This window comes from Mycolicibacterium arenosum, assembly GCF_024320865.1.
GTDB classification, from domain to species: domain Bacteria; phylum Actinomycetota; class Actinomycetes; order Mycobacteriales; family Mycobacteriaceae; genus Mycobacterium; species Mycobacterium arenosum.
On sequence record NZ_JANDBD010000013.1, the window covers coordinates 171,235 to 228,448 of the forward strand.

Below are 57,214 nucleotides of genomic sequence, written 5' to 3' on the forward strand. Positions count from 1 at the left end.
GAATCCGGCTCCCGGCAGCAGGCCCAGGCCCGACGCCGGACCGCCGAATCCGCCGAGTCCGGGTCCCGGCAGAATGCCGGGACCGGGTGCGCCCCAACCGATGCCGGGATCGGCGCTTGCGACGCCACTCGTCATCGCCGTGCCCAGCACCGCCAGTGCGACTGCGGCCACTGCGGTGACGGTCCGCCTACTGAAGTTCCCGCCCATGATGTGCTCCTCTCGTACGCCGTGCGATGTCGCACGTCCTGACGAAGCCATCCTGGGCAGGCGGGCGTTTGGCCGACGTGAGGGTCGTCCGTCAGGCGTCGGTGGTGACCCCAACGGGTGCGACGACGCCGACGGGCTTGCGATAGGTCCCGAAGAGCTTGTCGCCGTAGCTCATCACGACGGAGAGGTTCGTCGGCCGCCTCTCGGAGTGGTGCAACTCGTGGCCGGCGGCGGGTGGCAGCAGCCAGCGCGGGTAGAGCGGAATGTCGTAACCGCAGTGCGTGACGACCATGGCGGTGGTGTTCGCGATCGCGTAGGCGACCATGACCATCGGGTGCGCGCCGAGCACCAGCGGCGGCAGGTACAGGCACAGCATGACCATCAGTCCCTCGACGGGGTGGACGACGAAGTTGGTCCATATCGTCAGCGGGTTGTCGACCCGGTGGTGCACGTAGTGGACGCGTTGGAAGACGAATCTGCTGCCGTGTTCGAGCCTGTGCCACCAGTAGGTCAGGAACTCGCCGAGCACCATGTACATCGCGACCTGCGCGACGAACGCGACCGGTGTCGGGGCGGCGGTCGGCACCTCTAGGGACCACGGGTGGAAGTACGCGTTGGCAACGAGAAGGGCAGCGGCGGAACCGATGTACATCGTCGAGGTGCGGAGTCCGAGTTTCCACGCGACCCGCGCCGGGATCCTGCGGTAGACGGAGACGTCGAGGATCGAGAAGAGGACTCCGGTGATCAGCACCACGGCGACGACGACGGGCAGGAAGTAGAGCGGGAAGGCGAAGAATCCCGTGCCCAGATGACTCAGCATCCAGTCCCACATCGGTTGCAGCGCAGGCTGATTCACGTTCGACTCCGATCGTCGGGTTAGGGGCTGAGGATCCTGGTGGCCGCGGTGCGCAGCTCGTCGATGCACTGGTCGACGGTGATGTCGCCCACGCTGAGCAGCGCGAGGTCGGCGAAGAACACCCGGCCGAGCAGCGTCAGCGACGCATCGAAGTCCGCTGGCACGTCGGCTCCCGCGGTGAGCGCCGTGAACATGCCCCGTACGCCGATGCGGAACTCGTCGGCCACCGGGCCGAGTGCGAGCACGGACGTCATCGTGGCGCGCACCATCGGCAGGTCCGAGGCCGCTTCGTGGACGACCTGCTCGATCGCGACGTCCAGCGCGTTGGCCGCTCCGGCGGCGGCGATGGCGGCGGGGATGCGGGCGGCGAGCTCGTGGCCCCACGCCAGCGCGGCGTCGCAGACGACGTGTTCCTTCGAGGCGAAGTAGCGGTACATCGTCGCCCGCGAGACCCCTGCGGTCGCGGCGATGAGCTCCATGCCGACCGCCTCGTGGCCCTGGGTGTTGATCAGCTGGCGCGCCGCCTCGAGGATCCGGGTCCGCACGTCGGTCTGGCGCGCGTCGAGCGTGCGACGAATCGTCACGGTCGTTGCGCTCACGGGCTTGTCCTTCGGGTCGGGGCTCATGGCGACACCCTAGCTGGCACGCTTGGTGAGACATGTGTATCACCAAGAGTGCCAGCTAGGCAAGTGGAGCTAGGCGCAGGCGCTGCCCGCCTGCTCCAGCCAGCGCTGGGCCTGCGCGACGTCATCCGCCCACCGCCCGCCGGGCACGTGCACCGCCGATTCCCGGAACGCACTCGAGATCACCAGGTCCGGCTGGAGCGTCGCCAGCACGCGCAGGCTGGCCTCCAGTGGCGCGTAGTCGCTGATCGGCGGGAGGTATCCGGCCTGCCAGGTGCCCTCGTCGCCGACGAAGACGGTGTCGCCGGTGAACAGGTACGTCCGGCCGTTGACGCCGGGCACCAGGTAGCAGGTGCTGCCCGGCGAATGGCCCGGCGTCGGAACGACCTCGATGCCGTTCGCGTCGACGTGCCGGCTTCCGAGGGGCACGTCGATGTGGGCGTGCTGACCGATCTCGGCGAGCTCGGCGACCGGTGCGTGCAGGACGGCCCCGAAGCGCTCGGCGATTCGCCGCGCCATCGGGCCCGCCTCGTCACGGTGCGACAGGTAGTGGTGGGCCACCCCGCCGAGCGATTCGATCTCGTCGAAGTCGGCGTCGGTGAGCGTGCCGTAGATCAGCACGTTGCCGTCGGTGCCGCCGGTCCAGAGGTAGGCGTGGGTGGTCAGGCCGGGGAACGGTGAGTCGACGCGGGTCTCCCACAGGTCGGCGCGGATCGGTTGCATGAGGTGGTTCCTTTCACGGGGTCGTGGGACCACCGTGCAACCTGAACCATTCTTGAGGTCAAGGGGTGACGTCAGACGAGTGCGACGGACGCCTTGGCCGGCGACGACTGCACGCCGAGTCCCCGCCCCTTCACGGTGACGGCCAGCCGGGTGCGGTCACCGCGGAACAGATCGCGGGAGAACTCGCACGGAACGTCGTTCTGGTCGTAGGTGATTCGCGTGATGAGAAGGAGCGCCGACCGCTGCTTGACACCGAGCAGCGTGGCCTCCTCCGGCGTGGCGTTCACCGCCTCGATCCGCTCGTCGGCCTGAGAGGTGACCAGCCCGTAGTGCTTCTCCAGGACCTCGTAGATCGACCCGCCGAGTTGTTGCTCGAGCAGGCCGGGAAACGCGTCGGCCGGGAACTGCGCCAACTCCAGCGAGATGGGCGAACCGTCGGCCAACCGCACCCGCTGGATCTCGACGACGAAGTCGTCCTCGCCGAGGCGCAGGGCCTCCCTGGTCGTGCGATCCGGGGCGGTGATCTTGGTGGACAGCACACGGGTGCCCGCGACGTATCCCTGGTTGGCCAGGAACGCGGGCACTCCGACGACGTCGGACAGGCTGCGCTGCACCTGGCTGTGGCTGACGAAGATGCCGCCCGCTCGGCCGATCACCCTGGTGATCAAGCCGGCCTCCTCGAGCGCCGCGAGCACCTGGCGGAGGCTGGATCTGCTGGTGCCGTAGCGATCTGCCAGCTCGCGTTCGCTGCCCAGCTTGGTGCCGGGGGTGCCCGCGTTGAGGTCCGTCACGATGCGACGTCGCAACTCCTCGGACGGCGTGGGCACCGTACCCTCCTCGATAGCCGAATTGGTAGGACCAATCTAACCCAGAACCGGTGTGGTAGGGCTACATGTCGGCGATGGCGGCCTGCGACTCCGGCAGGATCTGACCACCGTCCACCACCAGCGACTGACCGGTGATGTAGGCCGCCTCGTCGGTCGCGAAGAAGAGTGCAGCGTTACCGATGTCGGCGACGCTGCCCAGCGTGCCCGCGGGAACGGCGGCCGCCATTTGGTCCATGTACTCCTGGCCCATTTCGACCAGCCCCTCGGTGACGATGTTGCCGGGCAGAACCGCGTTGACCGTGATCTTCTTCGGCGCCAATTCCATTGCTGCGGTGCGCAGGAAGCCCAGTTGCGCGGCCTTGCTCGCGCCGTAGTGCGACCAGCCGGGGTAGCCGGTGACGGGCCCGGTGATCGACGATGTGATCACGACGCGGCCGTGACCGCTGGCCGCAAGCGCCGACAACGCGGCCTGCACGATGTAGACGGTGCCCTTGAAGTTCACGCCGAGCACCTGTTCGATGTCGTCGGGTGTGAGGTCCTCGAGGCGGCCCGACGGGAAGATGCCCGCGTTCGCGCACACGATGTCCACTCCGCCGTTGCGCTCGACGGCCGCGGCGACGACGCGCGCGCAGTCCTCGGGGCTCGTCACGTCGGCGGCGACGCCGCTGACGGTGCCCGGCGCCCCGGCGAGGGCGGAGACGCAGGAGTCGATGTCGGCCTGGTTTCGCCCGCTGACCACGACGTTCACCCCGGCGTTGGCGAACACCTCGGCGATACCCCGCCCGATGCCCTTGCTGCCTCCGGTGACGATGGCCGAACGGCCCTGCAGTGATCCGAACATCCGGTGTCGCCTTTCGTGGTGGGTGGTCAGGCCAGTCGTCGGCCGTCGAAGGTGAGGTACCGCTCCGCGAGTGCGCAACTGCCCTCGGCGTAGCTCACCGACATCTCCTGCGACTCCCTGGAATGGGTGTGCGACCCCATCCAGGCCAGCAGCAGCATCCGGCGCAACAGCACGAACGACGGCAGCATCGCCTCGTCGGAGGCGGGCAGCGGTCGGCGGGTGCGGTACCCGGTCACCCACGCGTCCTGCCACTCGGGAACGGCGGGGTCGTCCTCGAAGAACGACACCGCGGTACCGAAATCGTAGAAGTACCAACCGAAACCGCAGTCGTCGAAGTCGATGACCGTGATGGTCCGATCGGCGCCCGATCCGTCGACCAGCAGGTTGGCCAACCGCAGGTCGGCGTGTACCAGTCCGAAGACGTCCGGGCCGGTGCCGTACTCGGTGAGCCGACGCTGCAGCAGTTCGGTCGCGCGGCGAAGGACCGCATGTTCGGCCTCGCCGACGCCGACGGCGTCCTCCCACCTGCCCCAGCGGGGGCTGTCACCCAGGCTGTGCCGCCAATCCCAGGCGAACCGGCCGAAGCCCTCGGGCCGGACCCAGGCGCGCGAGTGGTCGTGCAGTGCGGCGGTGATGCGCCCGAGGGTGTGGAACTCCTCTGCGGTCAGCGTCGCCTCGTCGGGTTCGGCGCCCGCGACCATGTCGAAATGCACGACGTGACGGTCGATTCCGTCCTGCTCGACGGTGACGAGGCGACGTCCGTCGCTGGCGCGGCGCACGCGGGGCACGGTGATCGCGCCGTCGGCTTCCAGGGCCGCGAGCCAGTCCAGTTCGGATTCGATCTCGTGCGGCCGGTGGTAGTTCTTGCGGTGTACGCGCAGGATCGACCGATCGCCCGTGGCGGCGTCCTCGACGGCGTAAGTGGCGTTCTCGGACAGGTTCAGCAGACGCAGCGTGGCGTCGGGTGACACGTCGTAGGCGGCGAGCGCCCTGGCCGCGACGTCGACGTCGTCGGCTACGAAGACATCATCCGACGCGGACATCAGTTCACGCGCTCCGCGTGCGCCGCCGTCCGGGCCCGCGCCACCGCCGACGCGACGCGGTCCAGTACGTCGTCGCACAGCTCGGGGCTCAGCAGCAGACCCGGTTTGAACTGCAGCACACGGGGATCCAGGGTTGAGAAGATCGCCCACACGCCGTTCTCGTACAGCTCGCGCATCACGAACTTGGCGCCTTCGGGATGGGCGAACTCGAGCCCGATGACGACGCCCGCCTGCCTGATGCCGACGAACCAGTCGGGATGGTCGGCCTTGATCCGGGCCAGGCCGGTGGCGAACACCTCGGTGATGCGCTGCACCGACTCCCGGACCTCCTGGCGCTGCGTGATCTCCAGTGTCTTGATGGCCGCGACACACCCGAGTTCGGCGCCGCCGAAGGTCGAGATGTGCGCGAACCCGTCCTCGTCGAGCCAGCGTGCCGCACGCTCGCCGAGCATCGCGGCGGTGATCGGGTACATGCCGCCGGACAGGCCCTTGCCCGTCACCATGATGTCGGGTTCGATGCCGTGCCGGGTGATGCCCCACAGCTCGCCGGTCCGCATCAGACCAGTTTGCACCTCGTCTGCGATGTACAGCGAGTCGTAGCGCTCGCACAGCTCCTTGACGGCTTCGAGGTAACCCGTTGGCGGCATGGGGAATCCGTAGGTCGCGGGGATCGTCTCCATGATCACCGCGGCGACGTCGCCACCGCGTACCGCCTGCTCCATCGCGTCGATGTCGCCGAACGGCACCTGGATGAACTCGTCCGGCCGGTCGGCGAGGAAGAGCTTCGAGAACCGCTCGTCGCCGGTCGCGACCGCCAGACCGGTGTGTCCGTGATACGCCTTGATGATCGAGACGATCTTGCGCCGCTGGGTGGCGTGCCGCGCGCTCTTCAGCGCGATGTCGATGGCCTCGCCGCCGCCGGAACCGAACGCCACCTTGGTGATCGACGCCGGCGCGGACTCGACGAGTCGCTGCGCGAGCGCCGTCCTGGCCACCGAGGGGAAGTGGTGGTTGCCGACGTCGAACCGGTCCATGCCGTCGATCAGGGCGGCCATCACCTCGGGATTGCGGTGGCCGAGATTGTAGGTGCCGCCGTTGAGGTGCATGTCGATGAGCCGCTTGCCGCTCATGTCCCAGAGGAAGTAGCCCTCCCTGCGGTCGATGACCAGATCGACGCCGGCGTCGGTCCAGAACTGCGTCTTATCCGGATTCCAGTACTTCTTCGCCAGTTCCAGCACCTGCGCCTTGGACTCGAACGAGAACGTGCCGTAGTCGTACACCAAGGCTCCCTTTGCTGGGTCGTGGATGGTTGTCGGCGGGCGGTGAGGGCCACCCTAAAAAGGTCCAACCATTTCTGTCAATTGGAGCGCGTACCGGTTGCGCGACCTATTTGGTAGTGCCAATATACGAAAGTTCGCGCTGTGGCCGGCCTCACAAACAGGCCGCAGCCGGCTCCTACTGTCCGCCTGGAAGGTGTCCCCGCCGATGACCGATCAAGTGCTGTCACGCGATGAAAACACTGGTGGTGACGTTCAGCGCCTCAAACGGAACGCCATCGGCACCGTCGCCGTCATCTTCATGGCTGTCGCGACGGCCGCCCCGATCACCGCAATGGTCGGCAACGTACCGATCGCCGTTGGGTTCGGAAATGGTTCGCACGCACCCGCCGGCTATCTGGTGGCGACCATCGTGCTCGGCCTGTTCGCGATCGGTTACGCGACCATGGCGAAGCACATCACCACGACGGGCGCGTTCTACGGTTACATCTCCCACGGTCTCGGCCGCGTCATGGGGATGGCGAGCGGATTGCTCATCACGATGGCCTACATCGTGTTCGAGGGGTCGCTGATCGGCATCTTCTCGTACTTCTTCGCGGACTTCGCGAACACGACGTTCGGCATCACGGTGCCGTGGCTGGCGCCGGCGATCCTGATGCTGGTGCTGAACTGCATCCTGACCTACTTCGACGTGAACCTGACGGCGAAGGTGCTCGGCGTCTTCCTCATCACCGAGATCTTCATGCTCTCGCTCGGTGCGCTGGCGGTGCTGTTCCGCGGCGGCGGTCCCGAGGGCTTCGCCGTCGCCGAGACGCTCAACCCCGTCGGGGCGTTCACCCCCGCGGCGGGAATCGTCGGCGCCAGCGCCGGACTCGGACTCTTCTTCGCGTTCTGGTCGTGGGTGGGCTTCGAGTCCACGGCGATGTACGGCGAGGAGTCCAAGGACCCGAAGCGCATCATTCCGCGCGCCACGATGATCGCCGTGCTGGGTGTAGGACTCTTCTACGTGTTCATCTCCTGGATGGCGATCGCCGGCACGGGGCCGCAGAAAGCCGTTGAGCTGGCGCAGGATTCTGCGACCGCAGGCAACATCTTCTTCGATCCGGTGCAGTCCGCCTACGGCGACTGGGCCATCACGCTGTTCAAGCTGCTGCTCGTCACGGGATCGTTCGCGTGCGGCATGGCGTTCCACAACTGCGCGTCGCGTTATCTGTACGCTCTCGGCCGCGAGGGCCTCTCGAGCGGCTTGCAGAAGACGCTGGGTGCGACGCACCACAAGCACGGCTCGCCGTACATCGCGTCGTTCGTGCAGACCGGCATCACGCTGGTCCTGGTGCTCGCGTTCTTCGCTGCGGGGATGGATCCGTACGTCCACCTGTACGGTCTGCTGGCGATCCTGGGCACCATGGCGATCCTCATCGTGCAGTCGTTGTGCGCGTTCGCCGTCATCGCGTTCTTCCACTTCCACAAGAACCACCCGTCGAGCGCGCACTGGTTCAAGACGTTCCTCGCTCCACTGCTCGGCGGTATCGGCATGCTCTACGTCGTATACCTGCTGTGGGTGCACAAGGACACCGCCGCGGGCGCGGCCTCCGGCACACTGCTGTTCAAGCTGACCCCGTGGATCGTCGTCGGCCTGTTCGTGCTCGGTGCGGCGATGGCGCTGTACTTCAAGTTCCGGGATCCGGCCCGCTACGAGTTGATCGGTCGGATCGTGTACGAGGACAGCGAGGTTCGCGACTAGGTTCGGCTGGCGGGAGCGAAGCGACCAGGGAATCCAGATGGCAGCCGAGTTGGGCCGGTTCAGGGTCCTCGACTCGAAGCCGGTCAACCTCGACGGCTTCAGCGTCGCCGACCCGAACCTCGGCCTGGTCGCGATGGCGAGCCCCCACGACCCCTCCCCGTCATTGACGATTCAGTGGGGTGACGGTCTCCCGCATGTCACAGAACTGGACGGCAAGTCGGTCGCCGAGTTCGACGTCATCGACGAGTTCATCGCCCGCTACGGCATCGATCTCGCGGTGGCCGAGGAGGCGATGGCGCTCGACGACGTGACACTCGCGAGAATGGCGGTCGACGTCGACGTGCCACGCGCCGAGGTGGTTCGGTTGGTCGGCGGGATCACTCCGGCCAAACTGGCGCGCGTGATGGCGGTGATGACGCCCGTCGAGATGCAGATGGCGATGGCGAAGATGCGCGCCAGACGCACGCCGAGCAACCAGGCGCACGTCACCAATCAGCTCGACGATCCGCTGCTCATCGGCGCGGACGCCGCCAGCGCCGTGGCCTACGGGTTCCGTGAGGTCGAGACCACGGTGCCGGTGCTCGGCGACGCACCGTCGAATGCCGTTGCGCTGCTGATCGGAAGCCAGGTCGGGGCACCCGGCGCGATGGCGCAGTGCTCCATCGAGGAAGCGCTCGAACTGCGGCTGGGGCTGCGCGGGCTCACCAGTTACGCCGAGACCATCTCCATCTACGGCACCGAGCAGGTGTTCGTCGACGGTGACGACACCCCGTTCAGCAAGGCGATTCTCACGTCCGCGTACGCGTCGCGCGGGCTGAAGATGCGGGTGACGAGCGGTGGCGGCGCGGAGGTGCTGATGGGCGCCGCCGAGAAGTGCTCGATCCTCTACCTGGAGTCGCGGTGCGTCTCGCTGGCGCGGGCGCTCGGCAGCCAGGGGGTACAGAACGGCGGCATCGACGGCGTCGGCGTGGTCGCGTCCGTCCCGGAGGGCATGAAGGAGCTCATCGCCGAGAACCTCATGGTGATGATGCGCGACCTCGAATCGTGTGCGGGCAACGACAACCTGATCTCCGAATCGGACATCCGGCGCAGCGCCCACACGCTGCCGGTGCTGCTGGCGGGTGCCGACTTCATCTTCTCGGGCTTCGGTTCGATTCCCCGCTACGACAACGCCTTCGCGCTGTCCAACTTCAACTCCGACGACATGGACGACTTCCTGGTGCTGCAGCGCGACTGGGGTGCGGACGGCGGCCTGCGCACCGTCTCACCCGAGCACCTGGAGGCGGTCCGGCGACGCGGAGCCAAGGCCGTGCAGGCGGTCTTCCGGGACCTCGGGCTCGCCGACTACGACGACGCGCACGTCGAGGAGGTGGTCATGGCCAACGGTTCACGTGACCTGCCCGCCGGCCACCCGAAGATGGTCGCGGAGGCCGCGGCGTCCATCGAAGCCAAGCAGTTGACCGTATTCGACGTCATCGCGGCGCTGCACCGCGCGGGTTTCGCCGAGGAGGCGGAGGCGATCACCCGCCTCACCGAAGAGCGCATGAAGGGTGACCAGCTGCAGACGTCGGCGATCTTCGACGAGAAGTTCCGCGTGCTGTCCAAGCTGACCGACCCGAACGACTACGCCGGTCCCGGAACGGGTTACGCGCTCAGCGAGCAGCGGCGCGCGGAGATCGACGCGATCCGGCAGGCTCGCACATCGGCGGAACTGACGGCCGATCAGGCCGAGCATCAAGGCCACGTCACGGTCACCGAGATCGAACCGGCGCGGCAGGGCGGCGACCCTCGCGAGGTGTGCATCGGGCTCTCGCCGGCGTGGGGGCGCAGCGTGTGGCTGACGCTGTGCGGGCTCACGATCGGCGAGGTGCTGCGGCAGCTCTCGGCGGGCCTCGAGGAGGAGGGCTGCGTGCCGCGGCTGGTGCGGGTGCGGTCGACCATCGACGTCGGCCTCATCGGGCTCACCGCCGCCCGGCTGTCGGGCTCGGGTATCGGGATAGGGTTGCAGGGCAAGGGGACCGCGCTGATTCACCGGCGCGACCTGGCCCCGCTGGCCAACCTGGAACTGTTCAGCGTGGCTCCGCTGCTGACCGCGCAGCAGTACCGCGAACTGGGCAAGAACGCCGCCAGACACGCCAAGGGAATGGCGCCGGTGCCGATCTTCACCGGCGGCACCGACGAATCCATCTCCGCGCGCTATCACGCCCGCGCCGTCGCCATGGTGGCGTTGGAGCGCGAGGCGTTCGAGCCGGGCCAGCCGCCGGTGACGGTGCAGGTGACGCGACCGTGAGTTCCGGCGAGCAGGAGCGTAGCGACCGGGGAATCGACTCGAAGTTCACCGTGCAGAACGCCGTCGACGGCAAGCTCGGGCTGTCCGACCTGCGGATGGATCCGAAGGCCCTCGCCCACCAGGCCGTCGTGGCCGAGGAGGGCGGCAACCCGCAACTGGCCGAGAACTTCCTGCGCGCAGCCGAATTGACCCTTCTCGACGACGAGGAGGTGCTGAGCCTGTACGAGGCGCTGCGCCCGTACCGGTCGTCGGCCGTCCAGTTGGAGGAGCTGCGGGTGTCGCTGGAGCGGCGGGGCGCGGCGCGCTGCGCCGAGCTGGTGCGTCAGGCGGCGGACGTGTACGCCAGGCGAGGCCTGTTGAGGTGAATCCCCGAGCCGTGATCGTCGCGGGAATCGACGTCGGCAACCACACCACCGAACTGGTGCTGGCCCGCGTGGAGAACGGCACGGTCGTCACCCTCGCGCACGGGCAGTCGCCGACCCGCGGCAGGAAGGGGTCGGCGGACTCCCTCGCGGGGGCCGCGGCGCTGCTGCACAGGATGGAGGTCGACGCGGGCGTGGCGGCCGACGAACTACTGCTGTCGGCGCTGCGCCCGGTCGACACCGCGACGGCGCCGCTACCGCCCGCCACGTCGCCGCGCGCACCCGTCAGGAACCTGCGCCGGCCCGACGCCAGCACGCCTGCGGGAGCGGGATACGGTGTCGGACGGCATGTTCCGCTCGACGAGCTGACGGGTGAGGTCGCCGACGGCCCGGTGGTGATCTCCGTGGGTGCGGGCGTCGACTTCGAGGACGCCGCCCGTGCGATCACGCTGGCCGTCGAGCGCGGCTGGCGGATCGTGGGCGTGGTGGCGGCCCAGGACGACGCCGTGCTGATCCGCAATCGCATCCCCGTCGACGTCCCGGTCGTGGACGAGTCCGACGTCGACGGGCTCGCACGCGGGGCGCTCATCGCCGTCGAGGTGGTCGAGGAGGGTCGGGCCTATCGTGCGATGGCCGACCCGATCGCGTTGACCGCCGCCCTGAACCTTCCGCTCGACGCGCTGGCTGACGTCGCCGAATTCTGCAGGGAACTGGCGGATTCCGCCGCACTGGCCGTCACGCCGCGGATGGGTCCGCCCGACCCGCCCGCCGTCGACGAGGACTTCGTCGACTGCCACGTGGACGGCACCGTGGTGCGCTACACGCCCGCGCAGGCGCACGCGGTGTTGCGACTGTCCCCGCCGGGTGGCGTGGAGAGGGTGCGGTTGCGCTCGGTGCCGACGGCCGAGGACGGGCTGACCGTCGAGGACGCGTTCTTCACCGATCTGGCGTCGCTCGACAACGGGGCGTGGCTGCGGCGCGGCGTGGCGGAGGCACACGGCACCGTCGTCGCCATGCTCGCCGCCGACGAGGTAGCCGACGCCGCAAGCACGTTGACCGAGCTGACCGGCCGGCCGGCCCGAACCCTGGCCACCGAACCCGAGGCCGCGGCCCGTGGTGCCCGCACCACACCGGGGCTGCCGCCGGACACGGTGGTCTGCGACATCGGCGGCGGCACCATCGATGTCATCGGTGCCGATCGGACCGTCGTCGCCGCGGGGGCGGGGGAGGCCATCACGATCGCCGTCGCACGGGTGCTCGGTATCCCGCGTGCGCTGGCCGAGACCGTCAAGCGGTCGCCCGCCATCCGCGTCGAGGGCCCGCACGTCGCCCACGAGGAGGACGGCCGCCGCGTGTTCCTCGACGCGCCAGCACAATCCGACGCGATCGGACGACTCTGCACCAGGGGCAGCGCCGGTCTGGTGCCGTTTTCGAATCGCCTGGCCGCCGAGGAGTGGCGCAGCCTGCGTCTGGCGATCAAACAGGAGACCATCGCCGCGAACATCGCACGGTGCATGCGGGCGTTCCCCAAACCGCCGACAGCGCTGCTGCTGGCCGGCGGTGGGGCACTCGACGACGAACTGCTCCGGACCGTGGCCGAGGCGCTGCGTACCGTGCCCGTCGTGGTCGGCAGGGCCGACGTCGAGGGCAGGCACGGACCGCGGTTCGCGGTGGCGTGCGGGCTGATTCACCTCTTCGCGTCGGGCGCTGCCGAGGGTCGGGCCGACAGTGCGGCGGCGAGCAACGCGTAGGGCACCATCAGCGCGACGAACGCGCCGCCGTGGCCACCCGGTGCGGCCAACAACGCGTAGGACCCGTAGACCGCGAGCGTCAGGACGTCGGTCGACATACCCGCCAGCGACGTGACGGTGGCACGTGCGTCGCCGCGGATGCTCTGCTGCAGCCGGGTGTCCGCAGCGATCGTCGCCCACTGGAAGGCGCCGAAGGCGGCGGCCAGCGCCACGACCGCCGCGGGGTGCGGGATCACGGCGCCGGCGGCCATCAACACCGCGCCGCAGCCGAGCACTCCGGCCAGGCCCCGGTTGCCGGCGTCCCCACGGCAGCCCGCCAGCAGGCCGCCCGCCGCGGCACCCGCCCACACCACCACCATGAGCAGCGACACCTCGGCCGCGTCGACGCCGTAGCCCGCCACCAGCAGTGGCGCGTACTCGTCGAGGGCACCCCAGATGGCCGTCACCACGACGACGAGCAGCACGGCTGCTCGCACGCCTCGCGATGTCCGAGCCTCGCCGAGTCCGGCGATCAGGCTGGCCGTCCACCCCGTTCGCACGTCGAGGTTTCGATGATTTCGGTTCTCCGGCAACAGGGTTGCGGCAGCCGAGGCGGCCACGCTCGAGACGACGCTGGCGATGCCCACGGCGGGGTAGCCGCCAGCGGCGATAGCGGGCGCCGCCGCCAGCCCGGCCAGCATCGCCGCCGTGGCGCCCGCCACCTCGCCGCGACCCATGATCGTCGCGTAGCGGTGCTGGGCACCCACTCGCTGCAGTTCCTCGAAGACGAGTGCCTCGAGAGCCCCGGACGTGAGTGCGGACTTCAACCCCCACAGCGCGAAGCCGACGGCGAACACCCAGAACGACGGAACCCACACCCACAGCGCGAACGTCACGACCGTCAGCAGCGGGGCGATGACGAGAAGCGCTCGACGGGACACGGTGTCGGCGAGCGCGCCCGACGGCACTTCGAAGGCCAGGCTGGCCATCGTCCAGATGACGAACAGCGCCGAGATCTCACCGACGTTCAGACCCGAGTCGCTGAACAGCAGCGTGTACACCGGGTAGAGCAGAACGAAGTCGTTGAGGAACTGATACGCGAACACCACCGCACCGATGCGGCGCGGGGTGCTACCGGGCTGGGATGAGAATCAACATCGGCGCACGAGCCGAGCCTACGCCGCCTCCGGGTAGTCGGGCAGTGCCACGTCGCCTCCTGCGATCTCGCCGGTCCGCCGGCTCGCCAGCCGGGTCAACGTCCGGCCGACGGGTCCCGCCATCAGTCCGGCGCCGGCGTGCAGCAGCCGAATGCCGCTGCGCGTGCCGGGGTTGGCGAGGCGCAGCGAGCGTTCCGTCATGGCGGGGGCGGTCCCGACGAAGGGCCGCATCCGCTCCTCGTAACGAGCCAGTGCCGACCGGACGTCGTCGGTGCCCGCGAGTTCACCCGCGAGGATGTAGCCGCCGATGAGGGCCAGGCTGGTGCCAGCGCCGCCGAAGGTGCCGTTGCAGAAGGCGGCGTCGCCGAGCAGCGTGATCCTGCCCCTACTCCACACCGGCGGCCGTGCCTGCCCGACCGCGGAGAAGTACATCGGCGCGCCCTCGTCGATGGCCGCGAGGATGCGGGGCGCGAAGCCGCCGACGTCGGCGAAGGTGCGGCGCAGGATCGTGTTCTGGGCGGCGCGGTCGAGGTCCTCGAAGCCGCGGACGTCGGACATGAAGCTCAGCATCGCGCGGGTGGTGCCCAGATTGTCCGGGCGCAGGTGGACGGTTCGGTGGCCGGTCGCGGCCTGCCAGTTCCACCAGCCGTCGTCGGCGTCGGTCCGCGGAATGGTGGCATAGGCGATGTGCATGCCGAGTTCGTGGACGTCGACCGGCGTGACGAAGCGGCGCGACCGCGAGTTCAACCCCTCGGCGATCACCAGCAGGTCGGCGTCGATCGACTCACCGTCGTGCAGCGCCACGGTGACGCGGTCGCCGTGGTCGGTGACGTCGGCGATCTGCGTGCCGAACCGGTAGTCCACCCGCGCGGCGGAGTGGTCGATCAGGATGCGGGACAGCTCGCCGCGCAGGATCTCGAGTTCGGCGGTGGGCCCGTCGGTTCCGCCCGAGGCCCCCACGGGGAACGACGCCGCGGCGGTGCCGTCCTCTCGGACGAAGCGCATGCCCACCTCGGTGGTGTTGGCCGCGCGCACGTCGGCGTCGATGCCGTAGCGGCGGACGACCTCGCGGGCGGCGCCGCGGATGTCGACGTTCTGCCCCTCGTCACGGCGCTGGGATAGCGCTCGAGAACCGTGACCCGCCAGCCACGGGCGGAGAGTTGATGGGCGAGGGCGGGCCCGGCGATACCGGCGCCGGAGATGACTGCGTGCACCCGACCATCTTCCCGCGAGCCGGTGACCCGAAACGTCGCCCCTTTGTCAGCCCGGTGTCCAGATGGGTCCGGCTGGAGTCTCCGTCATGGTCCAGTCGGCAAGCGACTGCGGGCGGTGCCGAGCGAGGTGGTCGTCCTCGAGGGCGGCCCACTGATCCCAGTGCGGCCGGTACATGTCGCCGTCGCGGAGCAGCGCCCGCCGCTTGCGTTCGGCATCGGCGGTCTGCACCCAGATGCCCAGGTCCGCGAGCGCACGGTTGGCCGCGGTCAGCGCGCCGACGCCTTCGACGATGAGCCGCGCGTCCGTGTCGACGTCGTGCCAGCCGCCGGGGGTCCCGGTGGTCCAGTCCCAGCGGCGCCACCTGCCGGGACGACCGGCGGCACGCGGTTCGAGCACGGCGGTGCGGATGTGGTCGACGGCCCAGGCCAACCCGTCCCAACCGGGGTAGATGTCGTCCAGGCGCACCACCACGCTGGGCGCCCAGGCCCTGCTGAGTCGTTCTGCGAGCGTTGATTTGCCCGATCCGGATCGGCCGTCGATGAGCAGCGTGCGAACGCCGGCTTCGGTCAGCCGCCGCCCGAGGTCATCGACTTCCAATGAAGTTCCAGTGTCCGGTGCCGACCGATGCGGTGATCGCCACCGCGACGATGACGAACGCCGCGCAGATCAGGATGGTGTCCCGCCAGCCGAAGGACGCGGGCCGCGCCCAGGTCCTGGTCGGGTAGGCCCCGAATCCGCGTGCCTCCATCGCCGTGGCCAGCGTCGATCCGCGCCGGATGGCCGCCACCAGCAGGGCGAACGCCTGACCGGCGCCACGCCTGATACGGCCGTGGTCGGCCACCCCGCGCGCGCGGCGGGCGTAGCCGAGGTAGCGCCAGTCCTGGCCCAGCAGCCCGACGAGCCGCAGGCCGGCCAGCGCACCGATCACGAAACGCGCCGGCAGCCGCACCAACTGCCCGAGGCCGTCCGCCAGTTCGGTCGGATCGGTTCCGATGAACAGGAACACCGAGGGCAGGGCGATGGCGAGCACCCGGAGGAAGGTGGCGATCGCCAGGGTGATCGACCCGTCGCTGATGGTGACGAGCAGGAACTCCCAGTGCACCACGCCGCTGCGTTCGCCGTACAGCAGGATCGTGACCGCCGTCAGGCCCGCGGCCAGGACGAGGACCGCCCCGCGAGACAGCAGCGCTCGCAACGGGATCCGCAGCGCCACCACGAGCGCCAGCTCCAGCCCGAGTGCCGTGAGCGCCGACACCCAGTCGACGCTGAGGACCAGCCCGACGGCGATCACCAAGGCGGCGGCGAGGGCGGCGACCGGGTTCACGCGCGAGGGCGCGGTGTCGACAGTGCTCAGCATCGGACGCCCATGGCGCTCAGTTCGATTCGGCTGTCGGCGAGTAGGCCCGCGAAGTCGAGGTCGTGGGTCACGGCCACCACGGCGGTGCCCTGGTCGGTGAGCTCGGCGAGTAGCCGCAGCAGCTCCTCCCAGGTGTTGCGGTCCTGGCCGAACGTCGGCTCGTCGAGAATGACGAGCTCGGGTTGGGTGGCCATCACGGTCGCGACGGAGAGCCGGCGCTTCTCGCCGCCGGACAGCGTGTAGGGGTTGACGTCGGCCAGGTGCTCGAGCCGAAGGCGGGTCAGCAGCGCCGCGCAGCGGTCGGCGACCGTAGCCGGATCCTGCTTCAATGCCCGCGGTCCCAGCGAAAGCTCCTCGTGCACGGTGCCCGTCAGGAACTGGTGCTCGGGGTTCTGGAACACGCTGCCGATGCGCGTCAGCAGTTCTCTGGACCGCCACCTGATGGGCTCGCGTCGGCGCGGCGCGGGGGCGAGCCCGGCATCGGCGGTGAGCCGTCCGCTGCGCGGTGGGAGCAGCCCGCCGAGGGTCAGTGCCAGCGCCGACTTCCCCGCACCGTTGGGGCCGGTGACGATCGTCGTGGCGCCGCGGTGGACGTCGAAACTCAGCTCCTCGGAACGTGTTCCCGCGGGATAGCCGACTGACAGGTCCGATGCGGTCAGCAGCGGCGGACCGGGAGTGCCGGTGCGCGCTATGCGGGGAAGCTCCACACCGGGCACCCAGACACCGGCCCGCGTCAACTCACGGCGGTGCCGGGCGATGGTGTCATCCGGTGGCCCGTCGGCCGCGATCCCGCCGTCGGCACTCAGCACGATCACCCGGTCGACGGCGTGTTGCCATACCGCCGTGCGGTGTTCGATGACGACGAGCGTCGCGCCGGTCTGCTCCGCGGCGGCGCGGACGGCGTCCCGGACCTCGACAACGCCACCGGGATCGAGGTTCGCGGTCGGTTCGTCGAGCAGGATGAGACCCGGATCCATGGCGAGCACACCGGCCAGCGCCAGCCGCTGCTGCTGGCCACCGGAGAGCTCCGAGGTGGGCCGTCTCAACGGCAGGTCCAGACCGACGGCGTCGAGCGCGTTCTGCACCCGCGGCCAGATCGCTTCGCGCGCAATGTTGAAGTTCTCCATCCCGAACGCCACGTCGTCGCCGACGCGCGACAGGATCACCTGCGCATCGGGATTCTGCAGGACCATCCCGATCCGGTTGCGCCTAGTTGCCGGCACCACCCCGTCGACGAGCAGGCGGCCGCCTTCGTCGCCGTCCTCGTTGCTGTCCAGCAGCCCCGCAAGACCCTGCAGCAGAGTGGATTTACCCGATCCGCTGGCTCCGAGCAGCAGCACGCGCTGGCCGGGCGGAATCTCGAGTTCGAGATCGTGCAGTGCCCATTGCGAGCGACCGGCGTGCCGCCACCGCCAGCCCTGCGCGGTGACACTCACCCCGCCGCCGGGACGTCCCGGTGCGGTCATCGCGGCGCGTCGGTGCGCGTCCCCACTCTGCCCGAAGGGAACCGCGACAGGGCGCCCGTCTTGGCCAGGCCGCGCACCACGAACCAGGACAGACCGCCCGCGACGATCGCACCCGAGATGACGCCCGAGACCACGTAGATGGTCGAGAAGGTGGCTGTCGAACCGGGGTAGAAGAGGATGATGTCGTTGATGCCCATCGCCAGTCCCGCGGCCGCTCCGGCCAGCACGGCGACGGGCAGGTTCCACACCCGGTAGAAGAACGCCGCGAACACCAGTTCGGCGCCGATGCCCTGGACCAGTCCGAACTCCAGGGTCATCACGCCCCACTGGTTGCCGACCAGCGCGGACACGGTCGCCGCGACCATCTCGCCGTACAGCGCCGCGCCGGGCTTGCGGATCACCAGCGCGGTGAGCACGCCTGCGAAGAGCCAACCGCCGCCGAGCAGCGCCTGCAGGCCCGGCAGCAGTGCCGTCAGCGGGCCGCTGAGCGGGTTGGAGGCGATGTTCCACAGCACGAACACCAGTCCAGCGGCGACGGCGAGCACGCTGGCCACGACGATGTCGACGACTCGCCAGCGGTAGACCCGCTTCGCGGCACCGTCGGGCTGGTGGGTGGAAACGGAATTCTCGGTCATCCTGCACTCCCTACGCCGGCATGATCCGGTCAGGTTCGTACGGTCGACGGCCCCTTAGCCGTCCTCTCAGCGCACTGGGTGTGCACTCCCGTGTGGTTCGCAGCCAATGTAGCGCAGCGTGTCAACCCAACCCCGGCACGATGTCGCCCAGGGCGTAGGACGGCGGGGTGTCGAGTTGTTCGTACGTGCACGAGGCCGGGTCGCGGTCCGGCCGCCACCGGTTGAACTGGGCCAGGTGGCGGAACCGGTCGCCCTCCATGTGCTCGTAGCGCACTTCGACGACGCGCTCGGGCCGCAACGGTACGAACGACAGGTCCTTGCCGGCGTTCCACCGCGAGCCGCCCTGTCTGCGCGGCGCCGGATCGTCCGCGACCTGCGCGGCCCAGTTCCACGGGTGACCGTCGAAATCGGTTATCAGCGGCTGCAATTCGGTGAACAGCGTGCGCCGCTTCGCCATCGGGAACGCGCCGACCACACCGACCGACGCCAGCGTGCCGTCGTCGCGGTACAGCCCGAGCATGAGCGAGCCGATGGCGTCGTCGCCCGACTTGTGCAGCCGGTAGCCGGCGACCACGCAGTCCGCGGTCCGAACGTGCTTGATTTTGAACATCACTCGCTTGTCCGGCTGATAGGTCACCGACGGCGGCTTGGCGATCACCCCGTCGAGGCCCGCGCCCTCGAACTCGTCGAACCAGCGCTGAGCGGTCGCGACGTCCGTCGTCACCGGCGTCAGGTGGAATGACGGCCCCGCATCGGCGAGCGCCACCTCCAGGGCCGCGCGCCGTTCGTGGAAGGGCCGTCCGGTGTAGTCGTCGTCGCCGAGGGCGAGCAGATCGAAGGCGATGAAGTGCGCGGGCGTCTTGTCCGCGAGCATGCGCACCCTGCTGGCGGCGGGGTGCATCCGCAGTTGCAGCGCGTCGAAATCCAGACCGTGGGCCGCCGGCACGATGATCTCGCCGTCGATCACGCAGCGGTCGGGAAGTTCCGCCACCGCCGCGGCGACCAGTTCCGGGAAGTAGCGCGTCAGCGGGCGCTCGTTGCGGCTGCCGAACTCGACGTCGTCACCGTCACGGAAGCAGATCGACCGGAAACCGTCCCACTTCGGCTCGTACATCGCGTCGGGCGGGATGGTCGGCACCGACTTCGCGAGCATCGGGGCGACGGGCGGCACGACGGGCGGCTTCACGACTCCATTGTCCTCACGGTCACGTTCACCCCGTCAGCACGACCTTGGTGCAGTCCGCTGTGCGGGCCGCCACCAGTTCGTACGCCTCGGGGGCCTGATCGAGCGGCATGCGGTGGGTGAAAACTCCTGTGGTGTCCAGCTTTCCGGCTGCGATCAGCGGCACCACCTCCCGCCACGACGACTGCACCGCGGCCATGGACATGCGCAGCGTGATGGATCGGTAGACGCCGATCAGAATCGGCAGCGGGTAGGGGTTGAGATCGTGGACGCCGACCACCGACACGGTGCCGCCTGTGCGGACGGCGCCGAACGCGGAGTCCAGGGACCGGTCGGTGGCCACCGCGTCGATCACCACGTCGGCGCCGCGTCCGCCGGTGGCCTCGAGCACGGCGGCGACCGGGTCCGCGCCGTCGTCGCCCACCGCGATTCCACCGAAGGCGGCGCCCCTCGCGCGCCGGCCCGCGACCGGGTCGTACACGAACACCCGTGCGGCGCCGAGCGCGAGCGCTGACCGCACGGCGCACAGCCCGACGGCTCCGAGTCCGAGGACCAGCACCGACTGGCCCGGGCTGACCTCGCCCCGACGCGCGGCCGTCCATCCCGTGACCAGGTTGTCGGTCAGGAGCAGCGCGGCCTCGTCGTCGATCGAGTCGGGCAGCTTCATGAGCGTGCTCTGGGCGACGGGCACGGCGAGCAACTCGGCTTGCGCCCCACCGAGTCCCGCCCCGAACCCGAAGATGGTCGACCCGTGGTCACAGGTGGCCGGATCGCCCGCCCGGCAGCCCGGACAGTTCCCGCACGCGGCGATGCACGACACCATGACGCGGTCGCCGACGGTGATTCCGGTGACGGCGGGGCCGACCTCGACGACGGTGCCCACCGCCTCGTGACCGATGGAGAGCCCGTCCACCGACGGCATGTCACCGTCGTAGAAGTGCAGGTCCGACCCGCAGATCGCAGCGGCGTCGACCTTGATCACCGCGCCGTCCGGCCCCGGCAGTTGCGGATCGGGCACCGTCTCCACCGCGACCTTGCCGTCGCTGTTCATGATCACCGCACGCATGAGGTCTCCCGTGGACTCGTCGTCGAATCGGACCGGGTCGGTCGGTCACCGCGTCAGCCTACGAGAGCCCGGCGCTACTCGGTTGTCGTCGTGCGGAATTCCGTGACAACGGCCTCGCCGAGACTCCGAGTCGTTCCCGTGCCACCGATGTCGGGAGTACGGGCGTCGTCGGCGCGGCTGAGCACCGCCTCGACGGCCGCCATGACGGCGGCGGCCGCATCGGTCTCACCCAGGTGGTCGAGCATCAGCGCGCCACTCCAGATCTGACCGATCGGGTTCGCGATGCCTTGGCCGGCGATATCGGGCGCCGAGCCGTGCACCGGTTCGAACAGGCTCGGAAATCGCCTCTCGGGGTTGATGTTTCCGCTGGGAGCAATGCCGATGGTGCCGGTGCACGCCGGCCCGAGGTCGGACAGGATGTCGCCGAAGAGATTGCTCGCGACGACGACGTCGAAGCGGTCGGGGTGCAGAACGAAGTTCGCCGCGAGGATGTCGATGTGGTACTTGTCGACGACGACGTCGGGATACCTCGACGACATCGCCTCGACGCGTTCGTCCCAGTACGGCATGGTGATCGAGATGCCGTTGCTCTTCGTCGCCGACGTGAGGTGTTGCGCCGGCCTGCTCCGTGCGAGCTCGTAGGCGTACTCGAGAATGCGATCCACGCCCACCCGCGTCATCACGGTCTCCTGAATCACCGTCTCGCGATCGGTGCCCTCGAACATCCGGCCGCCGATGCTCGAGTACTCGCCCTCGGTGTTCTCGCGCACGACGTAGAAGTCGATGTCTCCGGGAACGCGGCCGGCCAACGGGCTCGCGATGCCGGGCAGGAGCTTGACCGGCCGCAGGTTGACGTACTGGTCGAAATGCCGGCGGAACTGCAGCAGGCTGCCCCATAGCGAGATGTGATCGGGGACCACCTCGGGCCAGCCGACGGCACCGAAGTAGATGGCGTCGAACGTGCGCAGGTCGTCGAACCACGTGTCCGGCAGCATGGCACCGGTCTCGGTGAAGTACTCGGCGCTGGCGTAGTCGAACTCGTCGTAGCGCAACTCGAAATCGTAGGCGTCGGCGGCCGCCTGGAGAACCCGTAGGCCCTCGGGGACGACCTCCTTTCCGATCCCGTCGCCGGGGATGACCGCGATGCGGTAGCTGGTTGTCACGGTGGACCTTTCGTCGTGGTGAGGAGTCGGTCGACGAGCTCCCTCGGGTGCGACAGCATCGCCATGTGACCGCCGGGCGTCAGGTCGGGTTCGACGCCGAGGCGCTCGGCCACCACCTCGCGCATGAACGCCTCGGGGAAGAAGCGGTCATCGCGGAACAGCACGAAGCGAGTAGGCAGGTCGGGCAGCGCATCGGCGGGCCACGGCGCCTGCATCGGTGTGTCCGACTGGTCGCGCTCCACGACGTCGGCGACCAATGCCGGGTCGACGCCGTTGTAGAACAGGGCGTCCATGTCGTCGGCGTCGTAACCCCCCGCGGCGGCGGCGGTGCGCTGGGCCGCAGCGCATCCCGTCGCGGCCCACCAGTCGTCGGGCCGCTCGCCGGGGCGGGGAATCATGCCCGAGACGTAGATCAGCGCCGCGGCGTCGACGCGACCACAGGCGAGCGGTCCGGTGAATCCGCCGAGAGAGTGCGCGACGACGACGGGGCGCGTGCCGTCGGCCGGATGCTGTGCGGCGACCGCGTCGGCGTAGCCGAGGAGATCGGCCGAATCGTCCTCGCAGGGCAGGTCGATCGCGATACCGCGGTGGCCGCGCTCGGCCAGTTCCGCGACGACGTAGCGCCAGTACGACGGATCGGAGCCGCCACCGGGGATCAGCAGGAAGGTCGTCATCTCGTGTCCTTTCGTGAACTGACTACGCGCAGCGTGCTCAGCGACGGGTCGGCGGCGTACGCGATGCGGATTCCATCCGACTGTGCCCTGTGCAACGCGTCGAGGACCGCGGCGGTGATCTCCTCGCCAGGGGCGAGCACCGGGATGCCCGGCGGGTAGGGCGCGACCAGCTCGGCGCTGACCTGGCCGACCGAATCCTGCAGGGCCACTGCGTCACTCGGTGCGAAGAAGGCCGCCCGCGGTGGCATCACGGTCACGGGCGTCACGTCGTACGCCGCACCGGCGACGACTGGACGGGCCGGGCCTCGGTGGCGGGCGATCGACGCGATGAGCGCATCGACGAGGCGGGTCAGGGACGCGGCGGTGTCCGCCAGCGACACCTGCGCGACGATGGTGTCCCGCTCGGCGGCTTCCACCGGCAGGCCGGCCCCGAGCATATCCCGCTCGACGGCGATCCCGTCCGACCCGGTGCCCGGCAGCACCAGCGTCAGCTTGAGCGGGTCGACGCCCGGCCCGTCGAGCACGATGAGACCGGCGACGTCGGCGAGCCGCTCGCGGGCTGTTCGCACCACCGAGAGCGCTTCTCCCAGAAGCGCTTCCCCGTCACGCGCGAGCAGCGCCCTGGCCGCGTCGATGCTCGCCAGGATCGCGCCCGCGGGACTCGTCGTGTGAGTCGCCTCGACTCCCGCGTCGAGCCGGGCGGGGTTGATGCGCTCACCCCGCGCCAACACGAGTGCCGCCTGACTCCACGCGGGCAGCGTCTTGTGGGCGCTGATGACCATGGCGTCCGCACCGAGTTGCAGGGGATGGCGCGGCAGGTCGGGGTGGAAGCCGAAATGCGCCGACCAGGCCGCGTCCACGATGAGCGGGACCCCGTGGGCGTGGGCTATCGCGGCCTGCTCTGCGACATCACCGACGGTTCCGACATAGGACGGATCGCCGACGAGTACGGCCGTCACGTTCGGGTACGCACGCAGCGCGTCGGCGATGGCCTCGGGAGCGACGCCCAACGGGAGTCCGGTCGACGCGTCGACGTCGGGGCGAACCCAGCGCGGCGTCAGGCCGGCCAGCACGAGACCGAGCAGCATCGATCGGTGCAGGGTGCGGCTCACGACCACGGAGCCACCGTCGCCGTGCTCGATGGCGAGGGCGAGCGCTTGGTTGGCGTGGGTGGAGCCGCCGACGGAGAACCGGCAGACGTCGGCACCCCACAGCCGGGCCGCCCGCGCCTCGGCGTCGAGTAGAACTCCGCTGCTGAGCTTCATGGTGTCGAGGCCGGCATACAGCGGCACGTCACCGGCGATGACGTCGCCGACCAGGTCGTGACGCTGCTTGTGCCCCGGAATGGTGAACGGAGTGGGTGGCTCCTCCTGGAAGCGCAGCCAGGCGTCGAGCAGCGGCGCGTCCGACCTCAGGGCACGCGGATCAGTGGCCACAGTCGATGAGTTTCGCACGATCGGGTAGTCGTACCGACGTCTCACCGTTGACCGATGAACCAGGATGGACACCGTGGACCTGCCCGTCATGCCGCCCGTCGACCCGATGCTCGCCAAGGCCGCTGCGAAGGTCCCCGACGACGCCGGCCTGTGGTCCTACGAGCCGAAGTGGGACGGGTTCCTTCACTGGACTCTGTCAACCAGGGTGGCGCTTAGAAATACGTGAGACCGCGGGTTGTGACTACAAACTGAGGCCAAGGCGAGCGTTTCCGCGCTGCCAGCCGTTGAGTGCGTCGCCGGTCGCACGCATTATGTGGTGGCGGGCCGGTCAATCTGAGGCGAGAACGCCGCGAGCATGTCCGTCCACCGCTCGGTCAGACCGTCCGAAGGTGTTGGTGTGCAGCGCCGCCCAGAAGGTATTGCGGCAGCACAGGTGGCGCTTCGGGCCTCAGGAAGGAGTGGGCCGACTGGTGTCGATCAGGGTCGGTGACCCGCGGAACCTGCGCACCGATGTCCGATGGCCGCGCTCGGGCCGTGCGTGCCCTCTCAGCATTCTCGCAGGATTAGTCCGGTTCAGATCGGGTTACCCCGCAACTCATGAGCGATCCAGCGAGACACCGACGAGCGGCAACACTTGGTGCCGCGCTAGTGGTCGTGCTGGCGGCGGGTTGCGGAAACGATGTCGACTACAACTCGTCGAACCGGGGGTCGGGTACCGACACCGAGCCGACTTCGGTCGAGAATGCGTTCATCGTCCCCACTTTCGTGCCGGGTTCGTGCGCGATTCAGGTCGGAGACACCGCGGACCTGCGTTTCACCGTGTCCAACGTCAGACCTGCGGAATCAGAGCGACTGCTCGGGATCACGACAGACGCCGCCGACCTTGTTCGGATCTCGCCGATTGCGACGTTGCAGATTCCGCCCAAGTCAACCATCGCGGCGGGCCAGCCCGTGGAAAACCTTGACGACCCTGCCGCACCGGACGAGCCGTTCACCGTGATCCTGGAAGGCATGAGGGACAACGTCACGCCCGGGAAGTCGGTTGACGTCACGTTCCGATTCGAGAAGTCCGGGGAGCTGGAGTTTCTGGTTCCCATCGAGGCGTGTCCCACCCAGAAGTAGCTGCACTGTTCGACAAGAGTCGCCAATCCTATCCATTGCTGCACTGATCATTTGGCAGCGCCCGTACCCGTGAGTACCCGTGAGCCCTGTTCCGGTATGAGGCTGGACGGTCTGGTCGGCTATGAGTCAGAAAGCTACCGAAGACTACGTCTGCGGCCGGTTCGGATGATCAGGCTGCGCGGCCATTGCGACGTGGGCCGCGCCGGGGTTCCGCCGCCGATGTGGCGCTGGAGAGGCAGCCCGAACCAGGTGAGCGACATGACGATCAACACGATGATGGTGACTGGAATCGAGCCGGCTGGGCCGAAGATCAGGTCTGTGAGGAGAAATACCACTGAACCCCTGCCTGCGGTCGCAGAACCATCGCGGTTGTCATCTGCCGCCCAGCCGTTGATCAACCGGCCTTGTCGTGGGGTTTGCCGCTCAGCCATGATAGGCGGGCTCGCCGAGCAGAAAGATCACCGCCAGCGTGGTGGAGAGAAACGCAAGAAGTAGACGCTCTGCGGTGTCCGGTTCAAACCCGGAAACCCGGACGCGACGGGCATGGTGGATAAGAAGGCCATCAGCACCGTTACTCCGGGGATAATCATACAAAGCTCGCCAATTATCTCGTCAGTTCGCGGTCCTGGGTGACTCGTCGCTTCCCTCGCTATCCATGCATCGTTCCTACCGTGACGTGCGCCTATGAAGGTTGTTGGGCGGTGGCTGCGGATGCGACATAGCGGGCCGCCTCGGCGGCATGCTCGGGGGCGACGTAGACGTCGTAGCGGTGGGCTTCGAGGGTCTGCACGCTGAAGAAGTCGCGTCGACCCCGCGTGGTCCAGTGCGCGGCGTACCCGAACACCGCGCCCCAGATGGCACCGACTATGACGGTGATGAGCACCACCCATAGCCACAGCGGGCCCACGGCGAACAGGGTGAACAGCAGACCGATCAGTGCGCCGAACCACGCGCCGCTGGCCGCACCGGCAAGGGCGGCCTTGCTCTTCGTCATCCGCCCGGTGACGCGCTCGACGGTGCGGACACCATCACCCACGATGCGGACATGCTCCACAGGGAATCCGCCGTCGGACATCCGGTCCACCAGGTGCTGAGCCGCCAAGTAGTTGTCGAACGACGCGACGTGGTGCTGTGGCACCGATGACGGCGAAGTATGTTGCTGATCCGGCGCACCGAAGGTGGGATTCATCATCTGTTCTAGCTCCTCGAAAGGTTCGGGTATCGTGACGATTCAGTGTCAAGTACCCCGCCTCGATAGCTGTACCGTCTCGCACCAGATCCGATGCGGCATCGTTATGGCGACCGCGTTCGGCGATTAGAAAACGCGCCCAGCACGAGGCCCCCGACGACGGCGAGGGCTCCGACGGCAGCCAGGGTGATCGTCCAGATACGGCGATCCTCGAGGTCCATTCGACACAGCCGGGTGAAATTCGTGTCGACCACGACCCCGCCGGGAACAGGCAAGTTGGCGGCGCTTTCGTCGTCGTTGGCACGGGCGGCAGACAGGTCAGGAGCTAAGGCGCTCCCGCACCCGACAGATGGCTCCCGTTCGGGAGAAACCGACACCGGGGCAAGCAGGCCTACGACGCCGATGAGTAACGCCACCACCCCCGCAAACAACGCGATCCGTCGCACATTCACACTGGCGGCGTACCCCGGGCTGCGTGGTTTCAACCCCGACTGGCCGACGACCGTCAGCAGTTGGTCTCGATGGTGAAAGCGTGAGGCGTCTCTTCGGTGGGCTGATCTTCGGTCGAGCCCACAGCGGTACCGGAGATGACGAAGGTTCCGTCGTCGAAACGGGCCTGCGCGTCACCGATAATGTCGCGACCGAAAGTTCCGGAGAAGCCGCCCAGATCACGGAAGTAGACCAACCCGGCGCTGGCGGTGGCATCGGCAGTGTTAACCATCGCGGTGAAACCGGGTGAGCGCGGCAGGGTTTCGATGGTCCACCGCCACTGGACCTGATCGCAGTGCATGGGCACAGTCTGTGTGCCGACACCCTCAATCGTCACCTGCGCGGTGTGCGTGCCCAGTAAACTTGGCGGGCCGCGCACCCCACCATGGCGGCGGACAGGGTACCTGCGCTAAGCGCCGCCGCGACGGCGGTCTTACCCATGATGGGCCGATACCCATCGCCGGCGCGGTGCAAACGCTGCCTTCGGCGGCCCGACATGCTCCGGACTCACCTGGCAGCATGGGGTAGTGGAAGCCAGCCGCACGACCAATCTCGCATTTGAAGCGACCCCGGCCGCCGAACGGCCGACTACGGATGACCGAGCGCGCACGCTCGTGACGCCGCCCGGTCCCATCGAGAACTACGCGCTGCTCGCCGACCTGCGTACCGCCGCCCTGGTCGGCCTCGACGGTTCGATCGACTGGCTCTGTCTGCCCCGGTTCGACTCATCGTGCTGCTTCGCGCGCATCCTCGGTGACGACTCCAGCGGGCACTGGCGCATTGGACCGTCTGGCGCGGTGAGCGAGATCCGGCGCCGGTACCGCGGGGATTCGCTGGTGCTAGAGACCGAGTTCGACACCCCGGAGGGCACCGTGCGGTTGATCGACACAATGACCCCCGAGGTCGCCGATACCGATGATGCTCCGGAGGTGCTGCGGATCGTCGAGGGCGTCCGCGGGACCGTCGAGGTGGAGCACAGCTGGGTGGTGCGGTTCGCCTACGGGCATGCCGTGCCGTGGGTGCGGCGCGCTGGCGGCGGGATCCTCGCGGTGGCGGGTCCGGAGGCGGTGCTGCTGCGCGGTGATGTGCTGCCCGAGCGGGTGCCCGGCGAGCGGGCTCATCGCGGCCGGGTCATCGTGCGCGCGGGCGAGCGGTACACCTGGACGATGCAGTGGGTCGCGAGCCCCGACCGGCTTCCCCCGCCACTCTCGCCCGTCGACGCGGTGGCGGCCACCGAGCGGTTCTGGACACAGTGGAGCAGTCAGATCCGCTACGACGGCCCACACGCCGAGACGGTCCGCCGCTCGCTGCTCACCCTCAAGGCGCTCACTTATGCGCCCAGCGGGGGCATCGTCGCCGCCCCGACGACGTCGTTACCGGAAACGCCTGGCGGCGAACGGAACTGGGATTACCGCTTTTGCTGGCTGCGCGATGCGACCTACACCCTGATCGCACTGGACGCGTTCGGCCTGAGCGCTGAGGCCGCCGCGTGGCGGAACTGGCTGCTCTACGCCGTCGCGGGCGATGCGGCCGACACCCAGATCATGTATGGCATCGGCGGCGAGCGGCACCTGGTGGAATGGGAGGCCGACTGGTTGCCCGGGTACCACGGCGCACAGCCGGTGCGCATCGGCAACGGCGCGTACCGACAGCTGCAGCTCGACGTCTACGGCGAGGTGATGGACGCCCTGCATGTCGCCCGGCAACGCGGCCTCGAGCCCGACGCCAACGCATGGGCGCTACAACGGGGACTGATGGCGCACCTGACGCGGATCTGGCAGCAACCCGACAAGGGCCTGTGGGAAATACGCGGGCCCGAGCGATACTTCACACATTCGCGCGTCATGGTCTGGGTGGCGTTCGACCGCGCGGTTCGCGCGGTCACCGATTTCGGGCTGGACGGGCCTGTCGAACAGTGGGCGGCGCTGCGCGACGCGGTGCACGCCGAAGTACTGGAACAAGGGTGGAACGACACCGTCGGCGCCTTCACCCAGTCCTACGGCGGCACCGAGCTGGACGCGGCGACCCTGCTGCTGCCCGCGGTCGGGTTCCTGCCCGGCGACGACCCGCGGGTGCTGTCCACGCTGGACGCTGTCGCGCGCGAGCTCAAACACGGCGACCTCGTCGAGCGCTACCGAACCGGCGCCGAACGGGGCAACGACGGGCTCAAAGGCCAGGAGGGGGCCTTCATCATCTGCTCGTTCTGGTTCGTCAACGCACTGGCACTGGCCGGTCGCCGCGCCGAGGCCGAGGCAATGTTCGGTCGACTGGTGGCGCGCACCAACGACGTCGGACTGCTGGCCGAGGAGGTGCAGACCGGAACCGGTGCGTTCCTCGGCAACTTCCCCCAGGCGTTCAGCCACCTCGGCCTGGCCGGCAGCGCCGCACTGCTCTACGGGGCATCGAGGTGAGGGCGGCGACGCTGATCCCTGGTGACGCCGCCAGCGCCGGGGTCACCGAAATGCCCGACCCCACTCCAGGTGAAGACGAGCTGCTGGTGGACGGGCTGCTAGTCGGGGTGTGTGGCACCGACACCGAGGTGCTGCACGGCGGGCACGGTGAGCTGCCCCCGGCTGCGGATCGGATGGTCGGGTTTCACGAATCTCTCGGGCGGGTCCGCGAGGCCCCATCGGGATCCGGCTATGCGGTGGGCGACCTGGTGGTGGGAGTGGTCCGCCGCCCTGACCCGGTCCCGTGCGGGCCCTGTGGCGCAGGTGAGTGGGACTACTGCCGTAACGGGCGGTACACGGAGCGTGGCATCAAGGCCCTGCACGGCTACGGGTCGCAACGGTGGACCGTGCCGCCGGCCTTCGCGGTGCGCGTCGACGAGCGCCTCGGCGAACTGGGCGTGCTCACCGAGCCCGCGTCCGTGGTGGCCAAAGCGTGGGAGCAGGTCGACCGGATCTCGTCACGCTCAGTGTCGCGCCCGCACGTGGCGTTGGTCACCGGTGCCGGACCGATCGGGCTGCTCGCCGCGCTCATCGCCGTGCAGCGCGGGCTGGAAGTACACGTGCTCGACCGCGTCACCGCCGGACCGAAACCCGACCTCGTGCGCGACCTCGGCGCGGCGTATCACACCGCCCTCCCCGATGTTTCGCCCGATGTGGTCATCGAGGCCACCGGCGCAGCGGCGCTGGTGTTCGACGTGCTGGCACGCACCGGGCCCAACGCGATCACCGTGCTGACCGGCATCTCCGGCGGCCGGCGCACCATCAAAATCCCCGCCGGTCAGATCAACGACGAACTCGTGCTGGACAACGACGCCGTGGTCGGCAGCGTGAACGCGAACCTTCGCCACTACCGCTCCGGTGCGCAGGCCCTCGCCGACGCGGACCCGACGTGGCTGGCGGGACTGCTGACCCGGCGGGTGCCGCTAGCTGACTGGCCCGACGCGCTGGACCACCGACCCGATGACGTCAAAGTCGTTGTGCAGCTGGACGAGCAGTGAGTCGCTGGACGCGGCTGCGCGAGAGCTTCTGGTTCCTGCCAGCCCTGCTGTGTGCGCTGGCGGTGGTGCTGGCTGAGGCGCTGATCTTCGTGGACCGCCGCATCGACGAGCGCACACTCGGGCCGATCACCGTCGTGATCAACCGGGTCGGCGAGGCCGGCAGCCGGGACCTGCTCGGCGCCATCGCAGGTTCGACGCTGACCGTTGCTGCCACCACGTTCTCCATCACGATCGCGGTCCTCGCGACGGCATCGTCGACCTACGGGCCGCGTCTGGTGCGCAACTTCATGACCGACCGCGCAAACCAATTTGTCCTCGGCGCGTTCGTCGCCACCTTCCTCTACGCACTGCTGGTGCTGCGCTCAATTCGCGTGCTCGGCAACGACACCGACGAGGTGTTCGTCCCGCACCTGGCGGTCAACGTCGCGGTGCTCTTCGGCATGTTGACGATCGGTGTACTGGTGTTTTTCATCCACCACATCAGCGAATCGATCCAGATATGGACACTTGCCGGGAAAACTCGGAGCGAGCTCAACGCCGCCGTCGACCGGCTCTACCCCGAGCAGCTCGGGCGCGCGCCCGCGGAGGTCGAAAACGCCGCCGGTCGTGGCGATGTACCGGAGCGGCTCGACGCCGACGGTACTCGGGTCCTGGCCCACCGGACCGGGTACGTGCAGGGCATCGACGAAGAGCGGCTGCTCACTACAGCCACGTCCCACGACCTTGTGGTATCGCTGTTGGTCCGGCCCGGCAGCCACGCCATAGATGGCACCGCCATCGCCGTGCTGTGGCCACCAGACCGTGTCGGACACGAAGCATCGAGTGCCGTCATTGACTGCGTCACGGTCGGCCAGGCGCGCAGCCCCGACCAAGACGTCGAGTTCGCAGTCCTGGTATTGGAGGAGATGGCCGTGCGCGCCCTCTCGCCTGGCACGAATGACCCCTACACCGCTGTCAACGCCCTCGACGACCTGGCCGCCGGCCTGGCACGGCTCGCGGGTCGATCCTCGCCATCCCCGTACCGCTACGACGACAACGGCCAGCTGCGCGTGATGGCACGCCGCGTGGTGCTCACCGACCTGCTGGACGGGCTGTTCGACGCCATGCGCGTCTACGCAGTCGACCACCCCAGGGTGCTCCGACGGACGCTCGAACTCGCCGAGCAGGTCGGTGCCGCCAGCTTGCAGCCCGCAGTCCTGGCCCGGCTCAGCGCTCACGTCGCGCGCGTCATCGAGGCGTTCGAACGTAGCGCGCCCCAGACCTGCGATCTCGTCGAGCTACGCCGTCAAGCCGACGACGTGCAACACAGCTTGTCCTCGCTCAACGAAGCCGGGCGGTGACGCACAAGGCTCTGTACCCCGCTTCCGTGGGGCTGACGACCGAAACTCACGCAACCGCATCTGACGTTAATCGCAAGGCGTACAACCTGTTTCAGCAGCCTGAGAACACCTCAGCGGAAGATTCGATCAATCACACCCAGTCCTCAGCGTCCGCACAGGGATCAGTGGTGCAGTAGTTGTGGTACATGAGATTGCCCGTTGCCGATACTGACCGTGATGTGACTCGACGCCCTGTGTCAATCCAAGCAGTGCGTGGACGCCCACGGCACATGCGCGCACAGCATCTTGCGCCCGACAGTGCAGCGCGCTGGTGGATGTCGCTGACGCGACTCACGATCGATGCGATCGCCACCCAACACAGTTGAGACACAGACGGCTAAACAACAGAACGACGGGACACGAGGGACGCGAAAGGAGAAGGTAATGGTTGAACAAGCAGCGCAGGCGGCTTCGACGGTGCCGGCGCAGGAGCCCCCACGACAGGTTGTCACCAGTTTCACCCAGTACCGCGATGCGGAGCATGCGGTCGACCGACTCGCCAGTCAGCCGTTCGACATTGAACGAATCGCCATCATCGGATCGGATTTGCAATTCGTCGAAGAGGTCAACGGCCGGCTGACCTACGGCGTCGCCGCCGCGCGAGGCGCGGCCGCCGGCGCGCTGGCGGGCGCCTTGATCGGCTGGGCCTTAGGTCTGTTCGACCTGCTCCAACCCATTATCACAGGGCTCGTCCTGGCCCTGTACGGAGTCGTGTTCGGCGCCGCGGTGGGCGCCGCGGTGGGTCTCATGCTTCACGCGTTGCGGGGCGGTCGCCGCGACTTCCAAGCCTCCAGCGCGCTGCGGCCCCGGCACTATGACGTCATCGCGGATGCTGCCGTGGTCGAACGTGCCCGCCAGTTGCTCGACGCGGACGACATTGCGCCTTTGCAGCGAGAAGCCGGATGACGGCCGAAGCGCAGACCAGGCGCGCCGGAATCCCGGTGGTAGCGGTCGCGGTGACGCTCGTGTTGTCCGCGTGCGCCAATCCGCCGGATCAGGCCAGCGACCCGTCGAGCAGGAGCCCAACCGTCACGACCACTGCGGTGGCCGAGGAGTCGTCGGCTGCGCCCGGCTATGTCGAGGTGGTCGAACGGGTTAGCCCCAGCGTCGTTACCGTGCTGACCGACGGTGGTCAGGGCAGTGGTGTGGTGTTGCGGCCCGACGTCGTCGTCACCAACGCCCACGTGGTCGGTCAACAACGCAAGGTCTCCATCGTTCTCGCCGACGGCACACGATCGCCCGGGGAGGTGGTCGGCACCGACGAGGTGACCGATGTCGCGGTGGTGCGCACCGAGCGTGGTGATCTACCGGTAGCGGAGTTCCGCGAGGATCTCCCGCGACCAGGCGAACGGGTCCTGGCCATCGGCAGCCCGTTAGGGTTTCAGAACTCGGTGAGCGCCGGCATCATTTCCGGGCTGCACCGCGATGTTCCGGGATCGGCCGTGCAGACGTACTCACTGGTTGACCTCATTCAAACCGACGCCTCGATTTCACCGGGCAACTCCGGCGGCGCGCTGCTGGATACGCAGGGGCGGGTGGTCGGCATCAACGAGGCCTACATTCCGCCCGCGGCCGGAGCGGTATCCATCGGGTTCGCGATACCCACCGCCACCGTGCTGGACGTGGCCGAGCAACTGTTGGCCGACGGCACGGCCACGCACCCCTACTTGGGTGTTTCCGCCGGACGACTGACCGACCCGATACAACAGCGACTCGACGTCCAGGTCGATCGCGGCGCCGTCGCACTCTTGGTCGACGACGACGCACCCGCCGCCCGCGCGGGTGTCAAGTCGGGCGATGTCATCGTGGAATTGGCTGGTCAGTCGGTCGGCAGCGTCGAGGATTTGTTGAGCGCGTTGCGCCAGACACGACCCGGCCAGCAGGTTGCCCTGGTCTTCGTTCGCGGTGATCAGCGTCAACAGGTGGAAGTCACGATCGGGTCGCGGTCCACCTGACTGCGGATGGCTGACCAGGATGGGACTTTCGGCGCTCAGCGCACCATAGCGTCAGTGAATGTTAGGAGGATCTAGCGTGCAGGCAGTCAAAGTGACACCCGTCGTCCGGGAACAATGTCGGTATCCCAGCGGGCAGGGCCTATCCGCGTCGAGGGCCGATCTGCTGGTCGATGGTATGGCAATTGGGTTGTGCGGGAAAGACGCTCGCAGCGGGACCACCAAGGGGGCCCTGACGAGTTGTCTACCCACCCAATGAAATGGAGGCACACCGTGTTCACAAACCTCGCCGGCACGGTCGCAAACGGTGGCGCGCGCCTACTGCGATCCCGCCGGCTCGTGCGCGCTCCGGTCTGGATATACAAAGCCCGAGCCGGGGCACTACTCGGCGCACGAATGCTGATGCTCGAACACATCGGGCGCAAATCCGGTGCACCCCGCTATGTCGTGCTGGAGGCCTTCGACCATCCCACGCCCGATACCTTCGTCGTCCCTTCCGGTTTCGGCGAGCAAGCGCAATGGTTCCGCAACGTCAAGGCCAACCCGCGGGTGCGGGTCTACATCCGCAGCAACGCGCCGGTCCCTGCCACCGCGCGGGTCCTCGAGCAGCACGAAGCAGACGACGCGCTCGCCGCATACACCCGTCGACATCCGCGCGCGTGGCCACGGTTCAAGTCCGTGATCGAGGCAACCCTCGGCAGCGGAATCAGTGAGATCAACACCGCGCTGCCGTTAGTCGAGTTGCGCCTCGAACCGGTGACACAGAAATGACGAGGCACCAATTCGACCGAACTGTCCCGACTTCAGCACGTCGTCGGCGTCGCGGTGGGCTGCGGAGTGGATTGCTTAAGCGGCTGGATTCGTCTTGGAGGCCGACCCCGCCGCCCGAGACGACGGTGGCCGCGGCGGCATCGCGTTGACCAGTAACCGTCAGGACGGTTTGCGCGTTCTGCGGTCAAGATGGAGGAAGAACATCCGGCTCAATAGGAAGGAAAAGATGACCACATATTCGAACGACTTGGAGTCGGTGGACAGTGTCGCCCAACGGCTGATGGCAGAATTCGACGGGATCCTGCCAAAGAGGCAGGTGGCCGGCACCGTGCTGCACGCGGTCGCCGACCTCGACGGGCAGGTGCCACCCGGTGCCTTACCCCAGATGCTGCACCAGCTCGCTCAGCAGCGCCTGCACAGCTCAATCCCCGAGGTGTGGCCCATAGCAGCCACCCCGGCTGACCGGCGCTGATCCCATCTCCTCGGCTATTCGGGCTGCCACTCGCATTCGCTGCCAGGGTGCACCGCCGCGGTGTTCGGGCACGCTGCGCACTGGTCCACGCGGTCGACGCGACTTGTCCAAGCGTGCAGACCCTCGAAGCCCAGCGCTACGATGTCCACGCTGACACACGCCACGCTGGATCAGGAATCGATCGACGTCTGGGTGAACGGCCGGGCTGGGTTGACTGACGAATTCCCCGCAGAGTGTGAGCACCTCAGCGATGATCTAGTCGGGCGCAACGCCGAAGGCGACGACGGGATCGTGAGCGTCGGCAGGATGGAACTCGTGGTGTACGCGGATCCCTTTCGGGTGTTGGCGATCGCTAGGTGGCCAGCCCAGGGACGATGTCGCCCAAGCTGAAGGTCAGCGGTTGTTCGAGTTGGGCGTAGGTGCATGACCGTGGGTCGCGGTCGGGCCGCCAGCGGTTGAACTGGGCGGTGTGGCGGAACCGGTCGCCTTCCATGTGGTCATAGCGCACCTCGACCACCCTCTCAGGCCGCAGCGGAACGAACGAAAGATCCTTGCCAGCGTTCCAACGCGAGGTTTCGTTCTTGCGCGGCGTGCGGTCACCCGCTTCATGGGCTGCCCAGTTCCAAGGATGGTCATCGAAACTGGTTACCAGCGACTGCATTTCGCTGAACAACTGCCGCCGCTTGGCCATCGGGAACGCACCAATCACACCCACCGAGGCGAGGGTGCCGTCGTCGGTATAGAGCCCAAGCAGCAGCGAGCCGATCGCTTCGTCGCTGGACTTGTGCACACGGTAGCCGGCGACGACGCAGTCGGCGGTCCGCTGGTGCTTGATCTTGAACATGACCCGCTTGTCGGGCTGATAGGTCACCGTCAACGGTTTAGCGACCACCCCGTCGAGGCCGGCCCCCTCGAACTCCTCGAACCACCGTCGGGCGGTCGTGGGATCGGTGGTCGCTGGTGTGACGTGAACCGAGGGCCCGGAGTCGGCCAACGCCGCGACGAGTGCAGCGCGTCGTTCGGTGAACGGTCTCCTGGTGTAGTCCTCATCGCCTAGGGCGAGTAGATCGAACGCTACGAAGGACGCGGGGGTCTGTTGGGCGAGCATCCGCACTCGCGAATCGGCCGGGTGGATGCGTTGTTGCAGCGCCTCGAAGTCAAGGCCGTGGTCTGTGGCGATGATGATCTCGCCATCAATCACGCAGCGTTGCGGTAGTTCGGTCTTGATCGCTGTGACCAGTTCAGGGAAGTATCGGGTCAAGGGTCGCTCGTTGCGACTGCCCAGCTCGACCTCCTCGCCGTCACGGAAGCAGATCGACCGGAAGCCATCCCACTTCGGTTCGTAGGAGGCATCGGCAGGGATGGTCGGCACCGACTTGGCCAACATCGGCGAGACCGGCGGCATGACGGGTAGCTTCATAGTCTCATTGTGGTCTCTGCTCGGCGAACGGATTGCTGCCGTGTGAAAGTCGTTGCTGCGCTTCGGATTTTCGGATACGAAGATGCTTGATGCTTTCCTCCAACGCGGCGACCTCGCCGAGCCATGCGCGGTCCTTCGCCTCGATGAGGCGTTCCTCAGCGTTCTCGGTCATTTCGTTGATGCGGCCCAGCTGGGCGGGGTCAACGCGCAGGAACCGGCATCGCGTGCAAGCGTGCTCGTGCACGCAGGGTGTGCCGTAGGGGCGGTGGCACTCGCCGAGGGCAACGCGGCGCAGCAGGAAGTGCTCTTCGAAGTCGGCCCACTCGTCATCGTCGGCGACCTTGGCCTCCTCGGATGGTCGCAGTTGGCGGCGCCGCTCGATGTACGCTTGGTGGGCGGTGACGATGTGCTCCGGGAACACCGCCGTGTAGCCGCGGGTGGTGTCGAGGTTGAGATGCCCGAGCAACGCCGCGGCGATGTGCAGCGGCAGCCCGTTATTGACCGCGTCGGTGGCGAACAGTCGGCGGAAGTCGTGCGGAGTGAAGTGCACTGATCGACCGGCATCGGTCAATCCGGCGACCGTGGCGAGGTGGATCAGGATCTGGCGCACGTAGTGCCGTCCCAGCACTTCGTGGCGGGTGCCCAGCGGGCGTGCGAAAAGGTGCGGAAACGGTTCGCTGTGCACCTTGTCGTTGGTGTCGTAGGCGATCGACAGCGGCACGTGGTCCTTGCCGGCCTTGGCGCGGCGCAGTACCTGTAGCAGCACCCCGACAAGTTCTGGGGTCATTGGGATGAGTCTTTCGCAGTCGGTCTTGGACGGCACGATGTGGAGCAACGGCACCAGAGTGGCGGTGGTGGAGGCGGTGTAGTGCCGCAGCGACAGCTGAGTCAGTTCGAGTAACTCTTCGATGCGAATACCGGTGTGACGCAACGTCTCCACGACCGCCCAACCCCAGAATCCCTCCTCTTCCAGGGCGGTCACGTCGATGCGCTGGGCACTGCCCCGGATCCATCCCGGCCGCTGCTGTCCGGGAGCGAGGTGCACCCAGATCCGCGCCCGGGCGTCGCCGTCGCGCCGCAGAGGTGGACAGTGCCGCAGAAACGTGAAGCCGTCAACGACGAACTCCTGGTCGTGCGTGCATGCCACTGCACGCTGCAGCAGCGCCGCGGTGCGGTCCTTGTGCGCGGTAGCCGCAGCCAGGAGTACCGGCAGAAGTGGGGTCAGCATGCGGGTGCGATCCTGCATGGAGGCTTTCTGGCGGCGTTTCTGCTTGGCCGCCGCGCGACTGAGCGCTCGCGGTACCGGGCACGGAGCAACCCAGACACCCCAGCGGACGGGGTCGTCGTGCGACCATTCGGCCAGGTCGCGGTACATGCCGCGGATGGCGAACAGGATCGAGTGCACTTCGCGTCGCGGGCGGCCGTCGAGGGTCATCGCCAACCGTTCCCGCCACGCCGTCACCACCTCGGCCGAGATCGCCAGGTCCTTTTGGTCCGGATTGATCTGCAGGATCTCCCACCAGAACAACCGGGCCAGGCGGTAGGCAAGTCCCTCCAACGAGCTGTAGTCCATGTTGGGCTGTAGCTCCTCGAGGTAGCCCACGAGGAGGTCGCGCACTCCTGAGGCGGGGATGCCGTACCGATCGACTAGCGTCGCAGCGCTGTGCTGGCGTGTGTTGCCCCGCGCCGACCACGTCGCCCGCAGCGTAGGCGCCTCCTCGGCCAAGGGCCCCAGGGCGACCAGCAGCTCCCAGATGAGGTGTTCGCGGCGCTGTCGCCCCGAGGTGCGCACCACGTCGGCGTAGAACAGCAGATCGTCGCCGCACAGTTGTCCGATGTTCTTCCCGGTGCGGATCATCACCCGCGCCAATGCCTTTTCGGCGTCGGCCTGGTACTTGGGCACCGCGTCCCGGTAGGCGGGCAGCCTACGCAACCGTTCCAAGTCCGGCCCGCCATTGCTGTCGAGGAACCTGCCGAGGGCTACCCGCTGCTTGGAATCCAACAGCCAACTGTAGGACGGCCGCAGTGCGCGTACGCGCAGTAGCGCATTGAGGGCCTTAAGCGTGGGTGACCAGTGGTCGTAGTGCGGCAACGCATCATGCTCGAACCAGGTGCGCGGCGCGGCGTCGTAACCGCTGGCCAGCCACCGCTCCTCCCACGTCTGCCCTGAATATTGAGCCAGGACACCCAGCAGGGCCTGCGTTCCCCGAATCATCGGCTGAAGCTGCTGGGGTGGCAGCGTCCGGTGGCGCTCGGTTACGACGTCGCACAACTCGGTGATGGTGAGATGCTGCATCGTCACACCGCGGGCGCCCTCTGGCGGCGTTGGGGGCGCGTGGTTGGCGTCGTAGCCCCACAGGGGCCGGGCCAGGCCGGCGGGGCCGAACCGGCTGTCTGCTGGGAGCGCTTGTAGATGCGGTGAATCAGGCCGTGACAGCAGCTGGACCTGTGGGCTCATCGCCCGCCGCGTCGCGGCGGCTTGCTGGCGTTGCGGTGACCGGGTGTCCTCAGCGCTCAATTCGGTAGCCCTAACAGTTCACGGACCGCCGCGGCGTCGTAGGCAGGTTCGATCGTCGATGCTTCGATCTTCGGTCGGGCGTGATGCTCAAGGACCTTGCCGATCAGATCTTCCAGCCGAGGCTGGGTGTAGATCTGAGTGGTCGTCACGCTGGCATGCCGCAGCACGGTCTGCACGTCGACCAGCGTGAACGCAGGATCGGCAAGCATCCGCGCGGCGGCAGTGTGGCGGAAGTCGTGCAACGACCAGTTCGCCCCCAAGCTGGCGTTGGCGCGGCGCAGCACCGCGCGCATCGCGTGATAGTTCAGCGGCGCTGGCCGCGAGCGTCGGGTCCACCACACCGGACCACCCGGCTCCATCGGTGGCTGCTCGGACAGGTACAACGCCAACCACACGAACGAGTCCACCGACGCCGGGACCGTCTCCCGCATGCGGCTGCCCTTACTGGTGACCGTGATTGTGTAGCGGCCAGCATCCAGATCGCCGTGACGCAAACCCAACAACTCCGATGCCCGCACTCCCGAGGACAGATAGAAACTCACCAGCGCTCGATCGCGGTGGCTGCGCAGCGCGTTGAACAGCGCTGCAACAGCGTCATCGGGGATCGCCCGCCACACCGGCCGCGGGGTTTTCTGCCGATAGTTGGCGCGCCGAAAGATCGTAAAATCTTCCATCGGGTTGTGGTGCGCATGAGGTCGACCCCCCTGCCTGGCACGTTGTGCAGGAACGGGATTCACCAGCGGACCCAGATCGGCAGCACAGGCGTGTTCATAAAACCCGAACATCACCGACAGCTGATGGTTGATGGTGCGCGGCGCGTACTTGGTGGACAACTCCGCCTTGCCGGTCACCGCGTTCACCGACCCTGGCGGCGGCCCATCCGGACGTCGGCGAAGACGCTGCGGATTGGGCGCCGCCCGCAAGTGCTCGACGAACGCGCGGACGTCTACGCGCTCTGCTCGCTCCCAACTGATGAGGCGGTCATGTAGGAATCGGAACCACCGCAGAAGGTCGAACGCGTAACTTCGAACTGTGAGTGGACTGCAATCCGACGCCGCCAGTTCGCGAAGGTATGATGTCGCCCCGAGATGTTCGGCATCGGGGAAGATCACCCGCCACGGCAACCCGCTCGGCGCCGACTCCACCCGACCCACCTCACCCATAACCGGATCCTCCGCCCCCTGCAGCCACGCCATCGGAAGGCTCGCCGAAGTTCAGTCAACTAGACGCGCGCTGGTGTTCCGGGACGGCGACGAGGTCGTGCTGCTGTCGCGCAGCGGCAAGGATCTGGGCCGGTACTTTCCGGAGCTGGTGGAGTCGGTGCGCGCGGAACTGGTCGGCCGGTGTGTCCTCGACGGCGAGGTCGTGGTGCCGAGGGACGTCGACGGCCGGGTTCGGTTGGACTGGGAGTCGCTGAGTCAGCGCATTCATCCCGCCGACAGCCGGGTGAGGCTTCTCGCCGAGCAGACGCCCGCCCACTTCATCGGGTTCGACGCGCTGTCCACCGGTGACCGCTCGCTACTCGACGAGCCGTTCCGGGTGCGTCGCGAGGTGCTGAAGGAGTCGGTGGCCGAACGGGATTGGTGTCACGTCACGCGCACGACGGAGGATTCGGCCCTCGGCGCGGAGTGGCTCACGACCTTCGAGGGAGCCGGCCTCGACGGGGTGATAGCCAAGAGGCTCGACGGACGGTATCTGCCCGGCAAGCGGGACATGATCAAGGTCAAGCACGCCCGCGACGCCGACTGTGTCGCCATGGGGTACCGCATCCACAAGAGCGGTGAGGGCATCGGATCACTGCTGCTCGGCCTCTACCGCGACGACGGAGAGCTCCAGATGGTCGGCGGTGCAGCGTCTTTCAGCGTGAAGGACCGCACGAAGCTGCTCGCGGAGCTGGAACCGCTGCGCGAGGGCGAGGTGCGTGACGGTGACCCGAGCCGGTGGAACTCCGCCGCCGATAAGCGCTGGATACCGATTCGGCCGGAGAAGGTCGCCGAGGTGGCGTACGACCAGATGGAGGGTAATTCCACGCACGGGCAGCGCTTTCGGCACGCGGTGAAGTTCGTGCGATGGCGGCCCGACCGGGAACCGTCCAGTTGCACGTTCGCGCAACTGGACGTGCCTCTGAACTACGACCTATCCGACGTGCTGGAGGGCAACTGATGGCGGCGAGCAAGGCCGAGGAGATCGACGTCGACGGGGTCCTGGTGCGGCTGACCAACCGCGACAAGCCGTACTTTCCGAAGCTCGGCGCCAACGGCACCAAGGGCGTGCTGTTCGACTACTACCTCGCGGTGGCCGATCACATGGTGAAGCTGTTGCGGGACAGGCCGGTTCACCTGCAGCGCTTCCCCGACGGGATCGACGGCGAGGAGATCTATCAGAAGCGGGTGCCGCAGAAGCACCCCGACTACCTCGAGACCTGCACGGTCACGTTCCCGTCGGGCCGCACCGCCGACGCGCTGAAGGTGACGCACCCGTCGGCCATCGCCTGGGCCGCGCAGATGGGAACGGTGACGCTGCACCCGTGGCAGGTGCGCTGCCCCGACACCGAACACCCCGACGAACTGCGCATCGACCTGGATCCGCAGCCGGGTACCGATTTCAGGGACGCCAGCGCCATCGCCGTCGACGTCCTCAAGCCGATTCTCGACGAGCTCGGAATCGCGGGCTACCCCAAGACGTCCGGTGGCCGAGGCGTGCACGTGTTCGTCCGCATCAGACCGGACTGGGACTTCGTCGCCGTCCGCAGGGCGGGCATCGCGCTGGCCCGCGAGGTGGAGCGCCGGGCGCCGGATCGGGTGACGACGTCGTGGTGGAAGGAGGAGCGCGGCGAGCGCTTGTTCATCGACTACAACCAGAACGCGCGCGATCGGACGTTCGCGTCTGCGTACTCCGCGCGCCGCACGCAGATCGCCACGGTCTCCATGCCGTTGTCCTGGGAGGACCTGGCCGACGCCGATCCCGATGACTTCACGATCGCCACGGTGCCCGGCATCGTCGCCGAGCGGGAGGACCCGTGGGCGGCGATCGACGAGACGGCCCACTCGATCGAGCCGCTCCTGGAGATGGTGGCCGCGGACGAGGATCGCGGGCTGGCCGACCTGCCGTATCCGCCGAGTTACCCGAAGATGCCCGGTGAACCGCCCAGGGTGCAGCCCAGCAAGAAAGTGGCCGAGAACTGGGATGCCGATGGCAATCCGGTGACGGGGTAGCTGACGGTGATGGCGAGTCGGGCTAAGAGTTGCGCTCAGCGGATCGGAACGACGTCACCATCTGTTTGCTCGGCGTCCATGTCGTGGAAACGAAACGCCGGGCCTTTCACGCTGGCCAACTGCTCGGCGCTGGAGTACATCGCCACCGACGTGTACTCAACCGCGCCGATCAGAAGTAGCGGCCAGATGGAACCGGCGACCACGCTGAGCGCGAAACGGTAGCTGACTGGCAGTCCCGGTTCGCATAGGCGGTTGCCAGCCACGAATACCACAGTTGTGGCAACCACCCATCCACTGAAGTAGATGGTTACTAGCATCCCAAGCACGGCGCGGCCCCCTGCCGTTCGTCTTAACGTTGAATGCAATGTAGCGCCGCTCACACCCCGAAACAAGCACCACCAGGAGCGTTAACTCCCAGCTCAGGGGCACAGCAAAGGGTTGGAGTTTGCTGACGGCAAAGGCCGATAGGGTGCCTCGAACGCCCATCGCTTGACGTCGACGATAATTTCGGCCGGTCGGGATGGTGCAACCCGAGGTACGAACTGGAGAGCACCGTCATTTACAGCAATCTTCGATGAATCTCACAATTTGGGCACAACCGTGTCCAGTCAAGCCGTCAGGATGCGAGTGCGGCTTTTCCAGTCAGCTGCTGACCAGCGCGGTCGATCCAGACGAGGTCGACGACGTCGCCGGGGTAGTAGCGGTCGAGTACGTCGGTGAGCGCGTTGGCGGAGTTCAGTTGAACGCCGTCGATCGACAGCAGGACGTCACCGTCGCGCATGCCCGCCTGCTGAGCAGGCCCGCCGATGAGAACCTCGTGAATGATGACGCCGGGAAGGTCGGACTGCTGTTCTCGCGCGCTGACGCCGACACCGAGCAGTGTGGGCCGTCCGATGTGGACGGACGCCGACGGCTGCAGCGAACGGATCTGACCCGCAATCGCCATGGCCTCGTTGATCGGGATCGCGAAGCCGGCCCCGCCGGGGCCCATCCGGAAGTTGACGGTGGCCGCCGTGGTCACACCCACGACCTGGCCGGCCGCGTTGACCAGCGGCCCGCCCGAGTCGCCGGCGCGCACCGGCGCCGCGAACTCGATCAGTCCGGTCATCTCGGTCGTCGAGCCCGTGAGCTCGTCCTTGGCGCTGATCGTGCGGCCGAAGCCGACGACCTCGCCCGCCTCCTGCGTGAGCGGGCTGCCAGAACCGCTGGCGTTACCCAGGGCGACCACCGGGTCACCGGGGTTCAGCGTCCCCGAGTCACCGATCGCCGCCACCGGCAGGCCGCCGCCGCCGCGCAGCTGGAGCACCGCGACGTCGCGCTTGCGGTCGTAACCGACCAGATCCGCGGTGAACGGTACGCCGCCGACGGTGGCGGTGATGGTGTCGGCGCCCTGAACGACGTGGAAGTTCGTCAGCACCACGCCGCCGGGCTCAAGCACGATGCCCGTCCCCGCGCCGATGGCGTGCTGGTAGTCGATCGTGGTGTCGAGACGCGCGACGGCCGGTTCCACCTGGGCGATCGCCCCTGACATGTCCACCGGGACCGCATGGGCGGCCGTGGGCGTGAGCAGGGCGAGAGTCGAACCGACGGCGACCGCGGTGATGACCCGCCATCGGGAGTGGAACCTGCCCATGCACGACCTTCCGGAAACAGCGGAGCGCTATACCCAATTCTTCCTGTGATTACGCTGGCTGTCGAAGAATCGCGCCGTGACGTTACTCGTCGACTGCGACGCCGCCCCGACCTCGCCCGAAGCGGCGTGGCCGCTTCCCTCCCGGCCTGCGATTGCGCAGCCTGCCGGAGGCCTCGTCGTCCGCCTCGGGTTCGGGGGTGTCACCCGCCGGCTCGGCGGAGTCGGCGGTGTCGTCCTGGTCGTCCGGGTCGGCGGGCTTGTTCAGGCTGACGGGCTCGCCGGCGACCTCGGTGTCCGCGCTGTCGGCGTCGTCCGTCTCGGCGGCCTCGGTGTCGGAAGACTCGGTCTCGGCGGTCTCGTCGGTCTCGGCCGTCTCGGTCTCGGCGGTCTCGGCCGTCTCGTCGGCCGCAGCCGCCTTGCCGCGCCCGCGTCGGGTCTTCGGCTTCTTGGGCTTGAGGGGTTTGGGCGGCGGCGGGGCCTGTTCGGCCACGTACGCGAGGTAGAAGCCGAGTGCGCCGAGGACCGCGATAGCGGCGGCGGCGCCGTACACGCCGAACAACCACTGGCCCGCCGCGTCCAGGCTGAGCCAGATCTCGGCCACCGCGGCACCGACGATGAGCACACCGGCCAGCACGTGCAGCGCAACGGACCAGAATCGCATCGACAGCGCCAGTTGGGGAGTGCCGAACTCGGGCTTGCGGGTGTGGATGAGCGTGAAGGCGACGGGCAGCGCCGCGAGTCCGATGAGGACGCCGCACACGATGCGCAGGGGAGTGCCGAGACCGACCGGCCACGCCCCCGTCAGCTCGAACCAGCGGGGTAGGACGAACAGGAAGTACAGCACTGCCGCAAGAACAAGGAACGATGCATGCCACGCGATCGCGATCCAGCGCCGCATACTCCTCCTCGAGTCCGGGTGCGCTTCTCATGATTCGGAGTGCGACCCGAAGCACGTCCGGGTCGCACTCCGAATCGAGTGCGGAGGATAGGGGATTTGAACCCCTGAGGGCTGTTAACCCAACCCGCGTTCCAGGCGAGCGCCATAGGCCACTAGGCGAATCCTCCGCGGGCAATGGTAGCCGAAGCCGAGGGCACGCCCCACGAGCCGCTAGCGCGAGGGGGACTACACTCGTCACTCGGACCCCGCGCGGCGTCCATCCTGTGAACTCCCCCAGGGCCGGAAGGCAGCAAGGGTCAACGGGCTCTGGCGGGTGCGCGGGGTCCCCTTTCTTGTCCCGGCCTACTTCGAAAGGCCCACTGTGTCGTTTCAGTCCCTCGGCCGTGACGAGCTGCAGACGCAGCACGAAAAGCAGCAGCGCGACTACGCCGATCTGCAGGCCAAGAAGCTGGGCCTCGACCTGACCAGGGGTAAGCCGTCGGCCGCCCAGCTCGACCTCTCGAACCAGCTGCTGCGCCTACCGGGCGACGACTACCGCGACGGGGACGGCACCGACACCCGGAACTACGGCGGCTTGCACGGTCTGCCGGAGCTGCGCGCGATCTTCGGCGAGCTGCTCGGCATTCCCGTGCCCAACCTGATCGCCGGCAACAACGCGAGCCTCGAGATGATGCACGACTCGGTCGTGTTCGCCCTGCTGCACGGCACGCCCGATTCGCCCCGGCCCTGGATTCGGGAACCCGGCGTGAAGTTCCTCTGCCCGTCGCCGGGATACGACCGCCACTTCGCGATCACCGAGAGCTACGGCATCGAGATGATTCCCGTCGCGCTACAGGAGGACGGGCCGGACGTCGATCTCATCGAGGAGCTCGTCGCCGCCGATCCCGCGATCAAGGGCATGTGGTGCGTCCCGATGTTCTGCAACCCGACCGGCACCACGTACTCCTGGGAGAAGGTGCGTCGGCTGGTGCAGATGCGCACCGCGGCAAGCGATTTCAGGCTCTTCTGGGACAACGCGTACATGGTGCACACCTTGACGCGCGACTTCCTCCCGCAGGTCGACGTGATCGGGCTCGCGAACGCCGCGGGCAACCCCAACCGGCCGCTCGTGTTCGCCTCGACGTCGAAGATCACCTTCGCGGGGGCGGGTGTCTCGTTCTTCGGCGGCTCCCTCGGCAACATCGCGTGGTACCTGCAGCACGCCGGTAAGAAGACCATCGGGCCCGACAAGGTCAACCAATTGCGGCACCTGCGGTTCTTCGGCGACGCCGACGGCGTGCGGCTGCAGATGCAGCGGCATCAGCAGTTGCTCGCGCCGAAGTTCGCCCTCGTCGCCGAGATCCTCGAGGACCGGCTCGGCGAGTCGAAGATCGCGTCGTGGACGGACCCCAAGGGCGGCTACTTCGTCAGCCTCGACGTGTGGCCGGGCACCGCTCGCCGCACGATCGCACTCGCCAAGGACGCGGGTATCGCCGTCACCGAAGCCGGTGCCGCGTTCCCGTACCGAAAAGACCCGGACGACAAGAACATCCGCATCGCTCCGTCGTTCCCGCCGGAGTCCGACCTGCGCGAGGCGATCGACGGCCTCTCGACGTGTGCGCTCCTGGCGGCGACCGAGTCGCTGCTGGCCGACAAGTAGTCGGATCACCCGCGTAGCCTGCTTCCGTGGCTCTCTACCGCAAGTACCGGCCGGCGTCGTTCGCCGAAGTGGTCGGCCAGGAGCACGTCACCGAGCCGCTGTCGACGGCGCTGGAATCGGGCCGCATCAACCACGCCTACCTGTTCTCGGGGCCGCGCGGCTGCGGTAAGACGTCCTCGGCGCGCATCCTGGCCCGCTCGCTCAACTGCGAGCAGGGGCCGACCGCGACGCCGTGCGGGGTGTGCGACTCGTGCGTCGCACTCGGGCCGAGCGGCCCCGGCAACGTCGACGTCACCGAACTGGACGCGGCGAGCCACGGTGGCGTCGACGACACCAGGGAGCTTCGGGATCGAGCGTTCTACGCGCCGGCCCAGTCGCGCTATCGCATCTTCATCATCGACGAAGCGCACATGGTCACCACCGCGGGCTTCAACGCGCTGCTGAAGATCGTCGAGGAGCCGCCGGAGCACCTCATCTTCGTGTTCGCGACGACGGAGCCCGAGAAGGTACTGCCGACCATCAGGTCGCGCACGCATCACTACCCCTTCCGGCTGCTCGCACCCAAGTACATGCGCGGGCTGCTCGAGCGCATCTGCGCCGACGAGGGCGTCACCGTCGAGGAGACCGTCTACCCGCTGGTGATCAGGGCCGGGGGCGGGTCACCGCGCGACACGCTCTCGGTGCTCGACCAGTTGCTCGCCGGATCGGACGGCGGCCGGGTCGAGTACTCGCGGGCGCTGAGCCTGCTCGGCGCGACGGATCTCGCGCTCATCGACGACGCGGTCGACGCGCTGGCGGTAGGCGACGCGGCGGGTCTGTTCGGCGCCGTGGAATCGGTGATCGACGCGGGCCACGACCCGCGCCGGTTCGCGACCGACCTGCTCGAGCGGTTCCGCGACCTCATCGTGCTCCAGGCTGTTCCGGACGCCGCCACCCGCGGTGTGGTCGACGCCCCCGACGACGTGTTGGAGCGCATGCGCGACCAGGCCGCCCGGCTGGGCACGGGGACGCTGGCGCGCTACGCCGAGGTGGTGCACGCCGGGTTGGGCGAGATGCGCGGCGCCACGGCACCGCGACTGCTGCTCGAGGTGGTCTGTGCACGCCTGCTGCTGCCATCGGCGAGCGACACGGAATCGGCTCTGCTGCAACGGATCGAGCGCATCGAGACCAGACTGTCGATGGGCACCCCGTCGGGCGAGGCGCCGCCGGTGGTGACGAAGTCGGCACCGGTGGCGGCGGCTCCGGCCGCCTCGTCGCCGTCCGCTTCCCCCGCCTCAGCCGATCCGGCTTCGCGGTTCGTCCGCAAGTCGCAGGGCGGCGGTACCGCCAGGCCCGACCCGGCCCCTGCGCCGCCACCCAGGACCGCGGCGCCGCTGCCTCCGCCCCCCGTCCTCACCCCGCCGCAGGCACCCCCGGCTGCGGCGGTGCCGCAGCCCGAACCCCAGCCCACCCCGCCACCCGTCGAGGAACCGGTCGTCGCGGAGCCCGAGCAGGAGCCCGCGCCCGCGCCGGAGCCCGCCGTCGAGGCGCCACCGTCGGATCCGGGAGCCGCGGTACCCGATGCAGCGGCCATCAGGCGGCAGTGGTCCACGGTGATGGACAAGGTCCGCGAGCGCAGCCGCACCATGTCGGCGATGCTCGCCGGCGCGATGGTCAGTGCGGTCGACGGAACCACGCTGGTGCTCTCGCACGAATCGGCGAACCTCGCGAAAAGGCTTGGCGAGCAACAGAACATCGGCTTCATTCAGGACGCTCTGAAGGACGCCCTCGGTCTGCAGTGGCGGGTGCGCTACGAGGTGGGCGCCCCTGACGCGGCCCCGACGCCCGCGGCGCCGGAACCCGACGACGAGGACAGCATGCTCGCCGAGGCCGCCGAGAGTGTGGACTCCGCTGCGCCCAGGCGCGATCCCGAGGAGGTCGCGCTCGAATTACTGCAGACCGAGTTGGGCGCCCGCAAGGTCGAGGGCGCTTAGCGGGTTCTCGGCGGTTCCGGTATTAGCTGCTGTTCGTATAATCGGTAGCCATGGTCCGTGTTCTCGATTGCCCGCCGGGGTAGGTGGTGGCGTCAAGCGAATACGTGTTCGCCACGGCGGCGCTGCGAGAAGGCCGTCTGATGCGCGCGTTCACGACGTTCATCGGGTGGGCGTGTCTCGGGCTCTTCGTCCTGGGCGTCGTGAGCCAACTGCATCCACTCGGTCCGCACGGTGTAGTCGCGAGGATCGTGCAGGGTGCGGTCACGGTCTCGGCGCTGATCGTATCGGCGCTGTGGCTGCGGTCACCGTGGCCCACCTACGGCCGCGCGGTGGGCTTCGTCGTCTGGGCGGACTGCTCGGTGGTCATCGCGGCCGCCACCACGTCCACAGTGGAAGCGCGCCTGAGCACCACGCTGTACCTGGGCCTGGTCGGCATCTTCGCCGCGTTCATACTCGGCTGGCGGATCACCCTGATGCACTGCGGCTTCGGGTTCGCCACTATCGCAGCGATCACGGCATGGGCGGTGATGGTCGACGGCCACAGCGTCTTCGGCCTGTACGTGTACTACGCCCCAGCGCTGGCCTGGGTGGTGGTCGTCCCTCTCGGGGGCATGGTGTTGATCGACATCGGCAGGCGAGCGATCCGCAGAACAGCGCGGTCAGCGCACTTCGATCCCCTCACAGGTCTGCGGAACCGGCGGGGCATGCACTCCGCGGTGAACCTTCTGATCAAGCGAGCGGAAGCACCCGTCACCGTCGCCGTCGCAGTGTGTGACATGGACGGCTTCAAGCTGCTGAACGACACTGCGGGACACTCGGTGGGCGACGCCGCCCTGAACGCGATGGCGCAGCGACTGCGCTCCGTGGCAGACCCTGATGACGTGTGCGCCCGAATCGGCGGCGACGAGCTGGTTCTCGTTTCCATACTGAGCGTTCGGGCCGACATCGCGGACTTCATCCAGCGGCTCACGCCACTCACCCGCGTCGACTTCGACGGCCTCGCACTCGCTGCGAGTGTGGGTGTGGCGGCCGACACCACAGCGACACCGCACTTCTCGATCGACGATCTGATCGGTCACGCCGACGCGGCGATGTACTCCGTCAAGCGCTCAGGCGGTGCGAGTTGCGCGATCTACGATCCGACTACGGCGTCCACCACGGGCGCAACGGCAGGCCGCCGTCGCCACCCTTCTCGTCCAGTTTGACGGCCAGAACCTGGTGCAGCTGAACGACGTTCGTCTCGAAGCCGACGCGCGAGCCGGCCATGTACAGGCCCCACACCTTGGCGGTCGGCAACCCGACCTCCGCGACCGCCTCGTCCCAGTGCTCGACCAGGTTGCGGCACCAGTCCCGCAGCGTCAGGGCGTAGTGGTGCCGGAGGTTCTCCTCGTGCAGCACCTCGAGGCCCACGTTCTGCGCCTCGGTGATGATGCGGCCCGATCCGGTCAGTTCTCCGTCGGGGAAGACGTAGCGGTCGATGAACGCGTCCGCTGCGGCCGCCGTACGGTTCTCCGGCCGGGTGATGCAGTGGTTGAGAAGCAGTGCGCCGACGCGCATCTTGGACTTCAGGAACCGGAAGTACGCGGGGTAGTTCTGCACGCCGATGTGTTCGGTCAAGCCGATCGACGACACCGCGTCGAACCCGGACTCCCGCACGTCGCGGTAGTCGCTGTGCCGGACCTCGGCGAGGTCGGAGAGCCCCTGTTCCTGGATGGCGCGCTGAGCCCACTCGGCCTGCTGCGTCGACAGCGTCACTCCGATGGCCTTCACGCCGTGCCGCGCGGCGTACCGCACCATGCCGCCCCAGCCGCAGCCCACGTCGAGTAGCCGGTCGCCGGGCTGCAGCCGCAGCTTGTCGAACACCAGGCGGTACTTGTTGTCCTGGGCCTCCTCGAGGGAGGCGTCCGCCTCGGGGTATGTAGCGCACGTGTAGGTCATCGACGGGCCGAGCACCCACTCGTAGAACTTGTTCGACACGTCGTAGTGGTGGTGAATCGCCTCGGCGTCGCGAGTCTTGCTGTGCCGCAGTCCTTCCGCGATGCGGCGCCAGCGCGGCAGGGCCTCCTGCGGAGGCGGTGCGATCGGCTTGAGGTGCTCGAAACCGATCGATCGGACGATGTTCGCGAGCACGCGGGCGGGCGGACGCTTGAAATCCAACTTGTCGCCGAGCGCGACCAGCAGGTCGTACGGGTCGCCGGGATGAACGCCCTGCATCTCGACGTCGCCCGAGACGTAGGCACGTGCCATTCCGAGTTCACCCGGCGCCGTGGCCAGGTAGGTGGTGCCGCGTGGCGTGCGCAGATCCAGTCCGAGTGCGGCGTCGGCGGGCCCGGCGGAACTGCCGTCGTACGCGGTGAACTTCATGGGCGTCTGGCCCGCGGCGAAGATCTCGAGAATCTGCGCCAGGGTGAGCTTCCCCGTCGTCCGATCGGAATCGGGTTTGTAGGTCGTCACTTTCGTTGCACCGCCTTCGCATAGAGGTCAAGCAGCCGTGAATCGGGATCGTAGGCCTTCTTCACCGTCTTGTAGTTCTCGCCGCCGTAGAGCTGATCGAACTCCTCGTGCGAGTAGTAGGCATCCGAGTACAGCGACTTGTGGCCGTCGAGCTCGCTGACCTTGCGTTCGATGAGCCTGTTGGTGTGTCCTTCCTCCGGCCCCACGGGTACCGATGACCAGAAGCCGATGTTGACGTAGGTCTGATGCGGCGCGATGGGATACAGCGGCCAGCCCGCCTCGTCGCGCAACCGCAGCGGACACAACCAGATGGGTTCGATCGGCACGTTCTCGAGGAACCAGTCGACGAACTCCGCCGTGCGACCGAGGGGGACCTCGATGTCCTGCACCACCCGCTCGAGCGGCGGCCGCCCGGCGCGTTTCTCCAGGCGGTCGGCGATGTCGAACCGCTGGTCGTAGCCGATGAGCTTCCAGTAGAAGCTGCTGCGCCGCAGACGCCGCGGCCAGAGTCGCCGGATGACGGGATGCTGCGCACCGAAGGCCCGCGAGCACCAGAACCAGTCGGTGTCCCACCGCCACAGGTAGTCGCTGATGGTGAGGCGATCGTGCTTCTCGCCGTCATCGTGCTGGATCGACCGGTAGTAGATGTCCTGTCCGGTGTAGTCGCTGACCGGACCGGGGGTCGACGTGCGCACACCCAGGCACAGGTAGCTCTCGTCGGCGCTGAACACGACCCCGTCGAGGTAGTCGACCGGGACGCCGCCGTGGCCGCCGGTCTCGATGATCCGGTCCATCTCCGCGACCAGGTCCGTCAGGCTGTGGAAGCGCAGGTGCTTGAGCGCGACGAAGGGCTTGACCGGTTCCAGCTCGATCTTCAGGCGCACCGAGTAGCCGAGCGTGCCATAGGAATTGGGGAAAGCTCGAAAGAGATCGGAGTGGTTGTCGCGACTGGCGGTGACGAGCTCGCCGGTACCGGTGAGGATGTCGAGTTCGAGCACCGACTCGTGCGGCAGACCGTTGCGGAACGACGCCGACTCGATGCCGAGGCCGGTGACGGCGCCGCCGAGGGTGATCGTCTTGAGCTGAGGCACCACGAGTGGGGACAGGCCGTAGGGCAGCGTCGCCGCGACCAGATCCTCGTAGGTGCACATGCCCGCCACGTCGGCGGTTCGAGCATCGGCGTCGACGGCGATGACGCCCGTCAGGCCCGAGGTGTCCAGCCCCTTGGCGGTGGACGCGGCCCTGGTCCGAAACAGGTTCGACGTGGGCTTGGCCAGTCGGACCGTCGCGTTCGCCGGGATGGCACGGTAACTCGAACGGAGCCGCTCAACGCCTGCTGCGTGGGCGGCCTGCGTGTCAATCGCATCAGCAGCCACACATATACGCTAGTCCGAGGTCGCAGCCGATGCGACAGGACCGGGCGGTGTCGTGCCGCACACAGCATTCAGTCAGGAGCCTCACCGATGGGACAGGTCAGTGCGTCCAGCACCGTCTTGATCAACGCCGAACCCGACGCCGTGCTCACCGCCGTCGCCGATTACCGGACCGTTCGGCCGAAGATCCTCTCCTCGCACTACAGCGGCTACCAGGTGCTCGAGGGCGGGGAGGGCGCGGGCACCGTCGCCGCGTGGAAGCTGCAGGCCACCAAGTCGCGCTCGCGGGACGTCAAGGCCTCGGTCGACGTCGCGGGCAAGACCGTCATCGAGAAGGACGCGAACTCGTCGATGGTGACCAACTGGACCGTCGCCCCCGCGGGCACCGGTTCCACCGTCACCGTCAAGACGTCGTGGCAGGGTGCGGGCGGTATCGGCGGTTTCTTCGAGAAGACGTTCGCGCCGCTGGGCCTGCGCAAGATCCAGGCCGAGGTGCTCGACAACCTGAAGAGGGAACTCGAGAGCTAATCAGGCCGTGCGCGGGGGCCGCGTACCGAGATAGCCCGCGATGCCGCGCACAACGGCCTCGGCGTACTTCTGCCTGCCTTCGGCTGACGTCATGAGAGCGTCGTCGGCGGGGTTCTTCATGTTCCCCAGCTCGACGAGTATCGACGGGTACTGAGCGAGGTTGAGCCCCGTCAGGTCGGAGCGTGGATACAGCCCGCCCTGGCCGATGTAGTTGGCTGGCGGGATGCCCGCCGCCTGCAGTTGGTCACGCATGATCCGGGCGAACTGCACCGAGGGACCCGCCTGCACGTCGTTCAGCGGCGGATCCGAGTAGTTGACGTGGAACCCCCGGCCGGTGGCGGGCCCGCCGTCGGCGTGAATCGACACGATGGCGTCGGGCTTGAGCGCGTTGGCCATGGCGGCGCGCTCGTCGACGCACGGACCCGGACCGGTGTCGTCGCCGCGGGACATCGCCGTGCGCACGCCCAGCGCCGTCAATTGCTGGCGGATGCGCAGCACCGTCTCCCAGTTGAAGGCGTGCTCGGTGTAACCGCCGCCGTCGGACGTGCCGCTGGTCTGGCAGTCCTTGGTACCGCCACGGCCCGTCGTCACCTGCTTGGACAGCGCAGAGGGGTCGTTCGAGCCCTGGTGGCCGGGGTCGAGGAAGACGATCATCCCCGCGATGTTCGCGGCGTGAGCGGGCGCTATCGGCGCGGAGACGGCGATCAGCACGCCGACGGCGATCCCGGCGCCGACACGCAGGCAGGCTGGTACGTGCACGGCGCCACGCTAGCCGCGCCGACGACTAGGGTTGAAGGTCAAACGACCCGTCGGCGCACGAGCGCAACCACATCGATACCAACACGCGACCTGAATCTTCTGAAACCGAAGGGGACCATGCCATGCAGCCCGGTCAACAGCCCGACATGTCGGCACTACTGGCGCAGGCGCAGCAGGTGCAACAGCAGCTGATGGAGGCGCAGGAGGCGCTGGCCAACGCCGAGGTGCACGGGCAGGCGGGCGGCGGGCTGGTTCAGGTGACGACGAAGGGCAGCGGTGAGATCGTCGCCGTGCGGATCGACCCGAAGGTCGTCGACCCCGACGACGTCGAGACCCTCCAGGACCTGATCCTCGGCGCGCTGTCCGACGCCGCCAAGCAGGTGACCATCCTCGCGCAGTCCAAGCTCGGTCCGCTCGCAGGCGGCCTGGGTGACCTCGGTCTGCCGGGGATGTAGATGTTCGAAGGACCCGTCCAGGACCTCATCGACGAACTGGGCAAGCTGCCCGGTATCGGCCCGAAGAGCGCGCAGCGCATCGCCTTTCACCTGCTCTCCGTGGAGCCGCCGGATATCGACCGGCTGACCGCCGTGCTGAACAAGGTGCGCGACGGGGTCAAGTTCTGCGACGTCTGCGGCAACGTCAGCGACAACGATCGGTGCCGAATCTGCAGTGACCCGAGGCGGGACGCGGCCCTGGTGTGCGTCGTCGAGGAGCCCAAGGACGTGCAGGCCGTCGAGCGCACCCGCGAGTACCGCGGTCGCTACCACGTGCTGGGCGGTGCGCTCGATCCGCTGAGTGGCATCGGGCCGGAGCAGTTGCGTATTCGCGAGCTGCTCAACCGGATCGGCGAGCGGGTGGACGGCGTCGACGTGTCCGAGGTCATCATCGCCACGGATCCGAACACCGAGGGGGAAGCCACCGCGACCTACCTGGTGCGCATGCTACGCGACATCCCCGGTCTGTCCGTGACGCGGATCGCCAGTGGGCTCCCGATGGGCGGCGACCTCGAGTTCGCCGACGAGCTGACGCTGGGTAGGGCGTTGGCCGGCCGCCGGGCGATGGCATAGGTTGGCGCTCATGGCCGATGACGAGTTCAAAGTCGAAGTCGAACTGGGCGACGATCACCTCTCGTTCTGGGAGCGGTTGCGCACCCTCGGCATCGACGACGACGCGCGTAAGCGGTTGGGATCGCGGGTCACCGTGACGCGCGACGGCGACCGCATCCAGCTCTACACGCACACCCTCGCCGATGCGCAGGAGGCGGAGGCCACGGTGCGCGCGCTGGTGGCCGACGATCACGTCACCGCCGAGTACACACTGAGCCGGTGGGACGCCGCGGCGGAGCAGTGGGTGGACCCCGGTGACGGTCACGTCGTCGTCGATGACGCCCCCGAGGTGGCCGCCCCCGACCCGAGCTACGTCATCCTCGAGGCGTACAAGCCGGAGTTCCTGCGCGACCTGGGCCTGTAGCCTCGGCGCGAGATTGCGCTGACGCCGGGGGCCTCTCGCACTTCCTCTGCGTCACGTCAATCTGGATCGCCGGGACACCAGCCGCGTGCCGCGAGCGTCCGTGCGGCCCAGTCGACGATGAAGGTGGGAGCGTCCTCGTTCACCACGTTGAGTGACTCCCATCGGAGCCTCGCGAGCGCCCGCTTCGACCTGATGTCCTTGACGTACTGGGTCCTACGGGTGCGATGCTGGTCTCCGTCGTATTCAGCGGCGACTTTGTACTTCTCCCAACCCATGTCGAGTACTCGAACCAGTCGGCGTCCGTCGTAGACCCGGATCTGCGTCGACGGTCTCGGCAATCCGGCGTCGATGAACAGCAGCCTGAGCCAGGTCTCCTTAGGAGACTGGGCGCCACCGTCGGCGAGGCCCAGCGCAATGGGAAGTCGCTTGACTCCTCGAAGCCCTGGGTGGCGATCGATCACCGACTGGACTTCGTGCAGTGCACTGGGCACGGTCCACAGCAGTGCGTCGATCCGTGCGACCGCCTCGTCACGGGAGCGGAGGCGACCGAGGTCGAACGCGGTACGCGCTGGGGTCGTCACGGGGATGCCCGCGATCTTCGTGACCTCATTGGGCGCCAACGTGTCGTTGCGGACGATCAGTCCCTTCGGCGGACGACCGTTGCGCCAGATCAGCTCGATGGGTGTCTCGGTGTCGACCCAGTCCGCGCCGTACATCGCGGAGGCGGCCACGCCGGCGATGACACCGCGGCGCCCCGACCACAGCCACGCGGCACGAATGCGGTCGCGAAGGTCCGGCATGACGCCCCGCGCGATGTAGACGTCCGGCAGCAGCCAGGTGAACCAGCGCTGGAGCTCGTGGCGGGTGAGGTCGCCGCGACTGAGCGCTTCACTGCCGATGAATGGGCCTCGCATGGCTCGAGGTTCGCGTGATCGGCCGACAGGCAGCACTTTTCATCCACAGTGTGCAGGTCAATCTGGCGTAGAAATCCCAACCTAGACGCGGCGCGGGGCCGCCAGGCGTTCGCGGCGCAGTCGATCGACCTCGGGCAGGTCCAGCGGTGCGAGGTCGCCGACGACGCGCGACAGCAGGTGATCGGCGAGCTGCGGGTTCCTCGCGAGGCACGGCCCGTGCAGGTACGTGGCGACGACGCTGCCCTGCACCGCACCGTCGTACCCGTCGCCCGCTCGATTGCCCGCGCCGCTGACGACCTTCGCGAGCGGCTTCGCGGCTGGGCCCAAAACCGTTCCGCCCCTGTGATTCTCGAAACCGGTGAGCTTCTCGGTCAGGCCGTCGAGCAGCGGCTGCGACACCACCTCGCCGATGGTCCGCTCGGGCTGCGGCGACGTCGTCACGTCCAGCATGGAGACGCCGTCGACGCGTTCACCCGCGGACGTCTCGTACCAGTGCCCGAGCACCTGGATCGCCGCGCAGATGGCCAGCACCGGTGCCCCGCGTTCGGCGGCGCGCTGCAGGCCGGGGTACTTGATCAGGTGCTTGGTGGCGAGCCGCTGTGCGTAATCCTCGGCGCCGCCGAGCGTGTACAGGTCCAGTGAATCCGGCACCGGATCCGCGAGCGTGATCTCGACGATCTCCGCGGCGAAGCCGCGCAGCCGCAACCGCTGAGCGAGCACGACCGAGTTGCCGCCGTCGCCGTAGGTGCCCATCACGTCGGGAAGGACGAGTCCGATCCGGATCGTGGATTCGCTCACCGGGGTAGCCGCCGATTCAGTTGCAGGAACGCCGTGTAGTTCGCGATGACCTCGACGTGGCCGGGCGGGCACGACGCGATGGCGTCGAGGGTGTCGTGCACGAGGGTGTGCTCGACGCCCGCGTACCCGAGTCGCACCGCGAGGTCGGTGCCGCGTTCGCCGGCAGCCACCACCTGGGTATCGCCGAAGTGCTCGAAGCGCACGTCCCACAGCCATGACAGGTCCTCGCCGTCGGGCACCTGGCCGTTCACCGAGATGACGACGCCCGCGCCGTGCTTGTCGACCATCGACAGCGCCTCCTGCCAGCCCGCCGGGTTCTTGGCGAGCAGCACGCGTGCCGTGTGGTTCCCGATCCGCACGGTGCGATACCGGCCGGCGACCTCGTCGACCGACGAGACCGCGGCGACGGCTTTCGCGGGGTCGGCGCCCAGTGCCACGGCCGCCGCGATCGCCTGCGCCGCGTTGCCGCGGTTAACGGCGCCGGGCAGCGAGAGCGTCATCGGCAGCACCAAACCGTCTGGGCCGTAGACGTTCTCGTCGTCGAACCACCACTGCGGACTGGGCCGCTTGAAGTCGGTTCCGGTCGAGTACCAGTCGACTCCGTCGCGCACGATGATCTCGCCGCTGCGCGGGCAGCTGACGGAGTCGCTGGCCCACCCGCCGCCCGCCGCGACCCACACGACGTGGGGGCTGTCGTAGGCGGCCGACGCCATCAGCACGTCGTCGCAGTTGGCGACGACGACGGCGTTCGGATGCCGGGCGAGACCGGCCCGCAAGGTGCGCTCGATGTGGTTGATCTCACCGACGCGGTCGAGTTGATCGCGCGAGAGGTTGAGCAGCACGATCACCGACGGGTTGACCGCGTCGGACACGTGCGGGACGTGCATCTCGTCGACTTCGAGTGCGGCCAGTTCGGCCTGCCGGG

Annotated in this window: 55 protein-coding genes, 1 tRNA gene, 1 other RNA gene, 2 pseudogenes and 1 riboswitch (2 of these 60 running past the window's edge); of the genes and pseudogenes, 23 read left to right on the plus strand and 36 right to left on the minus strand. The window is 68.0% G+C overall.

What is annotated here, in order from left to right:
- The 8 genes from NM203_RS27435 to NM203_RS27470 form a co-directional block, all read right to left on the minus strand.
- Nucleotides 1-207, minus strand: the 5' portion of a protein-coding gene (locus NM203_RS27435) for a hypothetical protein (protein ID WP_255063753.1). It extends 102 nt beyond the left edge of the window; 207 of the gene's 309 nt are visible here — the first part of the coding sequence; its start codon is at nt 205-207; the stop codon falls past the left edge of the window.
- A 91-nt stretch (nt 208-298) separates the two neighbouring features.
- The gene (locus NM203_RS33390; protein ID WP_255063754.1) at nt 299-1,063 is read right to left on the minus strand and encodes a sterol desaturase family protein; all 765 of its coding nucleotides are present in this window, start codon (nt 1,061-1,063) and stop codon (nt 299-301) included.
- Between the two features lie 20 nt (nt 1,064-1,083).
- Nucleotides 1,084-1,689, minus strand: coding sequence for a TetR/AcrR family transcriptional regulator (locus tag NM203_RS27445; RefSeq protein WP_255063755.1), 606 nt, complete (start codon nt 1,687-1,689; stop codon nt 1,084-1,086).
- A 69-nt stretch (nt 1,690-1,758) separates the two neighbouring features.
- The gene (locus tag NM203_RS27450) at nt 1,759-2,409 is read right to left on the minus strand and encodes an MBL fold metallo-hydrolase (RefSeq protein ID WP_255063756.1); all 651 of its coding nucleotides are present in this window, start codon (nt 2,407-2,409) and stop codon (nt 1,759-1,761) included.
- Nucleotides 2,410-2,480: 71 nt separating this feature from the next.
- Complete coding sequence (locus NM203_RS27455) at nt 2,481-3,236, minus strand: GntR family transcriptional regulator (RefSeq protein ID WP_255063757.1); 756 nt, start codon at nt 3,234-3,236, stop codon at nt 2,481-2,483.
- A 61-nt stretch (nt 3,237-3,297) separates the two neighbouring features.
- On the minus strand, nt 3,298-4,077 hold the full coding sequence (fabG, locus tag NM203_RS27460) for a 3-oxoacyl-ACP reductase FabG (RefSeq protein ID WP_255063758.1): 780 nt from the start codon (nt 4,075-4,077) through the stop codon (nt 3,298-3,300).
- A 26-nt stretch (nt 4,078-4,103) separates the two neighbouring features.
- A complete protein-coding gene (locus NM203_RS27465) occupies nt 4,104-5,120 on the minus strand; it encodes a phosphotransferase enzyme family protein (protein ID WP_255063759.1) in 1,017 nt (338 codons plus the stop codon).
- Nucleotides 5,120-6,400 (minus strand): class-III pyridoxal-phosphate-dependent aminotransferase, encoded by a 1,281-nt coding sequence (locus NM203_RS27470; protein WP_255063760.1) that lies wholly within the window; start codon nt 6,398-6,400, stop codon nt 5,120-5,122. The genes NM203_RS27465 and NM203_RS27470 overlap by 1 nt, the downstream gene beginning before the upstream one ends.
- A gap of 205 nt (nt 6,401-6,605) precedes the next feature.
- On the opposite strand from NM203_RS27470, the gene NM203_RS27475 reads away from it, so the two are divergent.
- From NM203_RS27475 to NM203_RS27490, 4 genes are read left to right on the plus strand one after another with little or no spacing between them, the layout of a single operon-like run.
- The gene (locus NM203_RS27475) at nt 6,606-8,141 is read left to right on the plus strand and encodes an APC family permease (protein ID WP_255063761.1); all 1,536 of its coding nucleotides are present in this window, start codon (nt 6,606-6,608) and stop codon (nt 8,139-8,141) included.
- Nucleotides 8,142-8,178: 37 nt separating this feature from the next.
- Nucleotides 8,179-10,431: a propanediol/glycerol family dehydratase large subunit gene (locus NM203_RS27480; RefSeq protein WP_255063762.1), complete on the plus strand. Its 2,253-nt coding sequence runs from the start codon at nt 8,179-8,181 to the stop codon at nt 10,429-10,431.
- Between the two features lie 32 nt (nt 10,432-10,463).
- Nucleotides 10,464-10,796 carry a diol dehydratase small subunit gene (locus NM203_RS27485; protein WP_255063826.1) on the plus strand — a complete coding sequence of 111 codons (333 nt, stop codon included), beginning with the start codon at nt 10,464-10,466 and terminating at the stop codon, nt 10,794-10,796.
- Complete coding sequence (locus tag NM203_RS27490; RefSeq protein ID WP_255063763.1) at nt 10,793-12,544, plus strand: diol dehydratase reactivase ATPase-like domain-containing protein; 1,752 nt, start codon at nt 10,793-10,795, stop codon at nt 12,542-12,544. The genes NM203_RS27485 and NM203_RS27490 overlap by 4 nt, the downstream gene beginning before the upstream one ends.
- On the opposite strand, the gene NM203_RS27495 is transcribed toward NM203_RS27490, so the two are convergent.
- The 12 genes and pseudogenes from NM203_RS27495 to NM203_RS27550 form a co-directional block, all read right to left on the minus strand.
- Nucleotides 12,481-13,629: an MFS transporter gene (locus NM203_RS27495; RefSeq protein ID WP_255063764.1), complete on the minus strand. Its 1,149-nt coding sequence runs from the start codon at nt 13,627-13,629 to the stop codon at nt 12,481-12,483. The two genes, NM203_RS27490 and NM203_RS27495, sit on opposite strands and share 64 nt — an antisense overlap.
- 69 nt (nt 13,630-13,698) lie before the next feature.
- Nucleotides 13,699-14,715 (minus strand): FAD-dependent monooxygenase, encoded by a 1,017-nt coding sequence (locus tag NM203_RS27500; protein WP_255063765.1) that lies wholly within the window; start codon nt 14,713-14,715, stop codon nt 13,699-13,701.
- A 98-nt stretch (nt 14,716-14,813) separates the two neighbouring features.
- Nucleotides 14,814-14,894 (minus strand): annotated as a pseudogene (locus NM203_RS33395) (hypothetical protein); the annotation flags it as partial.
- A gap of 46 nt (nt 14,895-14,940) precedes the next feature.
- A complete protein-coding gene (locus NM203_RS27510) occupies nt 14,941-15,492 on the minus strand; it encodes a nucleoside/nucleotide kinase family protein (protein WP_255063766.1) in 552 nt (183 codons plus the stop codon).
- Entirely contained in the window at nt 15,479-16,252 is a 774-nt protein-coding gene (locus NM203_RS27515; RefSeq protein WP_255063767.1) for an energy-coupling factor transporter transmembrane component T family protein, read from the minus strand. The genes NM203_RS27510 and NM203_RS27515 overlap by 14 nt, the downstream gene beginning before the upstream one ends.
- On the minus strand, nt 16,246-17,718 hold the full coding sequence (locus tag NM203_RS27520) for an ABC transporter ATP-binding protein (protein ID WP_255063768.1): 1,473 nt from the start codon (nt 17,716-17,718) through the stop codon (nt 16,246-16,248). The genes NM203_RS27515 and NM203_RS27520 overlap by 7 nt, the downstream gene beginning before the upstream one ends.
- A complete protein-coding gene (locus NM203_RS27525) occupies nt 17,715-18,353 on the minus strand; it encodes an ECF transporter S component (RefSeq protein WP_255063769.1) in 639 nt (212 codons plus the stop codon). Before NM203_RS27525 ends, NM203_RS27520 begins: the two co-directional genes overlap by 4 nt.
- Nucleotides 18,344-18,455: riboswitch (TPP riboswitch) on the minus strand. (Overlaps the previous gene by 10 nt.)
- Before the next feature lie 19 nt (nt 18,456-18,474).
- Nucleotides 18,475-19,539 (minus strand): ATP-dependent DNA ligase, encoded by a 1,065-nt coding sequence (locus NM203_RS27530; RefSeq protein WP_255063770.1) that lies wholly within the window; start codon nt 19,537-19,539, stop codon nt 18,475-18,477.
- 25 nt (nt 19,540-19,564) lie between these two features.
- Nucleotides 19,565-20,602, minus strand: a complete 1,038-nt coding sequence (locus NM203_RS27535) for an alcohol dehydrogenase catalytic domain-containing protein (protein ID WP_255063771.1) — start codon at nt 20,600-20,602, stop codon at nt 19,565-19,567.
- 74 nt (nt 20,603-20,676) lie between these two features.
- Nucleotides 20,677-21,765, minus strand: coding sequence for a tartrate dehydrogenase (locus tag NM203_RS27540; RefSeq protein WP_255063772.1), 1,089 nt, complete (start codon nt 21,763-21,765; stop codon nt 20,677-20,679).
- Nucleotides 21,762-22,439 (minus strand): alpha/beta hydrolase, encoded by a 678-nt coding sequence (locus NM203_RS27545; RefSeq protein WP_255063773.1) that lies wholly within the window; start codon nt 22,437-22,439, stop codon nt 21,762-21,764. The genes NM203_RS27540 and NM203_RS27545 overlap by 4 nt, the downstream gene beginning before the upstream one ends.
- Nucleotides 22,436-23,875: an aminotransferase class I/II-fold pyridoxal phosphate-dependent enzyme gene (locus tag NM203_RS27550; RefSeq protein ID WP_255063774.1), complete on the minus strand. Its 1,440-nt coding sequence runs from the start codon at nt 23,873-23,875 to the stop codon at nt 22,436-22,438. The genes NM203_RS27545 and NM203_RS27550 overlap by 4 nt, the downstream gene beginning before the upstream one ends.
- A gap of 64 nt (nt 23,876-23,939) precedes the next feature.
- Here NM203_RS27550 and NM203_RS27555 point away from each other — a divergent pair.
- A pseudogene (locus NM203_RS27555) lies at nt 23,940-24,056 on the plus strand (ATP-dependent DNA ligase); the annotation flags it as partial.
- A gap of 638 nt (nt 24,057-24,694) precedes the next feature.
- Nucleotides 24,695-24,997 carry a copper chaperone PCu(A)C domain-containing protein gene (locus tag NM203_RS27560; RefSeq protein WP_255063775.1) on the plus strand — a complete coding sequence of 101 codons (303 nt, stop codon included), beginning with the start codon at nt 24,695-24,697 and terminating at the stop codon, nt 24,995-24,997.
- 134 nt (nt 24,998-25,131) lie between these two features.
- On the opposite strand, the gene NM203_RS27565 is transcribed toward NM203_RS27560, so the two are convergent.
- The 3 genes from NM203_RS27565 to NM203_RS27575 all read right to left on the minus strand — a co-directional run bounded on the left by NM203_RS27565 (nt 25,132) and on the right by NM203_RS27575 (nt 27,054).
- Nucleotides 25,132-25,428: a hypothetical protein gene (locus tag NM203_RS27565; protein WP_255063776.1), complete on the minus strand. Its 297-nt coding sequence runs from the start codon at nt 25,426-25,428 to the stop codon at nt 25,132-25,134.
- A 251-nt stretch (nt 25,429-25,679) separates the two neighbouring features.
- Complete coding sequence (locus tag NM203_RS27570; RefSeq protein ID WP_255063777.1) at nt 25,680-26,189, minus strand: YflT domain-containing protein; 510 nt, start codon at nt 26,187-26,189, stop codon at nt 25,680-25,682.
- A gap of 502 nt (nt 26,190-26,691) precedes the next feature.
- The gene (locus tag NM203_RS27575; protein WP_255063778.1) at nt 26,692-27,054 is read right to left on the minus strand and encodes a lipoprotein LpqH; all 363 of its coding nucleotides are present in this window, start codon (nt 27,052-27,054) and stop codon (nt 26,692-26,694) included.
- A gap of 148 nt (nt 27,055-27,202) precedes the next feature.
- Here NM203_RS27575 and NM203_RS27580 point away from each other — a divergent pair, with 148 nt between their 5' ends.
- The 7 genes from NM203_RS27580 to NM203_RS27610 all read left to right on the plus strand — a co-directional run bounded on the left by NM203_RS27580 (nt 27,203) and on the right by NM203_RS27610 (nt 34,697).
- Nucleotides 27,203-29,086: a glycoside hydrolase family 15 protein gene (locus tag NM203_RS27580; RefSeq protein WP_255063779.1), complete on the plus strand. Its 1,884-nt coding sequence runs from the start codon at nt 27,203-27,205 to the stop codon at nt 29,084-29,086.
- A gap of 50 nt (nt 29,087-29,136) precedes the next feature.
- Complete coding sequence (locus NM203_RS27585) at nt 29,137-30,123, plus strand: glucose 1-dehydrogenase (RefSeq protein ID WP_255063780.1); 987 nt, start codon at nt 29,137-29,139, stop codon at nt 30,121-30,123.
- On the plus strand, nt 30,120-31,463 hold the full coding sequence (locus tag NM203_RS27590) for a DUF2254 domain-containing protein (protein ID WP_255063781.1): 1,344 nt from the start codon (nt 30,120-30,122) through the stop codon (nt 31,461-31,463). Before NM203_RS27585 ends, NM203_RS27590 begins: the two co-directional genes overlap by 4 nt.
- Nucleotides 31,464-31,886: 423 nt before the next feature.
- On the plus strand, nt 31,887-32,408 hold the full coding sequence (locus NM203_RS27595; RefSeq protein WP_255063782.1) for a general stress protein: 522 nt from the start codon (nt 31,887-31,889) through the stop codon (nt 32,406-32,408).
- Complete coding sequence (locus NM203_RS27600) at nt 32,405-33,457, plus strand: S1C family serine protease (RefSeq protein ID WP_255063783.1); 1,053 nt, start codon at nt 32,405-32,407, stop codon at nt 33,455-33,457. Before NM203_RS27595 ends, NM203_RS27600 begins: the two co-directional genes overlap by 4 nt.
- Before the next feature lie 252 nt (nt 33,458-33,709).
- Nucleotides 33,710-34,225 carry a nitroreductase family deazaflavin-dependent oxidoreductase gene (locus NM203_RS27605; protein ID WP_255063827.1) on the plus strand — a complete coding sequence of 172 codons (516 nt, stop codon included), beginning with the start codon at nt 33,710-33,712 and terminating at the stop codon, nt 34,223-34,225.
- A 226-nt stretch (nt 34,226-34,451) separates the two neighbouring features.
- Nucleotides 34,452-34,697, plus strand: coding sequence for a hypothetical protein (locus tag NM203_RS27610; RefSeq protein ID WP_255063784.1), 246 nt, complete (start codon nt 34,452-34,454; stop codon nt 34,695-34,697).
- 352 nt (nt 34,698-35,049) lie between these two features.
- Here NM203_RS27610 and NM203_RS27615 read toward each other — a convergent pair whose 3' ends face one another.
- Genes NM203_RS27615 through NM203_RS27625 form a run of 3 tightly spaced genes read right to left on the minus strand, consistent with a single transcriptional unit; the run spans nt 35,050 to nt 39,798 of the window.
- Entirely contained in the window at nt 35,050-36,117 is a 1,068-nt protein-coding gene (locus NM203_RS27615; protein ID WP_255063785.1) for an ATP-dependent DNA ligase, read from the minus strand.
- A gap of 4 nt (nt 36,118-36,121) precedes the next feature.
- Nucleotides 36,122-38,575, minus strand: a complete 2,454-nt coding sequence (locus NM203_RS27620) for a tyrosine-type recombinase/integrase (protein ID WP_255063786.1) — start codon at nt 38,573-38,575, stop codon at nt 36,122-36,124.
- 56 nt (nt 38,576-38,631) lie between these two features.
- Complete coding sequence (locus NM203_RS27625) at nt 38,632-39,798, minus strand: tyrosine-type recombinase/integrase (RefSeq protein WP_255063787.1); 1,167 nt, start codon at nt 39,796-39,798, stop codon at nt 38,632-38,634.
- Between NM203_RS27625 and NM203_RS27630 the strand changes: the two genes are divergently transcribed.
- Together NM203_RS27630 and ligD are read left to right on the plus strand one after the other, a co-directional pair.
- The gene (locus NM203_RS27630) at nt 39,743-40,798 is read left to right on the plus strand and encodes an ATP-dependent DNA ligase (protein ID WP_456299319.1); all 1,056 of its coding nucleotides are present in this window, start codon (nt 39,743-39,745) and stop codon (nt 40,796-40,798) included. The genes NM203_RS27625 and NM203_RS27630 overlap by 56 nt on opposite strands.
- Nucleotides 40,798-41,850, plus strand: a complete 1,053-nt coding sequence (gene ligD, locus NM203_RS27635; protein WP_255063788.1) for a non-homologous end-joining DNA ligase — start codon at nt 40,798-40,800, stop codon at nt 41,848-41,850. Before NM203_RS27630 ends, ligD begins: the two co-directional genes overlap by 1 nt.
- Before the next feature lie 35 nt (nt 41,851-41,885).
- Here ligD and NM203_RS27640 read toward each other — a convergent pair whose 3' ends face one another.
- From NM203_RS27640 to NM203_RS27655, 4 genes are all read right to left on the minus strand, one after another.
- Nucleotides 41,886-42,113 (minus strand): hypothetical protein, encoded by a 228-nt coding sequence (locus NM203_RS27640; RefSeq protein WP_255063789.1) that lies wholly within the window; start codon nt 42,111-42,113, stop codon nt 41,886-41,888.
- A 353-nt stretch (nt 42,114-42,466) separates the two neighbouring features.
- Entirely contained in the window at nt 42,467-43,483 is a 1,017-nt protein-coding gene (locus tag NM203_RS27645) for a S1C family serine protease (protein WP_255063790.1), read from the minus strand.
- Between the two features lie 82 nt (nt 43,484-43,565).
- A complete protein-coding gene (locus NM203_RS27650) occupies nt 43,566-44,381 on the minus strand; it encodes a lipid uptake coordinator LucA (protein ID WP_255063791.1) in 816 nt (271 codons plus the stop codon).
- 81 nt (nt 44,382-44,462) lie between these two features.
- A tRNA-Ser gene (locus tag NM203_RS27655) sits at nt 44,463-44,548 on the minus strand.
- A 69-nt stretch (nt 44,549-44,617) separates the two neighbouring features.
- Between NM203_RS27655 and ffs the strand changes: the two genes are divergently transcribed.
- The 4 genes from ffs to NM203_RS33400 all read left to right on the plus strand — a co-directional run bounded on the left by ffs (nt 44,618) and on the right by NM203_RS33400 (nt 49,198).
- Nucleotides 44,618-44,714: signal recognition particle sRNA small type (gene ffs, locus NM203_RS27660), an RNA gene on the plus strand.
- A gap of 28 nt (nt 44,715-44,742) precedes the next feature.
- Complete coding sequence (locus NM203_RS27665) at nt 44,743-46,020, plus strand: aspartate aminotransferase type Ic (protein WP_255063792.1); 1,278 nt, start codon at nt 44,743-44,745, stop codon at nt 46,018-46,020.
- A gap of 26 nt (nt 46,021-46,046) precedes the next feature.
- A complete protein-coding gene (locus tag NM203_RS27670; protein ID WP_255063793.1) occupies nt 46,047-47,993 on the plus strand; it encodes a DNA polymerase III subunits gamma/tau in 1,947 nt (648 codons plus the stop codon).
- Nucleotides 47,994-48,079: 86 nt separating this feature from the next.
- Complete coding sequence (locus tag NM203_RS33400; protein ID WP_255063794.1) at nt 48,080-49,198, plus strand: GGDEF domain-containing protein; 1,119 nt, start codon at nt 48,080-48,082, stop codon at nt 49,196-49,198.
- On the opposite strand, the gene NM203_RS27680 is transcribed toward NM203_RS33400, so the two are convergent.
- Entirely contained in the window at nt 49,137-50,447 is a 1,311-nt protein-coding gene (locus NM203_RS27680; protein ID WP_255063795.1) for a class I SAM-dependent methyltransferase, read from the minus strand. The genes NM203_RS33400 and NM203_RS27680 overlap by 62 nt on opposite strands.
- Entirely contained in the window at nt 50,444-51,823 is a 1,380-nt protein-coding gene (locus NM203_RS27685; protein ID WP_255063796.1) for an FAD-binding oxidoreductase, read from the minus strand. The genes NM203_RS27680 and NM203_RS27685 overlap by 4 nt, the downstream gene beginning before the upstream one ends.
- A gap of 87 nt (nt 51,824-51,910) precedes the next feature.
- On the opposite strand from NM203_RS27685, the gene NM203_RS27690 reads away from it, so the two are divergent.
- Complete coding sequence (locus tag NM203_RS27690; protein ID WP_255063797.1) at nt 51,911-52,348, plus strand: SRPBCC family protein; 438 nt, start codon at nt 51,911-51,913, stop codon at nt 52,346-52,348.
- Here NM203_RS27690 and NM203_RS27695 read toward each other — a convergent pair whose 3' ends face one another.
- Complete coding sequence (locus tag NM203_RS27695) at nt 52,349-53,107, minus strand: Rv3717 family N-acetylmuramoyl-L-alanine amidase (RefSeq protein WP_255063798.1); 759 nt, start codon at nt 53,105-53,107, stop codon at nt 52,349-52,351.
- A gap of 122 nt (nt 53,108-53,229) precedes the next feature.
- Here NM203_RS27695 and NM203_RS27700 point away from each other — a divergent pair, with 122 nt between their 5' ends.
- The 3 genes from NM203_RS27700 to NM203_RS27710 are packed head-to-tail and all read left to right on the plus strand — an operon-like array spanning nt 53,230 to nt 54,577.
- Entirely contained in the window at nt 53,230-53,562 is a 333-nt protein-coding gene (locus NM203_RS27700; protein WP_255063799.1) for a YbaB/EbfC family nucleoid-associated protein, read from the plus strand.
- Nucleotides 53,563-54,174: a recombination mediator RecR gene (gene recR / locus NM203_RS27705; RefSeq protein ID WP_255063800.1), complete on the plus strand. Its 612-nt coding sequence runs from the start codon at nt 53,563-53,565 to the stop codon at nt 54,172-54,174.
- 10 nt (nt 54,175-54,184) lie between these two features.
- Nucleotides 54,185-54,577: a hypothetical protein gene (locus NM203_RS27710; RefSeq protein ID WP_255063801.1), complete on the plus strand. Its 393-nt coding sequence runs from the start codon at nt 54,185-54,187 to the stop codon at nt 54,575-54,577.
- Between the two features lie 56 nt (nt 54,578-54,633).
- On the opposite strand, the gene NM203_RS27715 is transcribed toward NM203_RS27710, so the two are convergent.
- From NM203_RS27715 to NM203_RS27725, 3 genes are all read right to left on the minus strand, one after another.
- On the minus strand, nt 54,634-55,491 hold the full coding sequence (locus NM203_RS27715; protein ID WP_255063802.1) for a type IV toxin-antitoxin system AbiEi family antitoxin: 858 nt from the start codon (nt 55,489-55,491) through the stop codon (nt 54,634-54,636).
- A gap of 81 nt (nt 55,492-55,572) precedes the next feature.
- On the minus strand, nt 55,573-56,289 hold the full coding sequence (locus NM203_RS27720; RefSeq protein ID WP_255063803.1) for a type 1 glutamine amidotransferase: 717 nt from the start codon (nt 56,287-56,289) through the stop codon (nt 55,573-55,575).
- Nucleotides 56,286-57,214 carry the 3' portion of a Mur ligase family protein gene (locus NM203_RS27725; protein WP_255063804.1) on the minus strand. It continues 331 nt past the right edge of the window, so the window shows 929 of its 1,260 coding nt (coding positions 332-1,260); the start codon falls outside the window, past its right edge — the gene reads right to left on this strand; it ends in the stop codon at nt 56,286-56,288. Before NM203_RS27725 ends, NM203_RS27720 begins: the two co-directional genes overlap by 4 nt.

Bases quoted from the DNA above. Each gene is read 5' to 3' on its own strand.
- NM203_RS27445 (WP_255063755.1), bottom strand. From the start codon at position 1,689: ATGAGCCCCGACCCGAAGGACAAGCCCGTGAGCGCAACGACCGTGACG.
- NM203_RS27450 (WP_255063756.1), bottom strand. From the start codon at position 2,409: ATGCAACCGATCCGCGCCGACCTGTGGGAGACCCGCGTCGACTCACCG.
- fabG (WP_255063758.1), bottom strand. From the start codon at position 4,077: ATGTTCGGATCACTGCAGGGCCGTTCGGCCATCGTCACCGGAGGCAGC.
- NM203_RS27465 (WP_255063759.1), bottom strand. From the start codon at position 5,120: ATGTCCGCGTCGGATGATGTCTTCGTAGCCGACGACGTCGACGTCGCG.
- NM203_RS27475 (WP_255063761.1), top strand. From the start codon at position 6,606: ATGACCGATCAAGTGCTGTCACGCGATGAAAACACTGGTGGTGACGTT.
- NM203_RS27480 (WP_255063762.1), top strand. From the start codon at position 8,179: ATGGCAGCCGAGTTGGGCCGGTTCAGGGTCCTCGACTCGAAGCCGGTC.
- NM203_RS27515 (WP_255063767.1), bottom strand. From the start codon at position 16,252: ATGCTGAGCACTGTCGACACCGCGCCCTCGCGCGTGAACCCGGTCGCC.
- NM203_RS27520 (WP_255063768.1), bottom strand. From the start codon at position 17,718: ATGACCGCACCGGGACGTCCCGGCGGCGGGGTGAGTGTCACCGCGCAG.
- NM203_RS27525 (WP_255063769.1), bottom strand. From the start codon at position 18,353: ATGACCGAGAATTCCGTTTCCACCCACCAGCCCGACGGTGCCGCGAAG.
- NM203_RS27535 (WP_255063771.1), bottom strand. From the start codon at position 20,602: ATGCGTGCGGTGATCATGAACAGCGACGGCAAGGTCGCGGTGGAGACG.
- NM203_RS27545 (WP_255063773.1), bottom strand. From the start codon at position 22,439: ATGACGACCTTCCTGCTGATCCCCGGTGGCGGCTCCGATCCGTCGTAC.
- NM203_RS27565 (WP_255063776.1), bottom strand. From the start codon at position 25,428: ATGGCTGAGCGGCAAACCCCACGACAAGGCCGGTTGATCAACGGCTGG.
- NM203_RS27570 (WP_255063777.1), bottom strand. From the start codon at position 26,189: ATGATGAATCCCACCTTCGGTGCGCCGGATCAGCAACATACTTCGCCG.
- NM203_RS27585 (WP_255063780.1), top strand. From the start codon at position 29,137: ATGCCCGACCCCACTCCAGGTGAAGACGAGCTGCTGGTGGACGGGCTG.
- NM203_RS27595 (WP_255063782.1), top strand. From the start codon at position 31,887: ATGGTTGAACAAGCAGCGCAGGCGGCTTCGACGGTGCCGGCGCAGGAG.
- NM203_RS27600 (WP_255063783.1), top strand. From the start codon at position 32,405: ATGACGGCCGAAGCGCAGACCAGGCGCGCCGGAATCCCGGTGGTAGCG.
- NM203_RS27605 (WP_255063827.1), top strand. From the start codon at position 33,710: ATGAAATGGAGGCACACCGTGTTCACAAACCTCGCCGGCACGGTCGCA.
- NM203_RS27610 (WP_255063784.1), top strand. From the start codon at position 34,452: ATGACCACATATTCGAACGACTTGGAGTCGGTGGACAGTGTCGCCCAA.
- NM203_RS27615 (WP_255063785.1), bottom strand. From the start codon at position 36,117: ATGAAGCTACCCGTCATGCCGCCGGTCTCGCCGATGTTGGCCAAGTCG.
- NM203_RS27620 (WP_255063786.1), bottom strand. From the start codon at position 38,575: ATGAGCCCACAGGTCCAGCTGCTGTCACGGCCTGATTCACCGCATCTA.
- NM203_RS27625 (WP_255063787.1), bottom strand. From the start codon at position 39,798: ATGGGTGAGGTGGGTCGGGTGGAGTCGGCGCCGAGCGGGTTGCCGTGG.
- ligD (WP_255063788.1), top strand. From the start codon at position 40,798: ATGGCGGCGAGCAAGGCCGAGGAGATCGACGTCGACGGGGTCCTGGTG.
- NM203_RS27645 (WP_255063790.1), bottom strand. From the start codon at position 43,483: ATGGGCAGGTTCCACTCCCGATGGCGGGTCATCACCGCGGTCGCCGTC.
- NM203_RS27650 (WP_255063791.1), bottom strand. From the start codon at position 44,381: ATGCGGCGCTGGATCGCGATCGCGTGGCATGCATCGTTCCTTGTTCTT.
- NM203_RS27690 (WP_255063797.1), top strand. From the start codon at position 51,911: ATGGGACAGGTCAGTGCGTCCAGCACCGTCTTGATCAACGCCGAACCC.
- NM203_RS27700 (WP_255063799.1), top strand. From the start codon at position 53,230: ATGCAGCCCGGTCAACAGCCCGACATGTCGGCACTACTGGCGCAGGCG.
- recR (WP_255063800.1), top strand. From the start codon at position 53,563: ATGTTCGAAGGACCCGTCCAGGACCTCATCGACGAACTGGGCAAGCTG.
- NM203_RS27710 (WP_255063801.1), top strand. From the start codon at position 54,185: ATGGCCGATGACGAGTTCAAAGTCGAAGTCGAACTGGGCGACGATCAC.
- NM203_RS27715 (WP_255063802.1), bottom strand. From the start codon at position 55,491: ATGCGAGGCCCATTCATCGGCAGTGAAGCGCTCAGTCGCGGCGACCTC.